Here is a 55,310-nt window from a genome sequence, read left to right on the forward strand (position 1 = left end):
GTCTCCCTGCACGAGGCTGACTGACCCCCTGGCCAGAAGTGGCGCGTGCGCGCCGGGCGGCGCTGCGACGGGCAGACAGAGGCTGATTCCGGACAGAAGCCGCTCAGTGCGGCAAACACCCCTCGCCCGCGATGATCGCGGTTTTCCTCGAGGTCTTCCTCCAGCAGGCCCACGCCCCGCTCGTGCCGATCGCGCGGGCATTCGCCCGCGAGGACCGTTACCCGCGCCTGGCCGAGATCACGGTCCCCACCGTCGTCATGGTCGGCTCGGCCGATCGCAGCACACCGCCCAGCCACGCCCGGCGCCTGACCGCCGGCATACCGGGCGCACGACTGATCACCGTGCCGGACGCAGGACACATGCTGAACTGGGAGAACCCCGACGCCTTGGTGCAGGCCATCGTCTCCCTGCACGAGGCTGACTGACCCCCTGGCCAGAAGTGGCGCGTGCGCGCCGGGCGGCGCTGCGACGGGCAGACAGAGGCTGATTCCGGACAGAATGTGAACCGGCCCGGCAATGGCTGACAGCACGGTGCGATCCGCCCTCCGATGCGGCTTGGGTAAAGAGGTCGAGCAGCCGTGTCGGGCGGAGGGCCAGGTCAACACGCCCATGGGACGGGATGCCTCGGCCGGGCGGGCGTCCCGGACCGCCTCGTTCGCGCGTATCCCGCTGGACCGCCAGAGCAGCGCCTGGGACGTGGCGAAGGCCGTCACGTTTCTGCTCTCCGACCGCGCCTCCTACATCACGGGCCAGAGCCTGGTCGTGGACGGCGGACTCAGCGCCGTATGACGCGCGGCGTCCCGATCCGCGGCCGGCCGCCGCCCTCGGCCGCGGGCGACCGGATGCTCAGTCGGCGCCACGCCTCGAGGCGAGCCCGAGCACCAGCGTCTGGCGGGCGGCCCGTGCGATGGTGGCCAGACGGGTTCGGGCGGAGTCCAGTTGGTACTGCAGCAGCACGCCACGAGCGATGCTCTCCACCAGGAACGCCTGCGCGACCACGTCGACGTCCGGGCGGATGCTCCCGTCCGCGATCCCCCGCCGGATGTCCTCCTCCACGCCGGTCCGCACCAAAGCCGCCCGACCACGGCCCGTTGCAGCCGTACGGGGACCGCGCCCCTCGCGGCGTCCGACGTCTTTGGGGCGGCGTACGTCGTTTCCGCTCGCTTCTGGATAGCCCGCAGGGCCGCACCGCTTCGTTGACGCCTACGTGATTCCACGACCCCGGACACGACCTGGTCGTCCCGTCCACGCCGGAGTCGTCGCTGCTGGAACGGGCTTCCGGTCGTCGGTCCCGGGGTCGTTTGGTCCCGGCCGAGGCGGGGATGGTCCGAGCAGCGACTTCGCCGACCCGGCCGTCGTGTCGCCCCCCTGCGGACCCGTGACCACGCGCAGGGCTCCCCGGACCCGGCGAAGGACATGACGGCGTCGCCGTCAGCGGCTCTGTCGGCGCATCTCGCGGGGGCTCGCCCCGAAACGCCGGCGGAACGCGGTGCTCAGGGAGCTGGCGGAGGTGAAGCCGGAGGCGTAGGCCACGTCCGTGATCGTCATATGTTCGCAGTCCGCGCACCGGAGGTATTCGCGGACCAGGCGCAGCCGCTCCTCGCGGATCAGGTCGCGCGGGGTGGTGCCGACGCGCTGGAGGGCGAGTTGGATCTGGCGCAGGGACCAGCCCAGGGCGCGGGCGATGGAGCTACCCGTGAGGTCGGGATCGGCGGCGTGATCGCGTGCATAGCGGTGGACCATCGCCTCGACCTCGGCCAGATGACCCGGCACGTCCGGGTGGTCGTCACCGGCGACGAGCATGCACAGCAGCTCGACGATCCGGTCGCACACGGCGTTGAACTGGGTGGCCGTGAGGGTGTCGCGCTGGTCGTGGACGTCGAGCAGCATGCCGTGCACCACGCGGCCCAGTCCCCTGGTCAGGTCGAGTCCGGCGGCCAGGGGCGTTTTGCGGCCCAGCGGGCTGTCGATCTCGTGGGCCGGAATGGAGAGGATGAAGCCGCGCAGGGAAGCGTCGTGGAGCAGTTGGAAGGGGGCGCCCAGGGTCATCAGGCTTCCGGCGCCCGGGGCCAGCCGTGCCTCCTGGTCGTCCTGACGCAACAGGAGTTCCCCGGACAGCGGGAGTATGAAGCGGTAGTCGTGGTCGGGATGCTGGCGCACCTGACCGGGTGTGCGGAGGTACTCGAGGGTGTCGGACTCCCAGGCGACGAGGTGTTGCTGCGCTGACGGACGGTCGTGCCGCGGAAGGCGTCGGGGCGTGCATAGTGGTAGTCCATGTGGGCCTGGTAGGACCCGATGTGCGCGCTCCAGAACTCCGCTCGCTCGTGGGGTTCGACCTCACCCGTCGAGTGGGACTCCACGCTGTACGCCCCCGCGGGCGAAGCCCCCGCCGCCACCACGTACCCCCTGCGTCTTCGTTCGCCCCTGCTGTCAAATTGTCAACTATGTGCCGTTACTGATGATCTTCACGTGGTGTCGCGCTGGTGCTGGCCATCGCCGCAGCTCAGGCGCGCGGTCGTCGGCGACATCACGCGGCGAAATTCAGTAGCGGCAGTTGGTCGGGACGGAGAGTAGTGCAGGCAAGCGATTACCGTGACCAGCCCGCGGTGCTTCGGCATATGCGGTGGCGGTCGGGTCATGCACAAGGTGTGCGAGGCGCTTGGTGCGCCTGGTGGCAAGTTCCTTGCGTGCGGGCACAACTACGGGGTCCGGGGTACGGCTCCCGTCGGCCACCCGCCGGTCGACAGAAGCACCGGCAGGGCGCGGTGCCCGTTGGAAATGAAGGAGTCCACGGGCACCAACTCCTCCGAGGGAACGGCCAGTCGGAGGCCTGGGAAGCGGTCGAAGAGGGCCGGGAGCGCGACGCGGGCCTCCAGACGGCCGAGCGGGGCGCCCAGACAGAAGTGCACGCCGTGGCCGAACGCCAGGTGCTCCTTGTCGGCACGCGTGACGTCGAAGACCGACGCGTCCGCGCCGTACCGCTCGGGACTGCGCCCGGCCGCCGCGTAAGCGGCCAGGATCGCCTCGCCCTTGCGGATCACCAATCCGTCGGCGGCGCCGAACTCGGCCAGCGGGAGGTCGTCCACGGCGTACCGCAGCGGCAGGCTGGCTACGGGCGCGTCCACGCGCAGCGACTCCTCGACCACGTCGTCCCAGGAAGCCTCGCCCGCGCGGACGTAGGCGAGCTCCGCAGCGTGGGTGAGCAGGGCGTGGATCGCGTTGTCGAGCAGGTTGACCGTGGTTTCGTGGCCGGCGCTGACCATGAGAAGCAGGGTGTCGAGCAACTCCTGCTGGCTCAGCCGGGTGTCGCTCTCACCGTCGTGTGCCGCGATGAGCGCGGTAGTCAGGTCGTCGCCGGGTGACTCCCGCTTGACGGCGACGAGTTCGCCGAGCACGGCGTAGAACCGGGCGTAGATGTCGGTGACTTCTGCCGGGGCGGCGGAGGTGTGGAAGATGCCGTCCACGACGGCCCGCAGCTCCGGGTGCTGCTCCTCGGGCAGGCCCAGCAGTTCGCTGATCACCCGGATGGGCAGCGGGTAGCAGAACTCCTCGCGCAGATCGACCACTTGGCCGCTCGCCCCGGCCTCTGCGACCCGGTCGAGCAGTGCGCGGGTGATGTCCTCGATGCGGGGTCGGAGCGCGGCGGTACGGCGGGCGGTGAACGCCTTGGCGACCAGGGCGCGCAGCCGCCTGTGGTCGGCGCCGTACGCGGTGAACATGTTCTGCACCGCGACCCAGGTGAACAGGGGCCACTCCGGAGGGATTTCCCCGTTGATCCACTTGGGCCAGTGCCGGCGCGGGTCCTTCGACACCCGTGGATCGGTGAGCAGCTCCTTCAACAGCATGTGACTGCTCACCGCCCATGCCTCCACCCCACCGGGCAGTTCGACGCGGGTCACCGGTCCCCGCTCCCGTATCCGCGCGGCCTCTCCGTGGATGTCGCTTCCCGTCGCATCGATGACCACGGGGCGCTGGTCCTGGTCCGTCCCTGCGGGGTGCTGGTCTTCCATCAAGGCCTCCCTCGACTTGAACACCGATACGAGGAGTAAAGCTACTTGAGCGTAATGTGCCGGAGCGAGAAGCGCCGGAGGCACTGCGCATGACGACAACTTCCTTGCGCAGAGCGGCAAGTCGGCAAGCCCGAGCGGCTCGTTGGTCACGGCATCAGAGGCAATACCGGAGTGAGCCATGACAGTGAGTAACGCCGCTCAGTGGGTGCCGTACCAGACGCTGGAGGTCCGCGCCGTGCCCGCCGGGCAATGGTGGGACGCGTGCGGGTGCCGATCCGAACGGGATCCGACCTGCTCCGACTCCTCGGGGACAAGACAGGCGCCGTGATCGAGGACGGCTACCGCGGCAGCCTCTACGCTGCTGCGCCCGAAGTCCGCCGATCACTGCCGGCTGCCGCAGATCCATGTGCTCGGGCCGGGCTGGTACGTCGCGGTTCCACCCGTGCATCGCACATCCGGTCCCGGGCTGTCCTGGCGGGTGCCGCTCGCACCCGAGTGGCAGTGGACGGATCCGGACCGGCTGTACGACGCGCTCCGTGCCGCGGCGGCCGCTGCCGTCGGGCCGCCCCCGCCGGCCGGGGTCTGCTGCCGCTGCGAACGCGTCACTGAAGTGCCGGTCCTGGTCAGCGTCGTGGCACACCGCGCCTCGACGGGCCGGGCGGTGTACGCCTGCCCCGACTGCGTCGTCCACTGCCCGCCCGGCCCCGGCAGCCAGGAGTGGCACGCGACCACCCCCTGAGCCCGGCCCCCGGCCGCCCGTTACCCTGAGCCCGGCCGGGGCGGGCACCAGCGGTTGCCTTCGACGTCGGTGACCTCGAAGTGCCGTGCGAGCGCGTGCTCCACTCGCTCGTGCACGGCCATTGGCCTCCCCGGCCTGCAAGTGATCGAATTGGTCAGCTTGCGAGCCGAGCAGAGCTTGTCAGGAGGACCGTTGAATCACGATGAACGGGCAGGCCGGCCCGGAAGCCATGGCGAGCACCAGATCCAGCATGAGTTGGGCACGACCGGTCGCGCCGAACGTTTCTACGACGATCAGGTACTGGACCGGCTCAATCCACGGATGAAGGAGTTCCTGGCCCGCCAGGAGATGTTCTTCCTCGCTACGGCGGACAGTCGCGGCGAGTGCGACAGCACCTTCCGGGCCGGCCCACCCGGTTTTCTCCGGGTACTGGATGATGCGACCGTGGCGTACCCGGAGTACCGCGGGAATGGCGTCATGGCCTCCCTTGGGAACATCCGGGAGAACCCGCACGTCGGCATCCTGATGATCGACTTCTCCCAGGATCGTATTGGCCTGCATGTCAACGGCCGGGCACAGTTGGTCGCCGATGAAACGATGCGCCGGAGACATCCGGATCTGCCCGTCGATCCAGTGCCCGGCCGCCGTCCGCAGATATGGGTGGAGGTGCAGGTCCAGGAGGCGTACATCCACTGCTCGAAGCACATTCCGAGACTGGTCAGGGCACCACTGCGGCACTACACCAACGGCGGGGCCGGTGTGGCCACCGGCGAGCAGGCGTGGGGCACTGACGACGTCAAGCGCAAGGGTGGCGACTACTTCGGAGCCGCTGCCCGGCCCCGGACGAGCTGACTTCTCGCTGGGACCAGCCGACGGACGCGCCCCGGGCAGCTGACGAGGATCGAGGGAGAATCACCTGTTCAAGTAGGACCAGTCACCGGTGCGGGCATACCCTGGACGTCTGCCCGCCGGCCCGGCCGACCTGGTACGGCGACCGGATGCAGGCCGCGGCGGATCGTGTCGACGCCGTGTACGGCGTGGACCTCGCCGCGCTGTGGCCGCGGCTGTGGCCGATCCTCGCCGAACCGGCCCAACGGCAGATCCAGTGGCCCCGCGACTCCTTCAGCGCCGCCGCGCGCCTCGCCGCCTGGGCCGTCGGTTATGCCGGCTCGCCGGGTGGTGGCCGGCCGCGCTGATCGCCGTCGGCTGCGGGCCGGTGGCGCGTTCCCGGGCGAGGGGTGCGGTGGCCGCGCTCGCCGGTCTCATCGAGACGGCCGTGGACGCACACGGTCGCGAACTGGCGGCCCACATCGGTCTGATCACGACGGACTCGACGGAGCGGCTCGGGTATGAGACCGGGGACCCGATGTCTGAGCTGTTCAGGAAGATCGACTGAGGTCGGCCCCGGCAGGCGGCTCGCCGGACGCCCGCCGAGCCGGCTGCCCGGCCGGATGGCCCGCCATGTGAGGGCCCGTAACCTGCGTGCATGTCCGGGCTGCAAGACCGGCAAGGCGCCTCGACTCGCCGCACCGGAGATGGCACCGTACATGCGCATGAAGCTGGGTGAAACCGGGCAAACGGTAAGTTCGGTGCGCTGGAGGCTCGTGCTGGCCAGCACCACCATGCTCTTCGTCGAGCTGGCGCTGATCAGATGGGCGGGCGCCAACGTCGTCCACCTCAGCTACTTCTCGAACTTCATCCTGCTGGGGTCGTTCCTCGGCATCGGCATCGGGTTCCTGATTCCGGCCGCGCGCGGACAATGGCTCAAACGCTGGACACCGATCCCACTCGCGCTTCTCGTCATCCTGGTACGCGAGTATCCGGTGCAGGTGCGTCAGAGCAGCGACCAGGTCATCTACTTCACGGCCGTGAAGACCACCGGGCTGCCCGAGTGGGTGACGCTGCCGGCCATCTTCCTGCTGACCGCGGTCATCATGGCTGGGATCGGCAAGATCACCGCCGATCTCTTCCGCCTGCTTCCCTCACTCGATGCCTATCGCTACGACCTGCTCGGCAGCATCACCGGCTCGGTGTCCTTCGCCGCGCTGTCCTGGATCCGCGCCCCGTCGGTCGTGTGGGGCGTACTCGCCGCCGCGGCCCTGCTGGTCCTCGGCGGACGCCGCAACACGCTGTTGTACGGCATCCCCCTCACGGCGATGGTCGCCGCGCTGTTCCTGGAGACGACAACGAACGGCATCTCCTGGTCGCCCTACTACAAGATCGAGCTCAAGGCCTCGACGTCCGCAAACCGCACCTACCGCATCTCCGCCAACGGCGTCCCCCACCAGAGCACCGCGCCGCTCCCGGCACTGATGCGGGAGAACTCGCCCTACCGGCAGGCGTACGACCAGACACCCCACAACCCCCACAAGCGTGTGCTGGTCATCGGGGCCGGAAACGGCAATGACGTCTCCGTCGCGCTGGCGCACGGAGCGCAGCGCGTGGACGCGGTCGAGATCGATCCCCGGCTGCAGCAGATCGGAGCACAGCTGCACCCCGCGAGGCCGTACGACGACCCCCGGGTGCACGTCCACATCGACGACGGACGGGCCTTTCTGGAGCGGACGAACACCAAGTACGACCTCATCGTCCTGGCGCTGCCGGACTCGCTGACGCTGGTGGCCGGCGCGAGCAACCTGCGCCTGGAGAGCTACCTGTTCACGCGAGAGGCATTCGAGGCCGCGCGCGATCACCTGGCGCCGAACGGCGCGTTCGCCATGTACAACTACTACCGGAAGAGTTGGCTGGTCGACCGCTTCGCCGGCACCCTCGACGACATCTACGGCCACGCGCCCTGCATGACGACGTTCAACAAGAACGCGGCCGTACTGGTGGCCGGGATGACGACCGCAGACCAGTCCTGCAAGCAGACCTGGCAGCCCAGCGGGGCGGTCCCGGCGGCCGCGAGCGACGACCACCCCTTCCCGTATCTGCTCCACCGGAACATTCCCACGCTCTACCTGGGCGCGCTGGGCACCATCCTGCTGGTGACGCTCCTGTCGGTGCGCCTGGCCGGGGTTCGTATCCGCAGCACCTTCCGCTACACCGACATGTTCCTGCTGGGTGCGGCCTTCATGTTGCTCGAAACGAAGAACGTGATCGGCTTCGCGCTCTACTTCGGTACGACGTGGCTGGTCAACGCCCTCGTCTTCATCGGCGTCCTGCTCTCCGTCCTCGCGGCGGTCGAGCTACGGCGCAGGCTGCGACGGGTCAACCAGGTCCTGCTGCAGCTGCTGCTCTTCGGCTCCCTCGCGGTTGCCTGGCTCGTCCCGGCGCAGGCGGTGCTTTCGCTGCCCTTCGCCGGGCGGCTCGCCGCCGCCATCGCCCTGGCCTTCGCCCCCATCTTCTGCGCCAACCTCATTTTCTCGGACCGCCTAGCGCTCGCTCCCGACCCGACATCAGCGTTCGGCGCGAACTTGCTGGGCGCGATGACGGGGGGTGCGCTGGAGTACCTCGCCCTGGTGACGGGGTATCAGGCGCTGCTGCTCGTCGTCGCCGCGCTCTATCTGGGGGCATGCGTCGCCATGCGATTCGCCGGGCGCGGGCCGGGCGCACAGGCGACGCAGGTGCCGGACGAGCAGGCAGCTCTCAACACCTGACATGGGATGGGGGTGCGTCAAGGGGGCGTGCGGGATCCTGCCCGTTCACGAGCGCGCCGGGCCTGGGCAGCGGTGTGAAGCCGGCAGGAGACAGCGTTGGAGGCGTGTCTGCGCGACGCGCGGTCAGCCTGATATCCGCGGGTTGGCTACCGCATGCCCGGTTGTGCGTCGGGAGTATGGACGTCCGTCTGCCATCCGTACGCCACTTCACCGCTACTTTGCCCGACCCCGGCTGACCGGGCTGCGGCAGTGCTTCGATGACAGCGCGGGAGTGGATCTTTAGCGCCGTCAGCGGAGTCCGCTGCCCGCAGGAAGTGTTGGTGCGCTGCGTGCTCGGCTTGGATCAATCGACGCCCTGCCGTCGTTTCCGTTGTCAGCCTTGCCCGCGCGGTACGAGGCGCAAGTGAGCCGCTGGGCAGAGCGTCGCAGGCCAGGCCGGTCGTTCGTCGTCTCTGCCGGTGCCCCAGAGGTGTTTAGCGTCGTCCGTTCAGGCGCCCGCCGCTGCCGACTGCGGAGACAGCGCCGTGTCCGGCTGGGCGGCCGTGTAGCGGCTGGCGGCTTGCATGCTGAGGCATGCGGTGAAGCCCGGCCACGAGACGGTCGTCGATGCGGTAGCGCCGGGCTCGCTCGTCCCGCTGCAGGAGAGGGCCGGCGCCGTCCGGACCGACGCGGCCCTGCACCGCCTTGATGCACTACCGCCACCGGACTCGCCGCCCCCTTGCATCACATACGCGACCGCTACTGAAGCATCCCCTTGACCACGTCACCCTCCACGACCGTGGCCCCGGAGGTCGTCACCCCCGACGACGAACCCCGCAGCACCACCGAGCCGTAACTACCCTCGACGTGCAGGTCCGCCTTGCCGTCCCGGTTGGTGTCGCGCAGCCGCACCGTGCTGCCGAAGAAGTCGTCCATCTTCAAGTCGCCCGGAACGCCGGCGGTGTTGCGGGCGAACCACTGTGAACCCGTGACCGAGAGGCCGGAGGCCCGCCCGTACAGGATGTGGACCCCGCCCGCGTACTCCTGGCCGCCGAGGGCCTCCCCGTAGACGCCGATCGCCAGATCCCGGTAGCCGTCGCCGTTGATGTCGCCGGACGAGATCGAGTCGCCGAGGGAGTCGTACGTCTCCGGGGTGCCCTCGATGCCAGAGGTGGCCTGGGTGAAGCGGGCGTTCCTGTCCGGGCCGGAGGACGTGCCGTACCAGACCGTGACGCGGCCCTTCCATTTGTCGTGCAGCGGTGTGCCGATGGCGATGTCGCCGTAGCCATCCTTGTTGAAGTCGTTGATGACGCCGTCGCCGCCCCGGTCGGACTCGCCGCCGTTGCCGTCCTGGCGCTCCAGGCGGAGCGTCTTGCCGGGGTAGAGCTTGGCCTGGCCGCCCGAGATGAACCAGGCGTCCGAGGCGATGTACGTGTCGGTGACGACGTCGCCGATGATGACGAGGTCGGTCTTGCCGTCGCCGTTCACCTTGCCCGCGATCACGGCCGTCGAGTAGAAGCTGAACGATTCCTTGTCCAGGGCCGAGACCGAGCCGTACACGCCCGACTTGCTGATCGCGCCGCGGTAGACGTACGTCTTGTGCGCGTTGACGAGGGCCAGGTCCGTCTTGCCGTCGCCGTTGAAGTCGCCGGTGGCGAGGTCGGAGCCCATGCGGGCGTACGACTCCCTGGGGCCCTTGTTCGGGATCGTGAGGCCGCCGGAGAGGCCGCTCGCGCCGCCCCAGAGGACGGTGACGGCGCCCTGGTCCTCGCGGCCGTCGACGTTCTCGCCGGTGGCGGCCACCGCGAGGTCGCCGTAGCCGTCCCTGTTGAAGTCGGCGGCGGTGCGGACCTCGCCGAAGAAGTCGTCCGTCTCGTCGTCGCCGGGGACGCCGGGGCTCGCCTGGTCGATGAACTGGGTCCTCGTGCCGGGGCCGTTGGCCGTGCCGAAGGTGACCAGGACGCCGCCGCCCTTGCTGGTGTAGTCCGGGCCGTACGAGAAGACGGCGTAGTCGCGGTAGCCGTCGCCGTTGAAGTCGTCGGCGTACTTGGCCGCGGCGGCGGAGGCCGGGGTGGTGAGGGTCAGTGGTGTGACCGTCGCCGCCAGGAGGGCGGCGAGGGCCGTTACCGTGCGCTTGCGCATGAAGATGTCCTGTGTCGGAGATGCGGACAGGTGAGAGAGGAAAGAGGGCTCAGCTGCCCAGGGTCGTGCCGAAAGCCGAAGCGCCCGAGGTGGAGACGCCGGTGGCGGACGGGCCGAACACCGAACCCTTCGTCAGGCCCTTGAAGAACCAGACCGCGCCGTCGCCCCCGTCCTCGCCCGGGCCCGCGACCGTGAGGTCCGCCTTGCCGTCCTTGACCGTGTCGGCGAGCAGGACGCGGCCGCCGAAGCGATCGTTGTCCTCCGAGGTGCCGGGGACGCCTGACGTGGACTGGGAGAGGGTGAGCGCGCCGGTCGCCGAGAATCCGGTCCTGCTGCCGTAGAGGATCGTCACCGTGCCGGTGTCCTCCGAGGTGCCGAAGGACTCGTACGTCGCCCCGACCGCGAGGTCCGCGTGTCCGTCGCCGTTGATGTCGCCGAGCGAGACACCTCCGCCGAAGCCGTCGCCGGACTCCGAGGTGCCGGGGACGCCCGTCGTGGCCTGGGTGTACGAGGCGGTCCTGCGGGTCTCGGTGAACTGGGCCTCCGGAGCGCCGTACACGAGGCTGACCTTGCCGCCGAGTGCGCCCGAGGGATCGGCCGCGCTCTCCCGGTGGTTGCCGGCCACGATGTCGGCGTAACCGTCCTTGTTGACGTCGGCGACCGAGGAGAGGTAGCCGCCCGGGAGGTACTCCAGCCAGTCGGTGAAGTTGGTGATCCGGCCGTCGGCCCAGGCCGTGATCGCGTCGTCGGTGCCCTTGGCACGGCCGTGGACGATGAGACTGTCGAAGCCGGCGCCCAGCACGTCGCCCGAGGACAGGTACTCGACGCCGTACGTGTCGTCGAACGGCCGCGACCCGTGGCCCATGCCCGCGGACGTGGAACCGCTCATATGCTCGCCGGACCGGGTGAACGGGCCCTTCATGATCTGGATGTTGGAGTTCCCTGTGGCGCCCACCGCGACGTCGTCGTCCCCGTCGCCGTCGAAGTCCCCGGCGGTCAGGGCCTGTCCGTAGTGGTCGCGGTCGTTGGAGATGATGTTCTCGACGGTCGAGGCGCCGGACAGCCCCGCCGAGCCGCCCCAGACGATCACGACCGTGCCGTCGTCGGGGTCGGGATTGACCTCGTAGCCGATGTCCTCGCCCGGGGCGCCGACGACCAAGTCCGCGTAGCCGTCGCGGTCCAGGTCCGCCGACGTGACCGCCTTGCCGAAGGCGTCCGAGGTCTCCGCGCTGCCGGGGACACCGGTCGAGTTCTGGGTGATGGTCTGGTACTTCGTCGTCCTCAGGCCGGTGGACGAGCCGTAGACGACGGACACCGCCCCCGCCTTCGTCTTGCCGCCGACCGTGGCACCCGGCGCGCCGACCGCGAGGTCGCGGTACCCGTCGCCGTTGAAGTCGTACGGAGCCGCTGGGGTCGCCGCGTGGGCGGCGGGCACCGCCAGGGCGAGCGAAGTCAGGCCGGAGGCAAGGAGGCAAGCGGCCATCAGGAGCGGGCGTGTGCGCAAGGCGTCTCCAGGAGGGAGGAGGGCCCGCGCCGAGTGGGGCGGCGGGCCCAACTGCCGTAAGGGTGTGCGAGCAGGAGACCACTGGAGGGGCAGGAGGGTTGTACGGGAGTTCGGTGAACTTTTGGGGTGTGGGGCTGGTGTGTCGTTACCCCGGCCTGCCCCGGCCCGCGTGACCGGATCGGCCGCTACTGACCCATCCCCTCGATGGTCGCCCCGTCCACAGTCGTGATGCCTGCCGTCGTGATGCCCGCATCGGAGCCCAGCAGCCGCAGGTTGCCGCCCATGTGGCCCACCACGTACAGGTCGGCGTAGCCGTCCCGGTTGCCGTCGCGCAGGCGCACCGTCGTACCGAAGTAGTCGAACCCCGAGATGTCGCTTGGTCGGTGTCGTTCGGCTGCTGCCCCTGGGTGGCTGGGGTGCTGCTCTGGCTGCTGGAGAGCAGACCAGTCCCGGGTCGGAGCCTTCCTTTTCACATGGGCGGGTCAGGGCGGGGCACTCGTGGATCCGTCCACTAGCGAAAGGAGCCGATCATGGTAGTAGCCGCCGTTGTCGCCGTGTGTGTGGTCCTGGCCGTCCTGGCCTTCCTCGTCCCCCGTCTCTCACGCCATCCCGAACGCGGCACGCAACGTACGCTCGGTGCCGGGGCGCGGGCCGGTGGCAAGGCGCCCGGCATTCTGGGCCGGCTCTTCAGCAAGCCCTTCCACACCAGTTCGCGCGCGGTGACGCGCAGCGGTTCGGCAGGCCGCCGCTCCCGCGGCCGCATGCCCTTCTGACCGACGGGCGGGCCGAACGGGAACCTGGTGATGAACGGCGAAGACGCGGACAAGCTGCTGGACGGGCTGACTGTGGATACCAGTCGGCGAGAGCAGCCGATCGTGCTGGACGGAGACGGGCGTCCCATCCGGACCTGGCGGGAGAACCATCCGTACGACCGTAAGGTGGGCCGCAAGGAGTACGAGCGGACCAAGCGCATCCTGCAGATCGAGCTGCTCAAGCTCCAGCGGTGGGTCAAGGACACCGGCGCACGCGTGGTCGTCGTGTGCGAGGGGCGTGACGCGGCGGGCAAGGGTGGCACGATCCAGCGGCTCACCGAGCGGCTCAACCCTCGCGGCGCACGCGTGGTCGCCCTGGACAAGCCCACCGACCGCGAGGCGAACCAGTGGTACTTCCAGCGGTACATCGCGCATCTGCCGACGGCCGGGGAGATCGTCTTCTTCGACCGCTCCTGGTACAACCGAGCCGGCGTGGAGCGCGTGATGGGATACTGCTCCAAGGACGAGTACGAGCTGTTCCTCGACCAGTGCCCGGCCTTCGAGCGGATGCTGGTCGACGACGGCATCCTGCTGGTGAAGTTCTGGTTCTCCGTATCCCGCTCCGAGCAGCGCACGCGCTTCGCGATCCGGCAGGTCGACCCGGTGCGCCAGTGGAAGCTCTCCCCCACGGACGTGGCCTCGCTGGACCTCTGGGACGACTACACCGAGGCGAAGGTCGACATGTTCCGCGCCACGGACACCGCACACGCCCCCTGGACCGTCGTCAAGAGCAATGACAAGCGGCGCGCCCGGCTGGAGACCATGCGCAGTCTGCTGTCGCGCATCGACTACGCCAGAAAGGACCGCGAGGCGGTCGGCACACCCGACCCGCTCATCGTCGGCGCGGCCGACACGCTTCTGGAGCCCGGTGAGGAGGACACCACACTGTCACCCACTCCGCTGTCTTCCGACGCCGACGGTCCCGGCAAGCACCCCGGGACTGACTGACACTCACGAGACCCCTCCCGCCCGTCCGATGGGGCCAGGGCCTGCGTCATCGCTGCGCGGAGGCGCGCCTTTTTGTGCGATGGTCGTAGTACGCCCACATGGTCACCGCCACCATGGCAGTGAGCCCGACCGCCAGGACCCGCGCGGCGCCACTGGTCGCGAAGGCGACCAGCCCGGTGAGCCCCGCTCCGCACAGCATGATCACACGGCTGATGAAGCGGTACTCGGGCGGCTGGGGATCCTCCCGGTCCTTGAGGTCGTGCAGGGCGTCACGAGCCGGATGTGCACAACCGCGCCGGGCGCGGGCGCGGTATGTCAGTCCGTAGCTGATCAGCGCGTACAGCGCGAGAGCGCCCAGCCCCCAGAGCCAGATGTAAGGATCATCACTCGATCCTCGTGCCAGACACACGACACTTCTCCTTCAGAGGCGGGCTTCACCGGTGAGCAGAACTCAACTGCTGCTGCCGCCATACCGGTCGGTACCGGCATCGGTATCGGCGGGACAGAAGCATGCCGTCACCGTCTTGCCGTGCCGCTGGCACCTCATCCCCCACGCATCGGCGAGCTTCCGCACAATTGCTACTCCGCGGCCGGAGACCTCCCCCGGCTGTGGTTCGCGCTGGCGCGGCAGCGTCGGGTCCTCGTCGTGGACGCTCACATGAAGGCAGTCGCCGTCCCACGTGAGGACCAGCTGCGCGTCGCTGTGCGCGTGGATATGCGCATTGGTGATCAGCTCGGACACAGCCAGCACGATGGCGTCCACCGTGTTCGGCTCGGCAGCGGCCCAGGGCAGGGACTCGAGACGCCTGCGTGTCCACTCCCGTCCGGCACGCACTCCCCCGGACATGGGAAACGAGTGCGCCCATCCCATCGCCTTCACCGCCACTGCCCCGACATCCTCTCCTTCGTCCCCACACAAGTTTGTGATGAACCGTCTACCCGGCATCCGCCTTGACAGCCATAAGGACGCCCCTCCATGACCGCAATCGCCACCTCGGAATGCCCATCGCGGCTTGGACACGTTGCTGCGCTTGCTGGCGTTCCCGTCTGGAGTGCGCTAGGTCGGCGGCGGCCTGGCGGAGGAGCCGGAGCTGGGTGTGGGCGGCGATGACGATTCACGTCCAGCGGTCTCCGGCCTCGGGGGTGCGGATCTTCGGACGGGTCCAGCCCAGGGTCTGCTTCATCAGCCGGAACGTGTGCTCCAGGTCGAACCTCCTCGGCGCGGGGACGGCGGTGTCAGGTGGATGTTGGTGTCCAGGGTGAGGGCCTGGTGGGCCCAGTGGTCGGCGTCGCGTAGTTCGCCGCGGCGCAGGTGGAACAGGTGCAGGCAGTAGGCGGCGGTGGCGTTTCCTGCGCCGGCGGCGAGCAAGTTATGGCCGCCCTGAAGCAGTGGCGCCTGCTGCGGAAGCTCCGCTGCAGCACGACCCGCATCACCGACATCGTGAAGGCCGTCCTATTCCGCCACCTCGCCACTTTGGGCTGGGTTCAGCCGGCAGCATTCACCAGGTCCGTTAGTTCGGCCTCGGTAGTCCCGGCCCGCAGACGAACGTCGAAGGTGTAACTCTCATCGCAGAACACCAGGTCAAGCCGCGGTCGTGGAAGTCGCGTTGGACCTGCTCGTCCCAGCCCCAGATGGCCGTGATGTAGGCACCATGGCGGCTTTGTGCAGCAGGAAGCAGTACTCGCTGTCCGCGGATGTGGCCGGCCGCAGGCCGATGGCCGTCCCTGGCGTACGCAGAGCCCGCTGGGCTACGTCACCCTGTGCCCGCCGTGCTCAGGGGACACCTTCCAGTGGTACACCGGCCACCTGCGCGGCGTGCTCTACGACTTGCCCGCGTGCGTACCACCCGCGCCGACGACTACCTGTGCCGCCTGTGACTGCCATGACCATGGCTTTGTACGCGGCCCGCTGTGCGGCAGCTGCGACACCTTCGAGGGCAAGAGCTCCCCACGCAACGGCCTGGAGCAGCAGGAGGGGGCCGTGCTGCACCTGCTGGAGTGCCGTGGCTGCCTGGAGCGGCGGTCCCTGCCCGGCCGGTACCACGTCGGTATCGCCCAGAAGCATCTGGAGGCGACCGAGCGCCACAGGCGCCAACCGTTGGCCCGGCACCGCTCACGGCGCGCACCGCTTTCAGCTGGAATGTTGGTGGCACAGCGAGACGTGGATCAAGGACATTACGGTGCCCGATACCTCGGCGCTCTTACGGGACTTCGTCGACCAAGCGCTGGCCGCCGCACAGCCAGACACCGCGGTGCCGGCCGCGCGTCAGGCGTCGGACACGACGTCGCCTGCATGACGCGCAAGTCCTCAGACACTGGCGTGGCGTGCCAATTGGCCCGCCAGGGCCCGGCGGATACGTGAGCGAGCCCCGGAGCGGTGGTCTGGGGCTCGCGGCTGTTCGGGGAGGTCTACAGGTCGAACTCGATGTGCTCGATGTCGGTGAAGCGCACCTCCTCCAGCATGCCCGCGCGGCGGCCGCTGTCCTGGAAGTACACCTCCTTGAGCCCTTCGGCCGCGATCTCCCGCAGATGCTGCTCGGCGGCGCCCTGTTCCTGGGCCTCGAAGAGACGGGCGGCGTACTGCGGCGGGAGCGCGACGGTCAGGTGCCGGAGGCGGGCGTCGTCGGTAGTGCCGATCGGCGCGGTGTAGCCGATGCGGGCCCTGGTGTCGATGACGATGCCGCCGGTGGTCGCCGCCCGCTCCTTGGCCCGGGCGCGGATCTGTGGCTGCCACCGCTTCTTCACCTCGCGCTCCAGGCGCGCGGCGAGGTCCGGGCGGGGCTTTTTGATCTGGTCCTTCACGTACCGTTCGACGGTGCGCTGGGAGATGCGCAGCATCTGGGCGACCGGCCTGGTGCCCTTGAGCTGCTTGACGAGGTACCGCATCTGCGCGGGCGCGCTCTTGGGCGCCGGGCGGGTGAACGCCTTTTGCACCGCGGCGTCCAGGCCGTCCCCGAACAGGCTCATCGCCCTCTCCTACTCTCCGTTGTCGATGTCGGTGACGGTGCCGTCCTTGATGTAGCGGGCGAGGTTGAGCTCCGGGGCGTTGAACCGCTCGCGGACCTCTTCGCCCCACAGGACGGTCTGGGTGCCCTCGTGCTTGACCAGGCCGGGGTTGATGCCGAGCTTGAAGCCGCCGGGCAGCGGCTTGCCGTCCCGGTACGGCAGGAAGTCCAGTGGCGATTCACCGTTGGCCGCGTAGACGACGCAGTCGGACAGGATCGCGACGGGGTACTGCCCGGTGAACGCGGCGTGCTTGACGATCTTGCGGTGCAGATTGATCCGGGTGCGGGAGATGACCGCCGCGCGGATGTCCGGCCGCCACGTCGGCCGGGACAGCGCCCGCCACGGCTCGCCCGGCCGCCAGCCCTCACCGCGCGGGCGCTCGCGCAGCTTGCCCAGGCCGCCCTTGACGGTCGCCTTGACCGCCGAGACGACGAGCGCCAGCTGCGGGTCGCGCTCCTTGTAGCCGTCCATCGCCGCGAGGAAGTCGGCCGGCGCCATGTCCGCGTGCACGCCGAGGTCGCCCATCGTGGCGAGGTAGGCGTCGCGCAACCGGTTGTACCAGCCGTCCAGGTAACGGCCGTTCTCGTACCGGACGTATGCCTCGATCGGCGCGACGTCGTAGCCGAGCTCCACTGCGTAGGCGACGGTGGGCGTGGCGTACCAGGCCGGGCCCTCGGGGCGCTCGCCGTTCGGCGTGAACGGGCTGGGCAGCAGACTCGCGTCCAGTTCCACCCACTCCTTGCCGACCTTCACCCTCGACAGGTCGACGTGGGACAGGTCCACCAGCCACGAGCCGGGCAGCTTCGCATCGAACACCGGCGCCTTCACGTGCGTCGGCGCACCGAGGCCGACGACCAGGCCGTTGGCGCCGGCGGCGAAGGCCATGTTCACGTCGATGCCGACCAGGTACCGCAGGGTGCACTCGGCGTCCGTCATCGGCCGCGCCCAGTCGTACGCCTCCTCGAACAGCTTCTCGCCGGGGCCGCGGACGTGGAAGCGCGGCAGGTCCGCAAGGAGCGGGTGCCCGTCCGGGGCCTCGCACGGCGCCGGGTCCACCGGGTCCTTGCCCAGCGAGCCGGGGTTGTGCTCTGAATGCCGCTTGCCGTTCTCGTCCGGCGCGGTGGCGCGGGTCGGCGGGTGCAGCGCGGTCATCAGCTCCAGGCCGGTGACGGCGGTGGAGCCGCGCGGCGTCATCACCCGGGACGCGTAGACACCCAGCACGCGGGCGAGCTCCGCCGGCGGCAGCTGAGCGGCGTTGCCCCAGTGACGGGAGTCGAGCGCGTGCCAGGACGGGATGCACAGCTGCACGCAGTTGCGCTCGGAGCCCTGCGCCGGGCGGTAGATCCGCGCCCAGGGCCCGAACCCGCGCTTCGTCAGCTTCCAGTCGGCGCGCGCCAGCTGCTTGACGACCTTGTGGCTCTCTGGGATCCGCCCGGCGAGCCGCTCTTCGTCTGTGAGGGCGACGGGCAGGCCGTAGCGCTGCAGCGCGGCCTCGGTGAGCACGAGCAGCGGGTCGGCGTCCTTGCCCGGGCCGGACAGCTTCGGCTGCCCGAGCTTCGCCTCCTTCAATGTCCACTCCACCAGGGACGGGAGGGACTTGGCGGGCACGTCCAGGACCAGGCCGCCGGTGCAGTACGCGAGGACCTGCCCGTCGGCGTCGACGTCGACGACCGCCAGCGGGCCGTTCTCGAAGCGCGGGTCGGTACCGCCCGCCGGAGTGTTGGCCGGGGCCGCCTTCCGCGTGGCCGGGCGGCGCGACGTCGACGTGCTCCTGGCGGTGCGCGCCGGACGCGGCACGGCCTGCGCAGCAGGAGCGGAGGGAGCGGCCGCCGTCTGGGTGCTCTCGTGTTCAGTCGTGTCCGCAGCCTCAGAGGCCGGTCCTGTGGACAGAGTCCGCGCTTGCGTCAGGTCAGGCTGGGTGGTGAACGTGGCCGGCACCGGGTCCGGAACGGCGGCGGGCGCAGGGTAGAGCTCCGCGAGCTTGTTCAGCAGCCGCGCGTACGCCTCACGCTCCGGGCCGCGCGGCTCGACCGGCTTCTTGACCGACTCCCAGCCGGACACAGTCGCCCGGCGCACCTTCAGCGCGGCGGCCACCTCGTCCAGCGTCAGCCCGTGGGCCTGGCGCAGCCGCTTGCGCTCCTGCGCCGGCGGCAGCGGAGCGCGGGACGCGACCAGCGCGTCGACCGCGTCGAACAACTCGGACATGAAACACCTCCTGACCGACACGCTATCCCATGAACCGTATGGATCGCGTAAGCTTGACGTACGGATCGCGTACGACACAACGGGCGCGACTCCCGGGGTACTTCTCCCGAGCCGAGGAACATGCTGTCGCCGGTAAACGTGCAACCTCCCAGGCTCAGCGCGCCTTCGCCCTTGCCTTCACCCACCGCGACCAGGCCGCTGACGAAATCGACCTCGGCCACCAGCTCCTGACCGGCCTCGTCCTGCGGGTCACCACCGCAACCGCCCAGATCGCCGAACTCATCCGCGACGCCGGCACCACCTCAGACATCGAGGACCGCGCCGAGCGGCTGCGCACCGCCTCGAACTCGCCCTGACCTTCCACCACCCCGTCCGGGGCGCCGACGAGCAGGTAACCGGCTGCATCGCACACCCACGGGAGCTCACCCGCAGCGGCGGCTACGCCTGCTACACCGACATCGCCCCCCCCATGGTCGACCTGCCCCTCGAGGAGTCGTCGGGCGCGCAGTGGGTCGACGGCGACCTGCCGACCCGGCAGCGACGGCGCGACCTGGTCATCACGCGTCGCGTGCATCTGGCTTCCCAGCAGTAGTCAGGGGTGGGTTGGCCGGGAACGGGCCGCCCGCCGCATCTCCCACGCCCGGCCGTCAAAATCACCCACTCATTCACGGAGGTTGCGATGAAGTGCTTCTGGCTGTCCGCGCTGTGCGTGATCGCGTCGTCATGGCCGTGCTCACGCCGTACGTCTTCCGCCACCAAAACGTGGCAGGCCGTCGGCTGGTCCGTCATGCTCCTGAGCACCGTCGGCCTGATCGGCATCCTGGTCCGGATCGAAGGCCAGACGCGAGCTATAGGCCGACGCGCCCGTGACTGATCTGGCAGGAGTGCCAGGTTCAGCCGATTACGGACCGGGCAAAGGCGACGGTGCCGGCGAAGGCGCCCCCCGCGGCCAGTACCGCGACAGCCCATGCGTTCCCTGCCAGCACGGTCAGTACCCCGGCGGCCATGGCGATCTGCAAGCCCATCAGCCAGGATCTGGACATGCCCCTCTCGGGCGACGACGGGCTGAAGGAGATCGAGGACGCAGCCGATGACCATGCGGACGAGATCTCCTGCTTCGGCAGCCCGCGCATCATCCTTCGCAAAGGCACGGCGTCGGCGTCGGCACCCGACTTCACCGCCCGGACGACCCTGTACAGCTTCTGGGCGAACTACGGCGCGGTCGGCGTGCTCGACTTCTTCCCCCCGCAGGGGCAGCACGTGCCGATGGAGTGGCCGCCCTGACGAAGAACTTCGTCGCTGGGCACTCAAGGCCACCAGCGGCACCTGACATCCGCCGCCCGTGCGTCCCGGGGCGGACATGGGCGGGCCAGGCGTCGCGGAAACCGTTTCGGCCAGTTCCTCACCCTGAACCGCATCATCAACGGTAAGGACGCCTTCTACGTCACCATCAGCTGACCGCCGGCGGCCGGGACGAAGGGCCGCTCGATCAGCCGCTGGGCCGGCGCCTGGTGGCGAGGGTCGGATCAAAGGCGTCCAACAGGGCCACTGACCGCAGGACGCGGCGTTCGTCGGGGGTGAGATCGGACAGGGCCGAAGTCGTGGTCGAAGTCGGCCGGGATCGGTCCGCGGCCGCAGCGGATCTCCAGGAACCGCAGCACCGTTGACCCCCATGGGGTGGGTGGCGCCGTTGCGGCCCGCGCTGCGGGCCTGCGACGGACGTCCCGGAATCGGCTGCCGCAGGCCCCATGGTGACGTAATGTGTGCTCCTGGTTAGGAGTCATTACCTGGCCGCTGGTACGGACATACTTTCGGGAGGGCTGATGGTTGCGGACTTAGTTGTGACCTGGGTGGCGGGCTGGGCCGTGTCCCGGCGTACACCCCGGCCGGCCGAGAAACCCTGGGGGTTTTACATCGAGGTGGCCGACAACCCTGACGAAGTGGGACGCCACGTCCTGCCAGAGACTGAAGAGCTGTTGGTCCGCAGCGCCGCTGCCTCGGTGTCCGTGCCGCGAACCTGGATGAGGATGCCGGCGAAGCCGGAGGAGGTCGAGCCCCGGTTGACCCCGGGGTGGGTGGTGGCCTGGGAGGAGACCGGGCACCTGATGGCCATTGACCTGATGGCCACGAACCCGGTCGTGCCCGAGGGGTACACGGCGACTACGGAGACCGCCGGAGCGGTGACCTGTGTCCGAGTCCTGGATGCGGCAGGCGAGCAGGCGGCCACGGGACAGATGGCGGCCCTCGGCGAAGCCGTGGGCATCGACCGAGTGCTGACCGATGAGGCCCATCGGCGGCGTGGGCTGGGCAGCGTCGTGATGCGCATGCTTGCCGACCGTGCCCTGGCGGAGGGCGCGGCCCTCGGCGTTCTCGGCGCGACCGACGCCGGGCGCGCGCTGTACGAGTCGCTGGGCTGGAAGAAACACGCCACGCTGGCGGAGTGCGTCTACCGACCCTGATGTTCCCCGTGACGGCTCCGACGTCCTTACCGGGCATGCCGACGCGAGCACCAGGCCGGTGGCGGTAGTGACCGCACGGGGTGCGAGATTGGCGATGATGGTCTTGGCGCGAACCTGCCACTGCGCTCCGAGCCGCCGCCCCCCTGTCCGCCCCGGAGCGCGGCGCCATCACCGTCTCCTCCGCCTGCGCCCTGGCCCCTTCCTTGGCAGGAGCCCTCGCCGTGGCCCGTCGCGTACATCTGACATCGCCGCGAAAGCTCTGCTGCTAGACGCCGTTCTTTCTTGGCGAGGGCTCCGCGTGCCCGGGTGCGGGGAATCCGCAGGGAGCCGCCGCCATGCTCCACGATTCGGCACCCGGCTAACGCCAGGGGAGCCCGGGCCGAGACCGGCGGCGGCGCCGGACAGAAGGAATGCAACCCGAGCGCCGGCCGTCCTGATCGAGCGACGCTGAGCGGCACTGCTCCCGGACGACGTTGGCGTGTGCCCAGGGTGGGCGGCTTGGGCGCTCCGTGAGGGATCATGCAGTCATGACGCGTCCGTCGCCTCCCCCGTCCAGCCACGGGCCAGCCGTCCTGGATGGATTCGAAACTGTCGGCGGTGATCCAGCGGATTGACCGGATTCTTCACCGAGTACTACACGCCCGAGGTGTACTCCAAGGCCGGTATGGCCTGGATCCACGACAACAGCATGATCATGGTGCTGCTGCGCCACCCCCCGGAGCTGCGCACGGCTCTCGCGGGGCTGACGAACGCCTTCGTGCCGTGGCACACCGCCAGAGGACGGTGACGTGACATCTGGTCATCGCCTCCTGCCGGTGCGCTCCCGGCGGGCCAGCAAGCGCTGCGCCCGGGCCCGGGCGGTGCCGGCACGGCACCCGGCACCCGCGTTCTGCCCCCTTATGGCACAACAATCATGCGAGCAGTGCGTGGCGCCATGTCCCCTGACGCCACACAGGTGAGCATGTTCGGGCCCAGCTCTCTTCCCGTACAGAGGTGATGCGATGCCCGACCGCGCCGACCATGTCAGTCCTGAGAACGTCGCGCCGAGGTGGAGCCTGCGGCACCGGCCGGCGGAGCAGTCGCTGTTCAGCGGCGTCTACGGACTGGTGCTGGCCAGCGCCTTGGTGGCGGCCCTTGACGCGGCGGGCGAGAAGGCCGATCCCGGATCGGACGCGCTGTGGGTACTGCTCACCGCGCTGGCGTCGGGCGCCGCCCATGGCTACGCGCACGTCATCGCCCAGCGTGCGTCCGTCGACAGATCAGCCACCACGAGCAGACTGCGGTTGGTGCTCGCCGAGTGGCCCCTGGTCGCCGCCGTGCTGCCCACCGTGGGGATTCTGCTTGCCGCGGTAGCCGGGTGGTGGGCAGAGGCCACGGCTGTGGACGCGGCCCTGCTGTTCAACACCGTCGCCTTGTTCGGCTGGGGCGCCTGGGCCGCCCGCACCGCCGGGCACGGATGGCTGTCCTCGTGCCGGGCAGGGGGCTTGGACATGCTGATCGGCCTGGTGATCATTGTCGCGAACGCCGTGATCAAGTAGGCAGGCGGCGGCGTGCCGCGCCGGGGCGAAAGGCCGCGAGTCCTTCATCCACGGGCAACTCATTCCACTGCTGTCAGCGTCGGCAACCCGCGTCGCTTCGTCTTTGCCCGGATCGCAGTACCAAGTGGGGCCACGCAAGGCGCGGCGTGCCGTCGTCGCCCAGCCCTCGGCGCCCACCTCGTAACCGGTCGGTACGGTGCGCTTGCCTTCGTAGATGGGCGTGACCTTGTAGAGGATCGCGTAGGTGGTCCACGGCCCGTCCTCGCTGCCACGGCCGGGCGGTCGTGGTGGGATCGTGACCGCCCGGCGTCACCTACGGCTTCAGCGGTAACGGATGACGTGCAGCCGGTGAACGCCTGTCGGGGTCAAACAACACCGTTGCGTCGGACGAGCCGTCGACCACCGCCGCGCCGCCCTCCATGGGGCGACTGAGTCAGCGCGTGTTCGGCCGGTCCCGCTCCGGCTCCATGGCCGAGTCCGGCCCCGGGTCAGGCTGGAGTACTTGACTGGCCGGTGCCGCGGGCGCGTAGTTCCTCGTTGATGCGCTGGGCTTCTTCGAGCTGCTCTTCGAGGATGACGATGCGGCAGGCGGCTTCGACGGGGGTGCCGGCGTCGACGAGTTCACGGGCGCGAGCGGCGATGCGCAGCTGGTAGCGGGAGTAGCGGCGGTGGCCGCCTTCGGAGCGCAGGGGGGTGATCAGGCGGTGCTCACCGAGGGCGCGGAGGAAGGCGGGAGTGGTGCGGAGCATTTCGGCGGCCCGGCCGATGGTGTAGGCGGGGTAATCCTCATCGTCGAGCGGGTTGACGGAGCGGGGACTGGCAGCGGGCATAGACCTCTTCTTTCGAAGGACGCGTCGGGGGGCCCGGGCGCTACTGCGCGCCCGGGCCCCGAGGTTTCAACACCATCTTCCGGCTGACTTCAAGCCGGCTTCCTTGTTCCGCTGGCCCGCCCGGGAGGGCGGAGCTGCGGGGATCGCGGATGCGTGACCGTGGACCACCTTCCGTTCTGGGGCCTGCGGTACCCGAGCGGTCTCTTCGTCCTCGCCCGGGCGATCCTGATGGCGTCTGCTCCTCCCTCATTCGGTTGCGGTTGTACTGCCGGATATCGCGGGTACTGCTTGCGGCCCCGGCATTGTGGCGGCAGACACCGGGTCCCACGCTGGTCGTGTGTCGTTCACGAGGCTGGAGCGAGACTGAGATCACGCCTGGGCGAGGTGGATGCGTCAGCTGTTGACCGTTCCACCATTACGCGGAAGCAGGACCGTTCAGTCAGTCCGAGTCCTGCTCGTCCGTCGCCGAGGCACTGGCCCCTTCCTCGGAGGCCCGCTCCGCCCATTCTGTCCCCTCGTCGCCGGACTCGGTCCCGTCCGGTGACCGCTTCTGCTGCTCCTCCTCAAAGTGCTTGCGCACCTCTTCCGGCTTGTCTCCGACCTGTTCCATGGCGTTTACCTCCAGCGCCGCAGGCTCTGCCGGGCACACCGCGGGCCCTCACTGCCAGGTTCACACGGAACAGCCCCTGTGGCGCATCGAAGGAGGTTCGGGTGCTCCGCTCTGCCGGGACGATCTGCTCGCTGCGCGCATAGGGATCGGCGGTCAGGGGTGCCACAACAACGGTTCGATCACCGTCCTGAGATCATCATCTGTCTCCCACGGCTTCGGCCGAGCCTCCCAGCCCTCCCTCACAGCCTGCTCAACATGGCGCCGCCCCAGACCAACCACGTCGGTGGATCATTCTGTTCGGAGTTCTGGGCGGGCGGCACCCTCAGCGGCCTCCCCGGGAGCAGTTTGCGTGGCTGTCCACGTGCGGGCTGTGGGGGGCCAAGCACAGGAAGAGGGGGCGTTTTGCCCGCTCTTCCTCGCTGAGCGGCAGGGTGAACGCGCGGTCGGGCGCGATGCCGTCCTGGACGGTGACGTGGTTGCGCAGGGCCTGCAGGACGTTCGACGGCGAGGCGGAGCCGCCGGATTGTGCGGATGCCTGTTCAATGGCGGCGGCTGCCGCCCGGAAGGAGTCCCCTCCGGTGGAGTAGTCACTCCCACCCTCGGGTTTGTGCAGCACGGGCCGGTCGGAGAAGGAGATGTAGTAAAGGTCCACCGCGGTGTATTTGTGCAGCCGCGCCCACTCGGGTACGTCCTGGTACTCGATCAGTGTGTTGACGTCGGAGGCGATGACCGGGATGGGGGAGGACTTCGTTTTGCCGCCCCCTCCGCAGGTGTCCTGCACGCGCGCGAGCACCTTCGGAAGTTGGGTGCCCCGGGCGGCGTAGAAGGTCGTGCCTTGGTCTGCGGGCAGTGCGCAGATCCTTTTGGCGAGGTCCGGCAGTCCCAGGGCGGTGGCGTTGCGGTTCCCGGGCCTGGGTGCTGGAACCTGCGCGAACCACGGGTCTTCAACGGCGATGCCGTGGGCCTTGAGCCGTCTGGCGAGGCTGTCCCGCAGTTCGTGGCTGTAGCGGTCCTTGCTGTCATAGACGATCAGCGCCTTCTGGCTGTCCAGGTCTACCGCGCGCCTCACCATGGCCTCGGCCATTCGCTCGTTGGTCGGCTGGGTGTGGAAGAAGTTGCGTGCCTCCTGGGCCATGAAGTCGCCGGTGACGGAGGCTCCGATCACGGGCATGCTGTCGCCCAGGCGGTTGATGGCATTGACCGATTCCTGACGGCTCTGGGTGATGCCGATCACCGCGGACACACTGCTGTCCTTCGCCGCCAGCTTCCTGACCCGGTCCGCGACCGTCTCCCCTGCGCCGAAGGCGAAGCCGGTGTTCGCCACCAGGATCTTGAGCATGGGCGTGTTGTGGTCCACCATGGCCCGCTCGTTCCACATCTTCTGTGCCGCGGCGGCGCCCTGGAGCTGTAGCACGCCTGCCGGGACGATCTGCTCGCTGCGCGCATAGGGATCGGCGGTCAGGGGTGCCAGAAAGACCACCGTACGGTGGGTTCCCTTCACCGCGGCGTTCTGGCGACGAATCTGGTCCTGCAGGTCACGCAGCAGGGATTGCGACTTGACGCCGGTGAAATAGCAGCCCTTTGCCTCGGTGTCGACGCCCACGATTTCCTTTCCCTCCCGCCAGGTGCCGCCACAACGGCCGGGGGTGGGCTGCGTGATACGACTCCCGTCCGAGTCGTCCCAGAGGAAGTCGATCACCGGCACATGGTCACGGAACGCGAATCCTGCGGAGCACAGGATCACCAGTAGCAGGGCCGGCAGGGCCCACCCTGCGTGTGCACGGACGGCGCCCACCTCGGGGGGTGTCGCTTTGGCGTTGAGCGCCAGCCACCTGGCAACATCCGGCTGCTCGGGCCCGTCCTGTATCAGCACGACGATCCGGCGGGGCCCCGGCGTGTTCGCCGGTCGGCTTCCGGGGTGCCTCAGCACAGTGGCAGCCTGTTCGAGGCAGACCGATGGACTGGCGCCGGTGTCGGTGCCCTCCGGCTCGTCCCGTTGCCCCACGACAATCACCAGCGGGGGACGCGCACCCTGCCCCACGAGGTCGCGGTGTGCCTGGAGGAACTGCCCTACCACAGCGGCCCGGGGACCGCCGAGATCGGGTACCAGCAGCACGAAAGGCCAGAGCCTGCGGCGCCGCCGGGGCCGGAACCGGCTGGGCTCGACGGCCCGGGAGAGATCCGTGAAGAGTGCTTCCAGCAGCAGGTTCAACCTCAGAAGCCTCTGCTGTTCCGCGCCTGCGGTGCGCAGCCGTGTCGCGGCCTGGATGAAGTCCCGGGCGGCCAGTCCGGCGTTGGTCAGTCGGCGGGCGTACCACCGCATGGTGCGATTGAGCCTCCACCGGTGCCACACCTGCAGCGGCCAGGACAGCACCACGGTCCAGATCCCTGCCAACCATCGGGGGATCGCGGCGTTGTCGAGCGACTGTCGCACGGCGTTGAGACCAGGGGTGCGCTGCTCCCAGCGGGTCCACAGTCCCCGCTCCATGGCGCGGTGCGGATCCCGGGGGACATCCGCCTCTTCCTCCGGGGGCTCGTCGCCGGGCATCCGTACGTCGAGGACGTCCCGGCAGACCTGGAACTGCGGCAAACGCAGCGTCCCCGCGTGCCGCGGCATGGTGTTCTTCCACTCCGTGACGAGGAGGTCGAGCAGTTCGACGTCCGGCCTGGCATCTCCGTCCCCCGAGGCCGACGGCGGGGACCCAACGACAGCACGCGGGACGAGGGAGGTTCCGTCGTCATCGCCGCTCCCGACGAGCCGGTCGCCGTAACCGGACACGAAGGCTTCGGCATACCGCGGTCCGGCCCCGTTGTCGCAGACGACGAGCACTGGCAGCTGTCGGCCGCCGCTCGGCTGCGTCACCAACTCGTCGAGGGCTTTCACGAAGTCGACCACATGTTCAAGAGCCGGTATGGACACAGCCGTTTCCCTCCCCCACAGGACACTTCTCGTGGGGATGATCCCGCCGTGGAAGCCAGGACACGCCGCGTCGCCGGAGTTGGCTGAACTTGCCCGAAAACGTCTCTGGGCAACCCGATCCGGATCGCTCCGGAAAGCGCTGGGTTGCGCGCTCTCCCCGAGCCCTCGTCCGAACTCCCGCGTGCTGCGGCTGGGGCGGTAGCCCGGACATCCGTGACGGCCATCAGCCCTGGCCTCCCGATGCGCGCCGGGGCTGCTGCAGGCCGATCGCTTCGGCGACGTCCTCGGACAGGCTCTCGTACGGACGACCGGCCTGGCGCTACCTGCCGCACGACTTCCCGCCGTGGGCCACGGTCTACGGCTCCTTCACCCAAGCGGGCGCCCCGCGCGGTGCCCGGGCATGACAAGCTGTGCTTCCACTGCCCGAACCCAGGAGGTCACCATGACTGCAGAGTCTCCATCGCAAGAAGGTTCGGAGCCGGTTGACGCCGAGAGCCGTGCCCTGGCGCCTGACGATGACGGCCAGTACGACCTGAAGGGCAAGTTCCGGGAGGCCCTTGCGCGCAAGCGAGGCAAGCAGGCGGAGGCCGCGGCCCTCGCTGCGAACACCGACGCGTCGAAGGTCCGCAGCGCGCACGGCCCGGCTGCGAGCCAGCGGTCGTTCCGACGAAAGAGCGGCGGCTGAGTTCGAACCGCCGCCGGATGGGACTCGGCGAGACACCGCCCGGCCTCCTTGCCGGTGATGCTGCGCGGGGTCCTGCCGGGTGACGGAGGCGACCATCTCCTTCGGTCTCACCCGTGAGGCCCAGCTCGAAGTGGCCCAGAGCGTCGGTCACGCAGGCCAGAAGGCCCGACGGTCGAGAGCATTCCGCCCCGCTGGATGTCGTCCAGCGGGGCGGAGTGCTGCGAAGGGCGAGATGGCAGGCGCAAGAACTGCTGGCAGCTGGCCGAACAGGCCGGTCACCGCCGATCCGGGCCCATGCAGCGCCTGCAACGCTCCGCCCGTTGGGACGCCGACGCCGTCCGCGCCTACGCCGTCGACCGGCTCGGCACTGACGGTGGTGTCCTGATCGTGGACGAAACCGGCTTTGTGAAGAAGGGCCGGGCCTCGGCGGGCGTACGGCGGCAGTACACCGGCATCGCGGGCCGCATCGAGAACTCCCCGGTCGGCGTTTTCCTCGCGTACGCCACCAGCCGGGGACGGACACTGATCGACCGCCGGCTCTACCTGCCCGCGCACTCCTGGTGCGCGGACGTCGAGCGCATCCGCGCGGCCAGGGTCGACGCCGCCATGCGCGAACTGATCGGGAGCGGGGGTGGCTGACGGTCCGCTTCCCGGCCTACAACCCCGACTTAAACCAGGCCGAGGGTAGTGTGGGCACAGCTGAAGAGAAGCCTGGGCAGCCTCGCCCCGTGCGGTAACGATGACCTTGCCGGGCTGGTCCGCACCCGCCTCAAACGAATACAGACGGCACCAGTTTCCCCACGCCCTCACTTGGCCTCCATGTCGGCCTCGCCCGACACCAAGGGTGACATAGAGGCACCCGCCAGGTGTTCCCGCAGGCGCGCACTCGCGTTCCCCACTTCCGAGGGCGTCGTGCGGTACGTGCCCTCGGCCGGGCACGACTTCTTCGACCTTCTGCCCCTGGACGGCCTGCCACGGAACCGGTGACGGCTTACTGGTGTGCCAAGACCCTGAGCGGGACGCGGACAAGGACTTCCTTCACGCCGGTGCCGACTCCGGAAACGATCGTGCTGCCCACCCAAGCGGCCGTAGGGGCCAGGAAGACGGCCCCGATCGCCAGGACGGCCAAGGCTGTCGCCACGCTCGCAGCGTAGTCCTCCGCATGGGTCGTGATCCTCAGCTGCACCTGGAGATCACCGGCCACCTGGGCCTCGCCCTGCGTGACCGGGTGCGTCTTGAAGACGTGCACGCTCCCGGTGTAGATCACCGTACGTTCCACCGGTTCGAACTCGACGCGCAGGAAGGCGGTCTCGTCGCCGATGGTGCCTCCGATCCGGGGTGTCCCGTCGAGGCCCGTGCTGACGCTGACGGCCGTGAACAGTGAGCCGATCGCGCCCCTGGACTCCGAGCGCAACCGGGAGCAGAGCTGGTCCAGGGCGACTCCCCCGATGGCCCGGGCACTGCCGGAGGCCACAGCTGTGTCCAAAGCCTTGAAGTCGGGGGACACCTCACAGCCCAGGTTGTACGCGTCCTGGCTCCAGGCAACCTTCAACGGCCCGTTCACCCAGAGTTCCATGTGGATGCCGGGGCCGTCCCATTCCGCGACCTGCCCCCGGAGGGTGTAGCTCAGGGACGGCCAGGGGGCGGCGTTCTCCGGCAGCTCGAAAACCTCGTAGTTCGAGACGGCGAGCAGCAGCGGGGTGCCGGCCTCAGCGGGGGCGCTGCCCGGATCGACCAGTTGCATCAGGCGGGTCCAGGTGCCCGCGCCCACATCCACCCGGGCGTCGGCGATGAGGCCGTCCTGGACCGTCTGGAAGCTCCGGATGGCCTCGCAGAGTTCGTACGAGGCGTGGCCGTCCCCGATCGGCGGCAGTGTGTCCAGTGACGTCCCGCCGGCCGGCAGTCCGACCGCGTCGAGGAGTTCGGCGACCTGCTGCTGATCGGAGGCGTGGTTGGGGCACTGGGTGCCCTCGTTCGTCAGACCGACCGCTTCGCGTAGTCCCCAAGACATGGCGTTTCCTTCCCGGCTTCTCACCTCGTACGGCCGGCTCCGCCGAAGACGGCCGGTGTCAGGCGTCCTCGAAGAGCAGGTCCTCGGGGGGATGCGTCATCCTCACGGTCTGGCCGTTCGTGGCCTCCACGACATGGTGCAGGCCCAGGCACCGCTCGCCCGTGGACAGGATGGAGAAGCGGTCCCCGACGCCGGCCAGAAAGGCCGGGAAACACGCCAGCGGCATCGTGCCGAGTCGGATGTAGTCCACCAGCCGGCGGAACAGCTTGGGGAGAAGCACGACATCGTCCGTCAACGAGGCCAGTCCGGTGATCTTTGCCCCGGTCGTGGTGACATCGCTCGGCCACAGGCCCCGTCCCGCATCTCGGGCCTCCTTGGCCGCGGTGGCCATCTCCACCCGCAGGCTGGTGAACAGGCTGCGGTAGAACGTCGGGTACGCCAAGCCCGCCGTGAGCAGATGGTGGTTGACCGTCGTCCTCAGCACAGTGGCGTCGACGTCGATCTCCAGGCCACTGGTCCCCGGAGGTATTCCGCGCCCCGCCAGAGCGATGCAGCGGCCGTGGACATCCGCACTGCGGGTGAGTATGAACCCGGGGACCGTGTCCGGGGTCGTGGCGGTCACCGTCTCGTCCGGGCGGCGCTGGACATCGGTGAAGCCCAGCCAGCTCAACAGCTCGTCGCGTGCGGCGTGAGCGAACTGCAGCGGCTGGTGGACTCGGTTCGCGCCGTAGTGCGTCTCGAGTGCATCGACCGCGTCCAGCCGCAGTTTGGCGCGGCCCACCGCGCTGTGCTCGACGGCGCGGCCCAGCCCGCCGCCGACCAGGCTCCACTGCGAGGGGTCGTCGGCCGTGAAATGGACCGTGTCCCCGTCCGGCTGCGAGCCCTTGACGTCGTAGAAGCCCGTGATGAGCAGCATGGGCATGGCGACTCCTCCGCGGATTCAATGGCGATTGTCTGCAGACTGCTGTGGCCGTAGCCCCACCCGTAACGGCTCGTCGGCCCCTACTTGAAATGGTGCGCTTCAATGCGTGGTTTCGCACCTTGAAGAGGGTTTTGCCTCGATGTCTCATCCCGGATTCAAGGTTTGGTCCCGCGGTGTCAGATCGCGTCAGGAAATGGTCACTTCATCGGTGAGGCGGCGGGTCATGAGGTCGGTTATGGCCAGGTGGATCAAAGCTTCGAAGCGCTCCGGGGCGACGCCGAGGGTGGAGGCGTGTTGGACGAGGTGCCGGTAAATCCCGTCTGCTCCCACGTGGCGACCGCAACGGCCAAGCCCACGTCCTGGACGGCCTGGTTGTCGTCATGGCCACGGTTCCGTGGGTCGCACCGTGTCGAAGGCGAGCCCGCTGGAACTCTCCCCCGTGCCGGGGGCTTTCTCCCTGCGCACCCAGGTGTGCCAGGAGCCGTCGAACCAGCGGGCCAGCACCGGGCGGCGGGTCACATGGACGCCGTCTCGCGGCACTTCTTCCTCATGCAGCCACAATCCGGGGGTGATCAGGCGGCCCTCGGCGCGCGAGTCGAGGCCGGGACCGGTGAGTGTGACCAGCCGGAAGCGGATCTGGTCGGCTCGCACCGGTTCGGGGACCAGGGGGAACCAGTAGTCCGGCACGACGGTCTGCACGGTGTACGCGGGCAGCTCCCCGACCGTGTCCGGAACGAGCGGTGCGCTGCGCGCCCAACGGTCCCGGCGGTCGACCAGCTCGCCCCGGCCGTCGGTGTAGTGGTGCTGAACGGCCCACGCCCCGTTCGCCAGTTCGTCGCGGGCCAGGACCACGTGTTCGAGGGACTGCCCCATCTGGCCGCGTTCGGTGGGCAGGATCAACAGCCCGGAGGCCGCCGGGTGGTCCGGGTCGGGGCTGTGCACGGTGAACATCGACCAGGACGGGTCGTCGCGGCCGGCGCGCCGGACCAGGTGGTGGCGGCCGAACACATCGCGCACCAGCAGCTGGTCCAGGACGGTCAGTGAAGCGGTCGGCACTTCCAGCGGCACCAGGAACCAGTCATTGCCGTAGACCGTGGCGAACGAGATGAGGAGCAGGCGGCCGGTGTCCAGGGTGGACACCTCCGCCGCCCCGAGATCGACCCAGGCGTCCTCCATCTCCCAGAACCGGTCGGCCGGCAGCCCGCCGTAGCGCACGGTCGAGGGCAGGCCTTCTTCGGTGAACGCGTGGCGCGGCCCCTGCGGCGCGGCCTCGATGTCGGGGTCGGAATGCACGTCCAGGCTGTACCAGTCCAGCCCGTCTCCCTGGTACTCCTCGGCACGCAGCACCGTACCGCCGGTGGACAGCTCGACGGCGTACTCGAGTCGATGCGGGTCGAAGCAGTCCGGGCCGCGCTCCGCCAGTTGTGTGGCCCACCAGCGCCGCCAGCCGGCGGCGACCTCGCCGAGTCGCGCGTCCGGTCCGCTGTCGAAGGTGCCCGCGTCCAGCGCTGCCGCCACCGACACCGCGTCCGGCAGCCGATCGTCCAGCAGACCGACCAGGCTAGCTTCCGGCGCGCCAGCGCGGAGCCGATGGGGGGCCAGCGCCGTGATGGCGGCGGTGAGCACTCCGGCGTCGTCGCACATGCGCAGCAGCGCGGCACCGCCTTCGGCACGCAGCCGCTCGTCGACCTGTATGGGCTCGTCCTCGATCTGGCCGTCCAGCGGGCCGAGGCGCGGGTCATAGGGCACCCAGTCGGCGGCTCCGGCCGGCCTCCATGCGTCGATGGGCGCGCTGCTGCCGCTCATCCGGACCACCGCCGGGGAACCGGCGTCCTGGGCGGTGAACTCCCCGAACTGCCACTGGCGGGTGAGCAACCACAGCGGGTCGTGCACCCGGGCGGCCAGTCCGGCTTCGACGTCTTGGGCGCGGTGCCCGGGCTCCAGCCGGAAGGGACCGTCCGGGTCGGTGTTCGGCCGGCGGGTCTCGATCCTGGTCAGGGCCTGGCCGGTCGCTCCGTGCGGGGAGATCCGGACGCCGGGGAGGAGGTCGTCCAGCTGTGGCAGGTCGGAGAGGTCGACGGCGCGCAGCTTGGCCAGTTCGAGTGTCTCGCGCAGCACCTGCACGAGGCCGTCGGAGGTCCAGCCGCGGCTGAGGTCCGGGGGCACCGCGATGAGCACGCTGTGCGGGGCCTTGGCGTCGGGGCGATCGTAGTGGAGGGCGACGCCGGTCAGTTCGGTCTGCGGGGCGGAGCCGGGGTCCGGGCCCGGCTGGTCCGAGCCGGGCAGCAGCTCGATCCATTCGTCGAGCACGAGGCCGGTGAAGGCCGCGCCCGGCGCCGTGTCGGACGGTGCGTGCCAGACGAGGTGGGTGGTGGCCGCCGGGCGTCTCCCGGCCGGGAAGGTGCCGCCGATCCATGCGTCGGCCTCGCCGCTCGGGTGCTGTGCCGCACGCAGTCGTTCGACCCGCTCGGCCCGGGTTCCGGCCAGCATCAGTGTCTCGTGCAGGGCGCGGACCATCGGTCGTACGGCCGCGTTGCGCCGCAACCAGTCCTCGATGTCGGCGCCCGGCAGGTCGCTCCGGCCGGCCGGTGACGGTGTCGGCGCGACGAGCGCGGGCAGCAGTGGGATGTCCGCGCCGAGCACCTCGGTCAGCGCCGTCCGTACCCGGGAGAGCCAGGCGTCGGCCGAGTCCGGCGCGACCGGCTCGGTGGCCAGGTCGCGAAGTGTGGCCTCGGCGGGGTGTCCGGTGACCAGCGGGGTCTGCGCGAAGTCCGCGAGGCGTGTCCGGAGTTCTGTCGTGTCGGCCGAGTGGTCGTCCGGGCTTTCGGGAAGGTGCCTCGGCAGCAGCGGCTGGGCGGTGGACAGCAGCGACCGGATCCGGACCGCCCTGCCGTGCAGAGCGCTCCAGCCGGGTCCGGCGAAGGTGACCGGTGTGTCCGGCGCGACGGCCATGGCGTTCTGAACGGCTCGGCGTAGGCTGGCCGGTTCGGCGGCGGCCGCGTCCAGTACGGTGCGCAGCGCCCCCAGCCCCAGGCGGTCGGCGCCGAGCGCGAACGACCGGACGTCGTCCTCGCCTTCCCGGGCCTGGCGTCCATCCTCTTGCCCGCCCAGCCGGCCACCGAGTGTCCAGCCCGCCGCCGGGCCGAGCAGGTGGGCGACCCAGGCCTCCAGCGCGGGTTGCAGCGCGGCGACGGGATCGGCGGGCCAGCCTGTCGTCCCGGCTGGTTCCGCCGGCAGCAGTGCGGCCACCCGATGGGTCAGTGCGCGGGCCCGGTGCGGTGTGCGCAGCACCCGGCAGGTGTCCGGAACGTCCTCGCCGCGGCCGAGGGTGTCGGCGGTCAGACCCGCGCGGATGGGGTTGCCTCCCACCAACTGGTGGACGCTCTCGGCCAGCACCAGGTCGCCCACCGCGTCCAGCGCGTCGGCGAGGTCGTCCAGCAGCGGTGCCACCGCCTCCCGGTCGCCCGGCGGCACCACCGGGGCACCGTCGATGACACTGGGCAGATCGGGCACACCGGCCCCGGCCCGTACGAGGGCCATCCCGTCGACGACGTTGCGCGCGGAGATCGCCTCGGCGCTCCGCGCCCACAGGTCGGCGTCGGGCTCCTGCCCTTCCGTTTCGGGTACGACGGGGAGGGGGAACTGGCGGCGGAACCGTTCGACGAGGTGGTCCAGTTCGGCGTCGTGCAGAGCCCTTTCGAACCGGTAGCCCAGCAAGGACCCCAGGTTCTGGCCCTGGCGTACGCCGCCGAGCAGCCAGCGGGCGATGCGGGCGCGGCGGGAGGTGAGGCCGACCGCGTAGGTCTGCTCGCCGGGGTGGCCGAGGAAGCCCGAGCGCAGGACGGCGGCCGTTGCCGCGTGCTGCAGTGACGGCGCGTGGATGTAGCCGTCCTGCTCGGACACCTCGACGGTGGTGTCCACCTCGTCCAGCTCGATGTCGAGCTGTTCCCTCGGCACCGGTGGGCGCAGGTTCTCCACCCAGCCGTAGCAGCCGAAGTGGACGCCCTCGGCGCCGGATGCCCGCAGCTCGGCCAGGCGCCGCGACGCCAGTGACGTGATCCAGGCGTCCAGCCGGTGCGAGTGGACGTCGATGACCTCCAGCAGCAACTCGGGCAGTCGGGTCACCGGTACGGCGGCCAGGGTCCGCAACGCCTGTTCCAGTCGGGGCAACGCGCCCGCAGCGCGGGTGGCGGCCGCGACGCGTTCCGCACGCTCGCGCTCGCCCAGGCCCTCGAGCACGTCGGCCACCAGTTGGTCCACGTCGCTGATGACGGCCAGTGCCCGGCGCAGTGGGTCGTCCGTGCCCTCGTCGCTCTCGTCGCCGTGGAAGGATGCCCAGTTGGGCAGGAACAGCAGCGCGTCGAGGACTCCGCTCGCGTCCGGTGGGGGCTCGGGCGGGAACTCCGGTGGCGCTTCTTCGTCCTCCGGCGGGACCCCGCCCTCCTCCTCGCCCGGCTGTTCCACCTCGCCCGGCGTCTCGCCTCCTGTGGCCGGAAGGTCGAAGAACGTGCTGCGCCGGGGTGGGGTCTCCCGGCCCGAGGACAGTTCCACGGGCCATGCCCGGTCATAGCTCTCGGCGTCCAACTCGCCCGCCAGGAAGGCCCGTACCGCGCCCAGATAGTCCGCGGTGGCCGACGCCCGGGACGGGAAGGCGTCCGGGTCCGGGGTGAGCCGGCTGACGAACCCCGGGATGCCGGTCGCTTCGTCCAGGCCCCAGCCGAGATCCGTCCAACCGTCGCCGCTCGTGGTCCAGCGCAGCACCCCGTCGGGCGCCAGCCCGGGCAGGCCCAGCTGCGCAGGGGGCTCATCACGCGACGTCTTCGGGACGGCGAAGCCCGGGCCGTCCAGTCGGCGCATGCTCAGGCCGGTCGCCACGGGCAGCCGCTGCAACGCGTCCACCGCGACCTGGTCGATCGGCTCGCCCGGCTGGGCCCTGGGGATAGGGTCGATGGCCTCCTCATCGTTCAGCACCGCGCGCCAGCGTTCCCGCAGCCGCAGCAGCCAGGGCGCGAGCAAGGCGTCCACATCGCCGTTGCGTTCGGCGCGCCAGTCGTCCAGCGCGGTGACGGGCAGCACTCCGTACGGCTGGCGGCCGACCCGCAGCATCGGCAGCGGCCCGCGGCCTCGGACATGCTCGGCGAGGTGGTCCCGGACCGCACGCCACGGCCGGCCGGGTGCCACGCCGCGGTCCTGCCGGGTGCCCAGGTCGAGGGTCGTCAGCGCGGCCTCGGCGAAGCCCTTGCCCAGCGTGGGCCAGGTGAGCAGGGTCAACGCGGCAACGGCCGACGGTTCCAGATCGGCCGCGCCGGGGCAGCCGCGCAGGAACCCGGCGTCCGGCAGGCCGAGTGCGTCGGCCAGCGCGTCGGCGACCGGCCGCTCCCCCGCCTGCGGGTCGGGTTCGGGCCCCGGATAGGCGGGGGCCGAGGACCAGCCCGAGCGGGTGCGTGGGGTGTTGTTGGTGGGGGTCCCGGAGGGCAGCAGGCCGAGCCCGCCGCCGAACCGGTGGCCGTGCAGCAGGTCGCGCAGCCGGGCCGCGCCGTCCACCGCCGAGTCGTCGCGTACCCCGACGACCAGCAGCTCGTCCAGGTGCTGGGTGCCGTCGGGCGGGAAGATCAGTTCCAGGCCCATGCCGGCCTTGACGGCTTCGAACCAGTCGGTCTCCCAGCCTTCCTCCTCGGCGCGCAGGAGGCCGATGGGCAGAGGGTCGGGCACCGGACGGCCGAGCTTGTCCACCACCACCTGGCCGTCGAGCAGGCCGAGGAAACGCCAGCGTCTCGGCATCGTCACCACTCGCGGCCGGTGTTCCTGCGGGTCGTCGGGGCGTACCGCGGGCGGCGGGGAGCCGGGGCGGCAGGCGCGGACCGCCCAGGACGCTCGGGCCGGGCGCAGCTTGGTGAGCACCTGCTGCCAGGCCTCCGGGCCCGGGTTCTGCCAGTACTCGGTACCGGCGGCCGCCTCGGCGGGGGTGAGCTCTGTCTCGAAACCGGAGAGCAGGATGTCGTCCGGGTAGATCCGCACGCGCAGCGTGCTCGGCTCCCACCAGATGGTCTCCACCCGCACCGGCAGGAGGGCGATCGGGGCGATGTTGTCGTCGGGGAACAGCGCCGTGCCCTCTCCCAGGGCGCGGGTCAGTTCCTCTTGGGCGTCGGCGACGAAGCCGTTCAACTCGTCGGCTGTGCGCTGCAGCTCCGCGTGTGCCGCCTCGGCGGCGCTGAGCAGTTCCGGGGTGGCGCGCTCGTCGCCGGCCCGGATGGCGTCCTGCAGGCGCCGCACCACGGCCTGCTGCTCGTCAGCGCGGGCCTGCGCGGTGTCCGCCTCGGTGCGTGCCCGGTCGAGCTGTGCGCGGGCAGTGTACGCGTCGGTCATGTTCCCGGTGCTCCTGTCCTCGGCACGGTGCTCAGCCGCCCAGCAACGTGGCGGCCTTGAAGGCCAGTTGGAACGGCTGTTGGAAGGCGATGCGGGCCATGTCGGCCGCGTCCCGGCCCCACACCGCCGGATCGGGCTGCCCCAGCCCCGTCGGCGTGCCGGGTGCCGGGCCGACACGGACGCATCTGGCGGCGTCCACGCTGACGCCGTTCCAGGTGAGGTCCGCCCAGGTCTTCATCTCGGCGGGCTGCGGGCCCGAGTCGAACCCGAACTGGGTGCCGCGCATCGGTTCGCGGAACACGAAGAACCAGTCCTCGGCGCGGGCCCGCTCCTCGTCGAGGCCGGCGAACAGGTAGAGCACGGTGGACTCGTCCAACGCCAGCGGGGTGGCCGGCACTCCGTCGAACGCGGGAGGCAGCTTGCCCGCCACGCCGCGTGCCGCGAGCAGGGCGGTGCCGGGGAACCGGCGCAGCAGGTCGCCCCGCACGAGCAGTGCCAGGTTGCCCTCGCCTCCGGTGCGCAGCCGGCTGCCCAGCGGGGTGTCCGGCGGCCACAGCGCGATCTCTTCGACGTCGGCGTCGTCGCTGGGCCAGAACCGGGCGAAGGGGGTACCGCGCTGGTCCGTGGGGAACTCCCGCCACAGCAGCTCCCGGTTGAACTCCTGGTTGAGCCCGACGAGCAGGGCGGCGACGAACTCCGGGTTGGTCTCCAGCAGGGTCACCGAGTCGGGCGCCAGCGTGCTGATGCCTGGCAGCGCCCACTCCGGCCAGCGGGCCAGCAATTCTTCGGCGATCGGCACGGTGAACTTCGGGTGGGCCATGATCGGCCGCAGCGGGCGGGTGTCGTCGTCCGTGCGCTCCGCCCAGAAGCCGGCGGGGATGCGGTCGGCCATCCGCCGCATCTGCAGCCGCGTGGGGCTGACCCCGGCGCGCAGCTCGCCCGGCAGGCCTGCCTCGGGCGCGTCGTCACGGATCATGCCCATCTGTCTCAGGCCCTGTACGAGGACCGGTTCGGGCGTCCCGTCGTCGGGGACGTCCCCGGTCGCGCCGCGGTGGGCACGGCGGGCCAGCGCGCCGTTGCGGCGGGTCAGCCGGAGGAACGAGGTGCTGGCCACTCCTGTCGGCACCTCCTTGGCCGAGGCCAGCGTGGTGGCCAGGGTGGTCGCGGCCGCGTCCGGTTCGGTGGCGGACAGGAGCATGCGCCCGCTCACCGGCGCCATGACGGTGACCAGGTCGGCCACCTCCAGCGGGTCGAGGTGCTTGTGCTGGGCCCGCTCGGCAGCGGCGGCGGCCAGCTCGCCGGCCGCAAGCAGCCGGTTCGCCTGCCGGATCTCGCCGACCTGCTCCCAGGCCCGGGCCATCAGGAACTCCTGCTCGAGCTGCACGTAACGGGCGCCGAGTGCGGCGGCCACCCGGCGGCGGACCTCCAGGTTGAGCGTGCTCAGCCAGCTGTCCGGATGGGTGGGCACGGTCTGCTCGCCGGTGTGGTGGCTGCCGTAGAGCGGCGGAGCGACGGCGACGGTGTCCCGGTCCTCGACCGGCTCCCCCTCCCCGTCGTCGCCCGCTTCCCCGGTCTCGGCCCGGCGCCGGGCCGGAGCGTCCAGACGTTCGCGGATCAGGGCACGGAACCGGTCCTGCGCGGCGGGGTCGGACCACGTCTCGGGTACCGCGGTTCCCGGTGCCCGCAGTGCGCCGTCCAGTGCCACCGTGGCCGACTCGACGGGTTCTTCGGCAGGCCAGGGGCGGCTGACGATGGTCCGGGTGCCGAGCCCGGCCTCGGCGGCCGGCCGGAAGCGCAGTCGGCGGGCCAGTTCCTCGAAGGTGCCCGCTTTCCCGGTGCGGAAGGTCCACCAGTGGTAGACGGGCAGGTCGACGGTGTTCCTGCCGGCGATCGGCCAGGCGTCCTGCGTGTCCGCTCCGACCGCTGCCGCGTTGAGGCCCACGTCCCGCCCGGCGGCGGTGGCGGGCACCACGGCGGCGATCCATCCCCGGTCCGGGGCCAGTCGGCGCGGGCACAACAGCCGCCCGACGACATCGGCCGAGTGGATGCGCACCCCTTGCTCGACAAGCTTCCGCGCGCTGCCGCTGTCGGTGACGCTGTCGGGCAGGCGTGCCTCCACGTGCGTCCAGGCCCACCGCTCGGCCAGTGGGGGCAGCGCGGCGACCGGGGCGGTGAGCACCGGCAGCGGGCGTGCGTCGCGCGGCGGGGCCGCTTCGTCCTCGGCCAGCACGATCAGCACGATCCACGGCTGGGGGGACGGTCCGGACGGTGTGGGTGCCTCTCCCGGGGACAGCAGCCAGGGCAGGTCGGCGTGGGCCAGCTCGACACTGGCCAATACGTTCTCCGCGGCGTCGGGCGTGCCGGGCGGTGGCTCCTCTCGCAGCACCATGCTGCGGTCGAAGCCGAGCACGTCCCCCGGTCCGACCAGCGACAGCGTCGGTCCCGTCACCGCCGGCTCCTCGCGGCGGCCGTCGATGTCACGTGTGAAGCGCACCGACGTCGGCAGTGTCTGGCCCGTGGCCGAGGCGGCGGCGCCGACCCGCGCCGAAGAGAAGAACCATCGCGTGCTCATGCGTCGCTCCCGCCGGGATCGAGGGACCGTGGCGTACATCGCCCACCCGGCGCGCTCATGGGCGTGGCTCCCAACTCTCGACGAGTTGCACCGCGGCCTGTGGGTCGGGGAGTTGTCCGCGCACCGACTCCCAGGCATCGGTGGTGGCGTCGACCAGGGTGACGTCGTCGAGCAGCGGTTGCAGGGTGTCGGCGGCGACCACGCTCATCGTGGACGGGCGCACCGTGACGGCCGCTTCGGCTGTACGCCACCGTTCCAGCCGCTCGGCGGCGCTGACCGCGTAGACCGCCTCGCGGCGGAACACACCTGCCCAGGTGGAGAACTCCCGTGTGGGCAGAGGTGGTTCGTAGCCGGTCTCGTAGCCGTCGTCGACCCGATGCCCGGCGCCGAGCCGGATGCCGTCGGTGCCCGCCCGCAGCCCGCCGGCGCGGCTGACGAAGGCGGGCGCGGTGAGTTGTTCGTCCTCGGTGAGATCGAAGAACTCACCCGGCACGAACCGCTCGGGAATCGAGGGAAGACCGGCAGCGGGCCGTGGAGTGCCGAGGGTGACCTCTTTGACCGTCCAGGTCTGCACCGGTACCGGCCGGCGCTCGAACCGGGAGATCGGCACACCCAGCGGGACCACTCGCTGGGTGACGCGCAGGGTGGCGTCGGGGTGTACGAGAGCTCCCTTGGCCAGCTTCTCGGTCGCCGCGGGGGTGAACACCAGCGCGGTGCGTTCGACAGCCGGCCGCTCCACCGTCCAGGCCTTCGGCTGGGCGAGGGCGGGGCCCAGCGCTTTGAGCGGATCGCGCCCGGCCTTCGTCTGGACGGCCGGCGGCGAGCCCCAGCGTATGTCGAAGTCCAGCTCGACGTCCCAGAACAGCACCGAGATGCTGCCGGTGCCGAACGCGTGCCAGGGGGCCGGGCCCTCCAGGGTGAAGTCCAGGCCGATGCCGGCCAGTCGGCGGCCGAACGCGCGCACCGCCACCCCGGCCCGTACACGCACCGCGAACGCGAACACCGGGTCGAAGACGAACAGCGCGTCCAGTCCGAGCCAGCCCTGTACGCCGCAGCCGGCGATCGTCGCGTCCATCTGGACCTGGCCGCCGAACATCACCGCGTTGGAGGTGACGGCGAAGTAGGCCTCCATGCGCAGTCCGAAGCCGTTGCCCGGGGCCAGGTCGACCTGCAGCCGACGCAGCGCGGGCACCCGGGCGGGGCGGGTGTAACGGGGGTGGAAGCCGCCGGCCGACAGAACGAACTCCGGCTGCGCACCGCCCCGTACCAGCAGGTACATCTCGCCGCGCACGGCCAGTCCCACGATCCACGAGCCGGACAGCGACACCAGCAGTTCCACCAGGGGGACGGCCGGCTCGATCCGGCCGAGCACACTGGCCTGCAGTCGGACGAGCGGCAGGACCGGATCGGGCAGCCCGACCACCAGCCGACCCGCCAGGACCGCGCGCGCCGGGGCGGGCAGTTCCAGGATCAGGGCGCCGGACAGCGACACCCTCCCTGCGCCCCAGGTGATGCGGACCATCGGCCCGACCAGGATCCGCCCGCGGGCCACCGGAAACGCCGAGCCCAGGGAGCCGATGATCTCCTGGGCGCGCTCCACCGCGCGGTCCGGGAACAGAACCCGGTCGGCGTTGCCGTCACAGACCAGCTGTTGCAGCGCGGTGATGTCCGCGCGCCGGTTGACGCCGACCAGCCCGCCGACCGCGTCCAGCGCGAATCCCAGGCCCAGTTGGATGCCGGGGTCCGGGAAACGGGCGGCGAGCAGCACCAGGAAGCTGGTGGGGGTGTTGCCGTCCGGCGGCCGGAACATGGCCATGGCCTGCAGTCGCAGCACGCCCAGGTCGATCGAGATCAGCCCCCCGTAGCTCTGGTCGGGGGTGCGTCGGACCACGCCGCCGCCGGACACGGGCGGCAGAGTGAGCTCGGTGCCGATGCCGTCCGGGAACAGTTCGCGCGGGCGGGGCCGGCCGTTGCCGGGGATGGTCGCCGGGAACACGGCCAGGTCGATTCCGGCCCGGTCCAGGGAGACGCGCAGAGGCAGCCCCGGCAGCCCGGCGGTGGCCGACATGGACAGGGCCAGCCGGGGCTCGCCCGCGTCGAAGGTCAGTTCCAGTGCGGCGCCCCGGGTGCGTACGCCCGGCGCGTTCAGCCGCAGCGGGAGGGGCACGTGCGGAGCGCCGGTGCCGGTGAAGCGCAGGCCGTCGGTCCGGTCCGCCCGGACGGTGACGTCGATGGGCTTGGACCCGCCGGCCATCGGGCTCGCCCCACCGACGCCGACGAGCTCGGCCAGCGCGGCCGGCAGGATGGCGGCGGTGAGCCCCAGCAGTTCGACGTCGACGGCCGCCGGCGTGGCGGGGGCCGCGGTCACGGTGACCGTGATTCCGTTGACGCTGATTCCGGGCCCGTCGTTCATTCCGGCGGTCAGCGGGCCGGTGCGCCGGAGTCTGACCGTCGCGGTGCCGCCGGGCGGCGCGGGCGGCATGCCGGGGCCGAAGGCGGCGTCCCAGCTGTCCGGCGCGGCGATGGCCGCCTCCGCGCTCCACGGCGCCGGGGCCGTCTGTGGCAGGGTCAGGGTCGCTCCCGGGGTGACCACCACGTCGAACACCGGCCCGTCCGAGGTCACCCCGAGTACGGCGCGCCCGGCTCCGGACGGGTCGGTCAGCACCAGCGCCACACCCAGGGGCGAGCCGGGGGCCCGCCGCCAGCCGTGCAGCCGCACCGGCGAGTCGGCGTCCAGGTCGCCGAGCATCTCCCGTACGAGCTCCACCAACGAGTTCCCCGCGGGCAGCCGGTCGTGCACGGCGAGCAGCCGTCCGGCCAGTACGGTGCCGGCGGCCGACGGGTCCTCGCCGAGCTCGGGCAGGCCGCTTACCAGGCCGTCCACCGCGTCCCGGGTCAGCGCGCGCAGCTGGCCGGCGACCTGGTGCAGGAGTTCGTGTCGGTCCATGGCGCTCACCCCTGGGCGGGTCCGCCGTTGTCGATCACCAGTGCGCGGTCGAAGGTGCCCACGCCCAGCCAGCGGCCGTCCGGGCTGAACCGCATCGTCAGGACCTCGTCGGTGGTCACCGCGTAGAGCTCCTTGCCGTCGAGGTTGAACAGGCGCACGACGTTGTCGATGGAGGCGCTGGCCGCCACCTTGCCGTTCGGGCTGAACGCCACGTGCGTGACGGCGCCGAATTCCGGGCCCGGGGCGTCAGCCAGTTTCGGCGCCCGGCACTTCTCCACTCCGGAGTCCGCCTCCAGTACCCGGGCGAACCCGTCGGAGCCACCGACCACGGTCCACCGGCCCTTCGGATCGAACGCCAGACAGTTGGGGGCGGTGACCTGGTCGTCGACCTCGTCCTCGGCCGGCCACACCTGCTCTCCGCCCTGCGCCTCGAACATCCGGGTGGTGTCGTCCGCGGCGCAGCACAGCACCCGGGACGCGTCCGGGCTGAACGCGACCGCGAGCACGGCGTTGTCCGGCGTCAGCCGCCCGAGTTCGACGCCGGTGGCCAGCTCCAGCACCCGAGCTGATCCGGCGAGATGGTGGTCACCGCCGTGGCGTTCGTCGACGGCCAGTGCCACCCGGGTGCCGTCCCGGCTGACATCGACATCGGCGATCAACGGCCGCTCGACGGTGATCCTCCGGGTGACCACACCGCTCGCCGCGTCGAGTACGGCGACCAGCGTGTCGGTGCTCGCGACCAGCTGCCCGTCCGCGCCGAACCGCACGGTGTTCACCGAGTTGCCCGGGTCCAGCGGTCCTTGCCAGATGACCGAGCCGGTCGAACCGTCTCGCAGGAGGACCTGTTCGAAGTCGGCGACGGCGAGCTTGGTGCCGTCCGGGCTGAAGGCGATGGCGGACACGGACCCTTCGGCGGGCACATCCAGCGGGGCACCGGTGCCGACCGTGCGCACCCGCAGCACGGAGTCGCTGCCGCCGCCGGCGAAGCGGGTACTGTCCGGGCTGAAGGCGATCGCCTGAACCGAACCGCCGTGTTCGACGGTGAGCGCCACCGTACCGGGCTCACTCATGGCCAGTTCCTCCTCGGGCCGAGGCGTGGCGGAGGGGTACACACCACATCACCGGTGAGTCACGGAGCTTCCTCGCGCATGGAACTCATCACAGCACCCTGCAGTTCACGGCCCCCGGGCCCGGCCTACAGCGCATCAGGCGTGGCGTCGGCGCCGCGTTCCCCTGGGTGATGAAGCCGGAATGGATCGATTCGCATGGTGAACACCGCGGATATACGCGTACTGCGTGTCGCATTCAGTCGTATTCACCGTCACAGCGCACGTCCGGCCGTGTGCGCTTGCTGCAATTCACCAGCCTAGCCGAAATGTCGACACGTGCCACATCTACCCGGTGCATCCGGTGATTACATGCTGCGACTTTTACATCACGACACAGCCATGGGCGTTGGCTGTCGCATAGCGCGGCCCACCGAGTGGTGCAAGCATGGATGTAGTGCTAGGCGCCACTCCACGCTCTCGCGAGGAGAGATCGTCATGGCCAAGCGTCTGGTCGTCTGCTGCGACGGCACGCGGAACTTCGCCCACCAATCGAGCAAGACCAACGTCGCCCAAGTCGCCCTGTCCATACCCCCGGGGTGCACTGCCGGGAAGGAGCAGCGCGTCTGCTATCACCGCGGCGTGGGCACCCACCGGCGGGAGCGCCTGCACGGTGGCGCCTTCGGCGTGGGCCTGTCCCAGCACGTCTCAACGCCTATCGCTTCCTCGTCGAGACGCACGAGCCCGACGACGAACTGTTCCTCTTCGGCTTCAGCCGGGGCGCGTTCACCGCCCGCAGCCTGGTGGGCCTGCCGCGCAACTGCGGCATCCTGCGCCGGGACCACACCGACCGGATCCCGGAGGCCTGGGCTCTGGTACCGCGACCGGATCGAGCAACCGAACGGCGCGGCCGCCACGTTGTTCCGCCGCGGGTACGCGCGCGAGACGGAAATCCGCTTCACCGGGGTGTGGGACACGGTCGGCGCCCTGGGCACCCCGGTTCCCAGCACCGCATTGCTGCGGCCGACCGCGAACCGGCCCAACCGACGCGCGGCGTTCCACAACACCGAGCTGAGCAGTTGGGTCAGGGCGGCCTTCGACGCGCTGGCCATCGACGAACAGCGCTCGGCATTCCGGCCGACACTGTGGCACCAGCAGGTCGGCGCCGCCGAGCGGGGCCAGGAGCTGAAGCGGGCGTGGTTCGCCGGGGTGCACTGCGATGTCGGCGGCGGCTGGAAGGAGACAGCACTGTTCGACGTCACCCTGCTGTGGATGGTCGACCAAGCCCGCAGATACGGGCTGGAGTTCGACGCCGATGTGCTCAGTGCGGCCGGGCCCAGGGTGATGAAGCCGGAGGAGAGCATCGACTTCCGTGTACGGCCGGACGGTTCGGGCGATCTGCACGCCTCACGGACAGGCATGTACGACTGGCAGACATGTACCGACTGGCCAAGCCGCTGCACCGGCCGTTCGGAAGAGCGGTGAACGACAACGGCGAGCCCGACGGCAACGAGTTCCCGGCGGTGCCCGCCAAGGAGCGCCACGACCGCAGCACGGGCTACCGGCCGCCGGAGCTGGAGCGGTATCTGGGCGGTCAGGAGCATGTCCGGCTCGAGCCCGTCCTGCTGCCGGGCCTCGCTGCGGGCCTGGCGCCCATGCCCCCCGCGGCATCCGGCGCGGGGGCGACGGCCGACGCGCCGAGCGGAGGCGACCGCGCCACGTGACACCGCGGCCTCGGCCGGTCCAGCTACAGCCGCCGGATCCCGGAACGCGAGAAGGCGGCCCCCTCGACCTCGATGAAGGAGACCGGGATGCTCACCTCCGCACTTTTCGCCGGAGATCCGCTGCTGGAGGCGATCGCGCAGGACCAGGACCGTATCTCGCGGACCAGGCACCGCACCGATCCGGCCGTGCAGAAGGTGCAGATCGCACTGCTCGGCTGGGACCCGGACTGCCTGCCCCAGTTCGGGGCCGACGGTGACTACGGCGGCGAGACCGCCGCCGCAGTGGCCCGGTTCAAGGTCGAGGTGCTCGGGGTTCCTCCGGCCGAGGTCATCGACGACGTCGGCCCCTTGACGGTCCTCAAGCTGGACGAGATGCGCGCGGCGGCCGAACGTCCGCCCGCCGAGAGCGTCGCGCCCGAGGACTGGCTGCTGACCGCCGCCGAACTCGGGCCCTTCCGCTCCCCCGCCTTCACCCTGGACAACCTGATCGTCTTCTTCGTCGACGGTGAGGGGTACTACGACACACTGGCCGCACGCCTGGACGGTCTGGCCGCCGGGGACCGGGTGCTGTTCGCCGGCTGGCGGTTCTCCCCCGAGCAGCGGCTGCGCCCGGCAGTCGCGGGCTCACCGGGTATCCTCGACCGGCTCCAGAAGCTCCGGGCCGACGGCATCGGCGTGCGCGCGCTCGTCTACGGCTCGGTGATCTCCACGCTTCCCGTGCGCAGGCCCGCGGTCCCGGCCTTCCCGTCCAAGGACAACTTCGACTTCCGTACCGGGCTGGCGAACGCCGGGGGGGAGGCGGTGCTCGACGCCCGGGTGGGAAGGTTCGGCTCGCACCACCAGAAGTGCGCGGTGCTGCAGAGCGCCGCCGAGGGACCCTGCGCGTTCGTCGGCGGGATCGACGTGTGCCTCGACCGCTGGGACAACGCCGCCCACGCCGATCTGCCCATACGGCAACGGGAGCCGGACTTCCTGGGCAAGAAGATCTCCCTGCCCGGCTGGCACGACATACAGTGCGCGGTGTTCGGGCCCGCCGTCGGCCAGATCTGGCAGTCCCTGGCCCAACGCTGGAACGACCCCACACCGCCGAGCCCCATCGATCCCGTGCCCGTACCGATCCCCCCGTCGGAGGCACCCGGACCACCGGTGACCTCGGGCACGCACGCCGTGCAGGTGCTGCGCACCCTCACCTGCAACGGTGTCTATTCCTTCCTGCCGGGCGGCGAGTTCACCGTCGCGGCCGCCTACCGCAAGGCGATTCGCCGGGCCCGGCACTACATCTACATCGAGGACCAGTACCTGTGGCCCTCGAACGTCGTCGACGACCTGCGGGACGCCGCCGCGCGGGGCGTCCAGCTCATCCTGGTCACCGCTCGTGACTTCGACCTGCCGGGGCTGGGCGCAGTCCACAAGGCGATGCGGGCCGAGATCCTGCAGCGGATCGCCTCGGGCGGTCCCGCGAACGTGCACTGCTTCCATCTGGAGCAGGCGGGGTCGTCACTGCAGATCTACGTCCACGCGAAGCTGATGATCGTCGATGACCAGTACGTCGCCGCGGGCAGCGCCAACCTCAACTTCCGGTCGCACACCACGGATTCCGAACTGCATCTCGGCATCTTCGACACGGATCTGGCCGAGGGCACCGTCGGGGGCGCGCCGCACCGGGTCGGCGTGTCCGTCCGTGAGCTGCGCGCGCAGATCTGGGGAGAACACCTCAACGAGGACCCGTCGCTGCACGAGGACCCGCTGGTGGGTCTCGCGCGCATGCCGACGGCAGGCGGCAAGACCGGCCATCTGGTCAACTTCCCCGTCCCCGCGCAGGTTCCCGGCGTGGACTGGCGCGAGGTGCTGCGGGAACTGCTGCGCACGATCCAGCACATGGAGAACTGGCAGATCCTGGCGCCGGTGGTCCTCGGCCCCCTCTCCCTCCCCGTCGCGCTGGTGCCGGGCCTGGACCTCGGCACCCTCGCGGACGTCATCCCCAACCCCGAGGCCGTCGTACGCGACCTCCTCAACCCCCACACCGTGTGCTGAGCCGCGCCATGGCTCTCTGCCGCATCGCTGGCTCTCTGCTCTGGAAGGTCCGGAGGCCCCGCAGAGTTCGTACGAGGCGTGGCCCCCCTCGGCGGTTGTGTGTCCAGTGATGTCCCGCTGGCCGGCGGTCCGACCGCTTCGAGGAGTTCGGCGACCTGCGGAGTTCCGGGGTCGGTCGGCGTTCCTGGGTCGGTGTATTTCCTGCGGCAGCCCCCGGGGAATCGTCCGCGATGGTTTCCCAGCGGACCGCCGGCTGGGACAAGATCCGGCACCGTGCAACTCGATCGCACCTCGACTGCGGATCGAGCCCTTTCCAATCTCAGGCCCCTGCGATGTGAAGCGCGAGGACGGCCTGCACGAGGCCAGTGATGCCGGTGGTGCTGCACCGCGGTTTACGCAGGAGACGCCGGCTCTTCAGGGTGGCCATGGCCTGTTCGCCGACGGCGCGTATGCGCGCGTGGGTGACATTGGCGGCCTGCTGGCCGATGGAGAGGTTGCGGTGTTTGCCGCGGAAGGGCACCCGTAGGGTGCCGCCAGCGCCCTGGTAGCCCTTGTCGCCGTAGCAAACCATGCCGACCTCGGCCAAGGCATCGATGATGCCGTGGGCGCGGGCCGCCTTGATGTCGTGCACGGCGCCGGGCAGCGCGGCGGAGGCCCACAGCAGGCGGCCGAACGGGTCGGCGAGGACTTGGACATTCATGCCGTGCTTGCGGTGCTTGCCCGAGTAGAAGGGCCGGCCGGCGGCGATCCGGTCAATGGACAACAGGGTGCCGTCCAGGATCACGACGCCTTGGCTGCCGCGCGTTTGAGGGCCTGTTGAAGCGTGGGAACCAGCGCGGCCAGGAGGTCCACGGCCTCGCGGATGTAGCGGTAGACCGTGGCCACACCTGTGCCGAAGGAGGCCACGAGCCGGGTGTAGGTGTCACCGCAGCGCAGGTGGGCCAGGACGAGCAGGGCCTGCCGATTCGGGGGGCAAGCGCCGCCAGCGGGCGCCGACCTGTCGGCGGCGTTCGGCGAGCTGCCTGGTCAGGAAGCGCAACGTGAGCTGGACAGGTCGATCGCGGACGGGTAGGCAAGCACGACGACGCTCCTGTCAAGCGAGTGATCTTGGTCGTGAACTCGCCTACCAGGAGCTTCACGCCTTTATGCGACCAGGGTGCAGCCCACCTCACCGCAGCCGGCGCCAGGTTGGATGAGCAGGTATCGATCAATCCTCGTTGGGCCGCCATAGCCAACGCAGAGCGTCCGGCAGCAGGACGCCGCCGTGGTTGGGGCTGTGTCCGCCGTCTCCCAGGACAAGGCGGAAGTCGTAGCCCGCTTCAGCGAGAGCGGCTGCCACGCGCAGGTTTTCGGCGAGCCAGTTCCACTGTGGCTGATTCCAGTGCAGGTCGCGGTGGCCGCCTTGCATGAAGATGCGCAGCGGCTTGCGGGGGACGCGGGAGATGAGGTCTGGGTAGGGGTTGCCGTCCGGCATCTGCGCGAAGCTGGACAGGTATCCGATGACGCGGCGGAACTTGTCCGGTCGCAGCCACGCGGCGGTAAAGGCGCAGTTGCCGCCGCTGCTCCCGCCGCAGATGCCCCACCTTTCGGGTGACTGGGCGATGGTATAGCGCTCCGCAACCTGCGGAATGATCTCGGTGAGGAGGAAGGTGACGTACCGGTCGTCGAAGGCGTCGTACTCGTTGTTGCGGTTCTTCGGGTTCTCCGCATCGGGGAAGACGCCAGGATCGACGAACACGCCGATGGTGACGGGGATGTCGCCGCGGTGAATGAGGTTGTCCAGGACGATCGCGCCGCGTACCTCCCCTGCGGGGTCCAGGTACCACCATCCGTCCTGGAACACCATCAGGGATGCCGGTTCCGCTGGGTCGTACTGTGCAGGCACGTGTACCCAGAACTTCCGGGAGGTTCCCGGGTAGACCTCGCTGTCCCTCCAGTCGAACGCGACCGTCTCGCCAGCGGGCACGCCCGGCTGTGGAGCGGAATCGGGTCCGTGGACGTAGCGCACGTCCGACTGGTCGATCGGAAGTGGCTGGTAGGGCATCTCGATGGTCACGGGGAGCAACCGTAGGGCGATCACCACCCTTGACTGCAAGGGCTTTTCGTCCAGAGGCTCCGCAACGCAGCTTCAGTGCGAGGTTGGAAATGGCTCATCGTCTCTTCAATAGATGAATAGTTGCAACCGGTCCGGAGACATACGGTTGATGCGTGAATAGCTGAAGCTATACATGCGTCTGCGTTTACGTACTGCGCACACCTGACTAGAGCAAAAGGGTGTCTCACGTGGCAAGTTTCGCGAGCTTCTTGTAGCAGGCCAGGACGGCGGCCAGGCCGAGGAAGGCGAGGAAGTGCGAGCCCTTTCGTTCGTATCGGACGGTGAGGCGGCAGTAGCCGAAGAGCCAAGCGATCGACCGTTCGATCTTCCAGCGGTGCCGACCGAGGCGTTCGCCGGACTCGATGCCGGGCCGCGCGATGGGCGCGACGGGCCCCGCTCGCGCAGCCAGGCCAGGTGTTCGGCGGAGAAGTACGCCTGTCCGCGCGGAGTTTGACGGGTCGGCGCCGCCGTGGTCCCCGGCGGGACCGGACGGCGGGCATGCCGCGGATGAGCGGTTTGAGGGCGAGGCTGTCGTGCTTGTTCGCGCCGGACACGGCGACGGCGAGCGGGATGCCCTGGGCATCGGACAGCACGTGCAGCTTGCTGCCCTTCTTGCCGCGATCGACCGGGTTCGGCCCGGTCAGCGATCCCCTCTTTTGGCGCGAACGGAGGCCGCGTCGACGATCGCCGAGGTCCAGTCCACCTCGCCCCGGGCCCCGAGTTCGTCCAGCACCGCCCGGTGCAGCCGACGCCACAGGCCGACCTCGGTCCATACCGTGAAGCGGCGATGCGCGGTGGCGGGCGACGTGCCGAACGTCGGCGGCAGATGCCGCCAGGCACAGCCGCTGGTCAGCGCGTACACCACTGCCGTGAACACGGCCCGCTCGTCACACGGAGCGGTCCCACCACCTTGCGGATGAGCAGCGAACGACGGCAGCAACGGGGCGGCCAGCTCCCAGAGTTCATCAGGAACCAGACGCTTCGATAGATCAGCACCCACGACCGGCATCATGCCGCACGAACATCAAGCCACGTGAGACAACCTCTAAGCCTTGATCGGTGCGGCCGACCTGGCGGCCTGCTCGATCTTCGCGCAGTGGGCTGCACGGGCTTCCTCGTCGATCTGCTTCTCGTGTTCGGCGCGCAACCCGGTCCGGCCGTCGAGGCCCTCACGCAGGATATCGGCGTGCCCGGCATGCCGGATGGACTCGCCGAGGACATGGACCATGATGGCGAACAGGTTCGTGCCGGCATAAGGCTCCGGCCACCACGGCACGTGGCCGGGGGCGTCGAGGGAAAGCTCGTTGATCGTCGCGTCCGAGTGTTCCCACGTGCGCCGGTAGAACCCGATGATCTGATCGCGGGTCTCATCCTCGGTCGCCCACAGATCGCTGCCGTTGGAGTCCTGCCACCGGGGCAGCGGTTCCGGGGAAGGGCGGTCGAAGACCTCGCCGAAGTACCTGGCCTCGACGGTGGCCACGTGTTTGACCAGGCCGAGGAGGTTGGTCCCGGTCGCTGTCAAAGGTCGGCGGGCGTCGTATTCGGACAAGCCGTCGAGTTTCCAGAGCAGCGCCTTGCGGTCCCGCCGCAGTCTCCCGTGCAGGTTGTCTTTCGCGGATTCATCGATCATGCGGCATGAGCCTGTCATGGACTGCTTGTGGTCTCAAGATCCCGTACGTGGTCCGCAACGACTGGCAGAGCCGAGGCCTGGACATGGCCGCCGCCCTGACCTGCTACAAAAAGCTCGCAAAGCTTGCCACTTGAGACAACCTCTAAGCCATATGGGTGAGGGAAGAACGAAGTTCTACGTAGTGAAGAAGGGCGACGATCTCACCAAGATTGCCCGGGATTCCACTCCAGAATTTGGCCAGCGTCAGGCCGTGCATGGCGAGATCACCAATCCGAACGTGATTCAAATAGGGCATCGAGTCCGCGTCTCCGCACCGGAGTCGTTCGGCGAGTACCAGCCCTTCCCGGGTGCCGACTTCTTCCAGCCGACCACGACCAGCCCGATCATCGAGGCCATGGACTACCGCCTCATCGAAGAGGGTTGCTCGGCATACGCTAACGGGCCCGACTGCCAGTGGAGCGACGCCGACCGGGCGTCCTACTCCAAGTGGCAGCGCAAGCTGGGGTTCAGCGGCGGAGGATGCGGACCGTATTCCGGGCAAGAAGTCCTGGGACAGGCTCCACGTACCCGCGGTTCTGACCGGTGATCAGCCCTCGGCTTTTTCGTCAGCGCAATGGGCCCTTGCCGGTCCAGCGGCGGACGGAGGCCGCGGCGGGGACGAGGATGCGGCCGGCGTAAGCCGAGAAATCCAAGACCCGCATACCGACTCCAGGACCCTTTGGCCCTGCCGGTCGACCCGCTAGGTGAAGCACTCCACGGCGTGCGCCCGATCCACGGCCGCGAGGACGATGAGCCGGAGATGGTGATGCGGAAATCGGCCCCGCCCGCGAGGACGTAGCCTACGCCTCGCTGCTCGAGCAGGGCGGCCTCCGCGAGCGCCCAACAGTTGCCCGGGCCTGGGGTAAGCAGGAATAAGGGTTGTCGGGACCTGCGCCACTCCCTGACCGGCGGGCCTGAACTGCGAACACGCCGGAGCCCTGGGGCCGGGGCGCGGAGGGGGTCTTCCGGGGGGCGGGGGTCTGTTGAGGCTCGTCGGCGGTGCTCGCCACGGGGCGCTCCAGGGGGTTGGGCGGGCCTGTCCCGCCGTTCACCTTGTACAGGTGTCGATCCGGTGCGGCGGTGTGACGCCGGGTCTTCGGGTATTGCCGAGCCGTGATCCCTTCGTGAGGGCGCTGATCCCTCGCAGCGAAGGTTGAGCGTTGTCAGCGAAGGTTGGTGACCGCCGGGCTTTCTCAGCGAAAGTTGAGTGCCCCGTATTGTGGCTTCGTATGACGGATTTTGAGATCGAGATCACGGCAGACCTGATCCACGACCTGCTGCAGGAGCAGCATCCGGACCTTGCCGGGCTGGCCATCCGTGAAGTGGCGGGCGGTTGGGACAACCAGCAGTGGCGTCTCGGGGACGAATTGGTCGTGCGCATGCCGCGTACAGAGCGTGCCCCTGACCTCCAGCGCAAGGAGTGCCGTTGGCTGCCCGTCCTGGCCCCGCGCCTGCCGCTCCCGGTCCCGAACCCTGTACGGATCGGTGATCCGTCCGCACGTTTCCCGAAGCCCTGGACCATCATGTCGTGGGTCCCCGGCGAGCCACTGGACTACACCTCCATCAGCCGCGGCGACCACGCGGCGGACACTCTGGCGAACTTCCTCAGGGCGCTCCATGTGGAGGCGCCCGCTGAGGCGCCGACCAGTTCGGACCGCGGTGCTCACCCCAAGAAGTGCACGGACGGCTTCGACCACTTCTTTCAAGCCGTTGTCCCCGGCGACGTTGCCGACGAGGTCCGGGCCGTCTGGGACGATGCCGTTGCGGCCCCCGAGTGGGAGGGCCCGCCGGTATGGGTGCACGGTGACCTGCATCCCGCGAATGTCGTCGTCTCGGACGGCACGCTGACAGGCGTGATCGACTTCGGTGACATGTTCGCCGGCGACCCGGCGTGGGACCTCGCGGCCGCATGGGTGATCCTTCCCGCGGGCGCCGCCTCACGGTTCTTCGACGTGTACGCGCGTGCGGACCAGGCGATGATCCGGCGCGCCCGCGGACTGGCCGCTCTGAAAAGCCTGTTCCTCATGCTCATGGGCCAGAACGGAGACCGGGGCCTCTCTGGAGGCAAGCCGACATGGGGACCCGCAGGCCGGGAAGCGCTCGATCGTGTTCTGAGAGCTGGTGTGATGTAGACGTGCAGCGACGAACCTCAGAGACCCCACACCTTCGCTGAGACAGGTCAGGCGCAGGTGTGACGCTGCGCGCTTGTTGGTGAGCGGCTGAGCTCGAGGCACAGGTAGCGGGCTCGCGTGGATTTGTGGTCGGCGGTTTCGTTGACCGGTGCTTGGCGAGTGGGGATGCGGCACTCCCCGCGTGCGTCGTCGGCCGGTTCGTCTCTTCGGCGGCTATCCGCTTCCACGGTTCGAGAACGGGGAAGACCGGGAGCGTACGAGGTGGGAGAGGCGACGCTGCGGGCGTCTCGCCACGTGAAGGGTGGTCCCCATGAATCCCTGGGCTCGTCGTGCCGTGTACGCCGTGGCGCTGCTGGTGGCCGTGGCCGTCGTGTTGACAGCCGCCGCCTGGCTCGTCACCCAGTTGTGAGGCCGGAGGCCCCTCCGGCGTCCTGCTCCTGGCCACGGCGCCGACAGCTGGCGCGCGGTCGGGGCAGCAGGGCAGGGCTGGTCGTCACGCTGGTGGAACAGGAGCTGGTGGTGGAAGTCGGCGTCGACGTCACCCAGGACCCTTCCGGCCAGTGGCAGCACCCCGCGCGCCGGCACCGCCCCGCCGACGCCGGGCGACGTCATCGGCGTGGCAGCTCCCGCACACGGACAGGTCGCCGGCTTTTCAGGCGCCGCCCCGCGCCGTGGTCTCCTCCCACCGTTCGCCGGTGAACTTCGCCCCGCGCCGCCTGCACACCGGACGCTGCGCCTCCCGTTCCGCGGCCCGGCGCCGTTCGTCCTCCGCGTCGGCCTGCGCGGCCCGGCGGTGGCAGAGGGCGTCGCCGTCGGGATTGTCGAGCGCGGCAGCCGGCGTCTGCTCGCCCTCGCCTCCCAGGCGTCGCCATCACGGTCCACCGCCTCGCGCCAGCCCTCCCCGCCAGGCCGAACGTCACTGGCCGCCGGAGCTGCCCGGTGATGTCATGGGTAGGGGGAACTGCGTGGACGAGTCGGCAGGCTCCGCGGAGGCCGGCGGCCCGCGCGTTGTCCGCCCGGGCGGTCCAACCGCTCCCGCCCCGTCGCACAGCGGAGGAGGCCGATGCCATGCTGCGCCGCCGTACGGTCGGTGATGTGATGACCGAGGAGGTCATCACCCTCCGCCCCGACACGCCGCTCCAGGAGGTCGCCGTCCTGCTGGACGCGAACGACATCGTCGCGGCCCCCGTCGTCGACGACGACGGCGTCCCCGTCGGCGTCGTGTCCGCATCCGACGTGCTGCGGCACGAGACCGGCATGCCCGATCCGCAGGGGCAGGACGGGGACGACGAGCACGCCTGGGGCAAGGCCCGGGCCCGGACCGCGGGCGCGCTCATGAGCAGCCCCGTCTTCACCGCCCGCGCCGACTGGACAATCCCCCGGGCCGCTCGGGAACTCCGCCGGCGACATGTCAAGCAGCTGCCGGTGGTCGACGACAACGGGCTCCTCACCGGCATCGTCACCCGCAGCGACCTGCTCGACGCCTTCATCCGCTCCGACGACGAGATCCGCGACGAGGTCGAGCAGGACGTCCTGGGGCGCATCCTCGGCCTGGACAAGAACACCGTCGCCGTCGAGGTCCGGGACGGGGTCGTCACCCTGCGGGGTCACGTTCCGGAACCGCGTCTGGTCCCGGTGGTCGTGGGCCTGTGCCAGGGCGTCGACGGTGTCGTCGCCGTGAACGCTCACCTCGCCGCCGCCCGGGCGGGCTAGTGAGCCGGTCTTGATGTCTCGCTTCGCCACGTGAGCTGTGTTCTGTTTCAGATCATGGCTGTGCTGGTGACAGCGCTGCTGTTCTTCGGTGTG

Annotated in this window: 45 protein-coding genes and 5 pseudogenes; 26 read left to right on the forward strand and 24 right to left on the reverse strand. The window is 70.1% G+C overall.

Going from position 1 to position 55,310, the window contains the following annotated elements:
• The first annotated feature begins 131 nt into the window (after nucleotides 1–131).
• Together ACYVMZ_RS34985 and ACYVMZ_RS34990 are read left to right on the forward strand one after the other, a co-directional pair.
• Complete coding sequence (locus ACYVMZ_RS34985) at nucleotides 132–425, forward strand: alpha/beta fold hydrolase (protein ID WP_461086904.1); 294 nt, start codon at nucleotides 132–134, stop codon at nucleotides 423–425.
• 91 nt (nucleotides 426–516) lie between these two features.
• Nucleotides 517–789 carry an SDR family oxidoreductase gene (locus tag ACYVMZ_RS34990; RefSeq protein ID WP_461086905.1) on the forward strand — a complete coding sequence of 91 codons (273 nt, stop codon included), beginning with the start codon at nucleotides 517–519 and terminating at the stop codon, nucleotides 787–789.
• A gap of 57 nt (nucleotides 790–846) precedes the next feature.
• Here the strand turns inward: ACYVMZ_RS34990 and ACYVMZ_RS34995 are convergent, their stop codons facing one another.
• The 3 genes from ACYVMZ_RS34995 to ACYVMZ_RS35005 form a co-directional block, all read right to left on the reverse strand.
• Nucleotides 847–1,056 (reverse strand): hypothetical protein, encoded by a 210-nt coding sequence (locus ACYVMZ_RS34995; protein ID WP_461086906.1) that lies wholly within the window; start codon nucleotides 1,054–1,056, stop codon nucleotides 847–849.
• Nucleotides 1,057–1,431: 375 nt separating this feature from the next.
• Entirely contained in the window at nucleotides 1,432–2,310 is an 879-nt protein-coding gene (locus ACYVMZ_RS35000) for a helix-turn-helix domain-containing protein (RefSeq protein ID WP_461086946.1), read from the reverse strand.
• 389 nt (nucleotides 2,311–2,699) lie between these two features.
• Nucleotides 2,700–4,010: a cytochrome P450 family protein gene (locus ACYVMZ_RS35005; RefSeq protein ID WP_461086907.1), complete on the reverse strand. Its 1,311-nt coding sequence runs from the start codon at nucleotides 4,008–4,010 to the stop codon at nucleotides 2,700–2,702.
• A 442-nt stretch (nucleotides 4,011–4,452) separates the two neighbouring features.
• Here ACYVMZ_RS35005 and ACYVMZ_RS35010 point away from each other — a divergent pair, with 442 nt between their 5' ends.
• From ACYVMZ_RS35010 to ACYVMZ_RS35030, 5 genes are all read left to right on the forward strand, one after another.
• Nucleotides 4,453–4,749: a hypothetical protein gene (locus ACYVMZ_RS35010; protein WP_461086908.1), complete on the forward strand. Its 297-nt coding sequence runs from the start codon at nucleotides 4,453–4,455 to the stop codon at nucleotides 4,747–4,749.
• 192 nt (nucleotides 4,750–4,941) lie between these two features.
• Complete coding sequence (locus ACYVMZ_RS35015) at nucleotides 4,942–5,601, forward strand: pyridoxamine 5'-phosphate oxidase family protein (protein WP_461086909.1); 660 nt, start codon at nucleotides 4,942–4,944, stop codon at nucleotides 5,599–5,601.
• A 146-nt stretch (nucleotides 5,602–5,747) separates the two neighbouring features.
• Complete coding sequence (locus tag ACYVMZ_RS35020) at nucleotides 5,748–5,945, forward strand: hypothetical protein (protein ID WP_461086910.1); 198 nt, start codon at nucleotides 5,748–5,750, stop codon at nucleotides 5,943–5,945.
• A 47-nt stretch (nucleotides 5,946–5,992) separates the two neighbouring features.
• Nucleotides 5,993–6,145, forward strand: coding sequence for a hypothetical protein (locus ACYVMZ_RS35025; RefSeq protein WP_461086911.1), 153 nt, complete (start codon nucleotides 5,993–5,995; stop codon nucleotides 6,143–6,145).
• 193 nt (nucleotides 6,146–6,338) lie between these two features.
• On the forward strand, nucleotides 6,339–8,348 hold the full coding sequence (locus ACYVMZ_RS35030; RefSeq protein ID WP_461086912.1) for a spermidine synthase: 2,010 nt from the start codon (nucleotides 6,339–6,341) through the stop codon (nucleotides 8,346–8,348).
• 738 nt (nucleotides 8,349–9,086) lie between these two features.
• On the opposite strand, the gene ACYVMZ_RS35035 is transcribed toward ACYVMZ_RS35030, so the two are convergent.
• From ACYVMZ_RS35035 to ACYVMZ_RS35045, 3 genes are all read right to left on the reverse strand, one after another.
• Nucleotides 9,087–10,469 (reverse strand): FG-GAP-like repeat-containing protein, encoded by a 1,383-nt coding sequence (locus ACYVMZ_RS35035; RefSeq protein ID WP_461086913.1) that lies wholly within the window; start codon nucleotides 10,467–10,469, stop codon nucleotides 9,087–9,089.
• A 49-nt stretch (nucleotides 10,470–10,518) separates the two neighbouring features.
• Complete coding sequence (locus ACYVMZ_RS35040; protein ID WP_461086914.1) at nucleotides 10,519–11,973, reverse strand: hypothetical protein; 1,455 nt, start codon at nucleotides 11,971–11,973, stop codon at nucleotides 10,519–10,521.
• 185 nt (nucleotides 11,974–12,158) lie between these two features.
• Entirely contained in the window at nucleotides 12,159–12,314 is a 156-nt protein-coding gene (locus tag ACYVMZ_RS35045; RefSeq protein WP_461086915.1) for a hypothetical protein, read from the reverse strand.
• Nucleotides 12,315–12,503: 189 nt separating this feature from the next.
• Between ACYVMZ_RS35045 and ACYVMZ_RS35050 the strand changes: the two genes are divergently transcribed.
• Nucleotides 12,504–12,746, forward strand: a complete 243-nt coding sequence (locus ACYVMZ_RS35050; RefSeq protein ID WP_461086916.1) for a DUF6411 family protein — start codon at nucleotides 12,504–12,506, stop codon at nucleotides 12,744–12,746.
• 30 nt (nucleotides 12,747–12,776) lie between these two features.
• A complete protein-coding gene (gene ppk2 / locus ACYVMZ_RS35055; protein ID WP_461086917.1) occupies nucleotides 12,777–13,733 on the forward strand; it encodes a polyphosphate kinase 2 in 957 nt (318 codons plus the stop codon).
• Between the two features lie 46 nt (nucleotides 13,734–13,779).
• On the opposite strand, the gene ACYVMZ_RS35060 is transcribed toward ppk2, so the two are convergent.
• The 3 genes from ACYVMZ_RS35060 to ACYVMZ_RS35070 form a co-directional block, all read right to left on the reverse strand.
• Nucleotides 13,780–14,142 carry a hypothetical protein gene (locus tag ACYVMZ_RS35060; protein WP_461086918.1) on the reverse strand — a complete coding sequence of 121 codons (363 nt, stop codon included), beginning with the start codon at nucleotides 14,140–14,142 and terminating at the stop codon, nucleotides 13,780–13,782.
• Between the two features lie 42 nt (nucleotides 14,143–14,184).
• On the reverse strand, nucleotides 14,185–14,619 hold the full coding sequence (locus ACYVMZ_RS35065; RefSeq protein ID WP_461086919.1) for an ATP-binding protein: 435 nt from the start codon (nucleotides 14,617–14,619) through the stop codon (nucleotides 14,185–14,187).
• Between the two features lie 297 nt (nucleotides 14,620–14,916).
• Nucleotides 14,917–15,102, reverse strand: coding sequence for a hypothetical protein (locus ACYVMZ_RS35070; protein WP_461086949.1), 186 nt, complete (start codon nucleotides 15,100–15,102; stop codon nucleotides 14,917–14,919).
• Between ACYVMZ_RS35070 and ACYVMZ_RS35075 the strand changes: the two are divergent.
• Nucleotides 15,097–15,207 (forward strand): annotated as a pseudogene (locus ACYVMZ_RS35075) (IS5/IS1182 family transposase); the annotation flags it as partial. The gene ACYVMZ_RS35070 and the pseudogene ACYVMZ_RS35075 sit on opposite strands and share 6 nt — an antisense overlap.
• Nucleotides 15,208–16,142: 935 nt before the next feature.
• Here the strand turns inward: ACYVMZ_RS35075 and tpg are convergent.
• The gene (tpg, locus tag ACYVMZ_RS35080; RefSeq protein ID WP_461086920.1) at nucleotides 16,143–16,700 is read right to left on the reverse strand and encodes a telomere-protecting terminal protein Tpg; all 558 of its coding nucleotides are present in this window, start codon (nucleotides 16,698–16,700) and stop codon (nucleotides 16,143–16,145) included.
• Between the two features lie 9 nt (nucleotides 16,701–16,709).
• A complete protein-coding gene (tap, locus tag ACYVMZ_RS35085; RefSeq protein ID WP_461086921.1) occupies nucleotides 16,710–18,944 on the reverse strand; it encodes a telomere-associated protein Tap in 2,235 nt (744 codons plus the stop codon).
• A 38-nt stretch (nucleotides 18,945–18,982) separates the two neighbouring features.
• Between tap and ACYVMZ_RS35090 the strand changes: the two genes are divergently transcribed.
• The 7 genes from ACYVMZ_RS35090 (at nucleotide 18,983) to ACYVMZ_RS35120 (ending at nucleotide 22,941) form a co-directional block, all read left to right on the forward strand.
• Nucleotides 18,983–19,300: a hypothetical protein gene (locus tag ACYVMZ_RS35090; RefSeq protein ID WP_461086922.1), complete on the forward strand. Its 318-nt coding sequence runs from the start codon at nucleotides 18,983–18,985 to the stop codon at nucleotides 19,298–19,300.
• 113 nt (nucleotides 19,301–19,413) lie between these two features.
• Entirely contained in the window at nucleotides 19,414–19,536 is a 123-nt protein-coding gene (locus ACYVMZ_RS35095; protein ID WP_461086923.1) for a hypothetical protein, read from the forward strand.
• An 87-nt stretch (nucleotides 19,537–19,623) separates the two neighbouring features.
• Nucleotides 19,624–19,818 carry a hypothetical protein gene (locus tag ACYVMZ_RS35100; protein ID WP_461086924.1) on the forward strand — a complete coding sequence of 65 codons (195 nt, stop codon included), beginning with the start codon at nucleotides 19,624–19,626 and terminating at the stop codon, nucleotides 19,816–19,818.
• A gap of 131 nt (nucleotides 19,819–19,949) precedes the next feature.
• Complete coding sequence (locus ACYVMZ_RS35105; RefSeq protein WP_461086925.1) at nucleotides 19,950–20,228, forward strand: hypothetical protein; 279 nt, start codon at nucleotides 19,950–19,952, stop codon at nucleotides 20,226–20,228.
• 557 nt (nucleotides 20,229–20,785) lie between these two features.
• The gene (locus ACYVMZ_RS35110; protein WP_461086926.1) at nucleotides 20,786–21,403 is read left to right on the forward strand and encodes a GNAT family N-acetyltransferase; all 618 of its coding nucleotides are present in this window, start codon (nucleotides 20,786–20,788) and stop codon (nucleotides 21,401–21,403) included.
• 610 nt (nucleotides 21,404–22,013) lie between these two features.
• Nucleotides 22,014–22,190, forward strand: a complete 177-nt coding sequence (locus ACYVMZ_RS35115) for a hypothetical protein (RefSeq protein WP_461086927.1) — start codon at nucleotides 22,014–22,016, stop codon at nucleotides 22,188–22,190.
• A 214-nt stretch (nucleotides 22,191–22,404) separates the two neighbouring features.
• Entirely contained in the window at nucleotides 22,405–22,941 is a 537-nt protein-coding gene (locus ACYVMZ_RS35120; RefSeq protein WP_461086928.1) for a hypothetical protein, read from the forward strand.
• 488 nt (nucleotides 22,942–23,429) lie between these two features.
• Here the strand turns inward: ACYVMZ_RS35120 and ACYVMZ_RS35125 are convergent, their stop codons facing one another.
• The 3 genes from ACYVMZ_RS35125 to ACYVMZ_RS35135 all read right to left on the reverse strand — a co-directional run bounded on the left by ACYVMZ_RS35125 (nucleotide 23,430) and on the right by ACYVMZ_RS35135 (nucleotide 26,998).
• A complete protein-coding gene (locus ACYVMZ_RS35125; RefSeq protein ID WP_461086929.1) occupies nucleotides 23,430–23,771 on the reverse strand; it encodes a MerR family transcriptional regulator in 342 nt (113 codons plus the stop codon).
• A 439-nt stretch (nucleotides 23,772–24,210) separates the two neighbouring features.
• Nucleotides 24,211–24,381: a hypothetical protein gene (locus tag ACYVMZ_RS35130; RefSeq protein ID WP_461086930.1), complete on the reverse strand. Its 171-nt coding sequence runs from the start codon at nucleotides 24,379–24,381 to the stop codon at nucleotides 24,211–24,213.
• Nucleotides 24,382–24,703: 322 nt separating this feature from the next.
• Nucleotides 24,704–26,998, reverse strand: a complete 2,295-nt coding sequence (locus ACYVMZ_RS35135; RefSeq protein WP_461086931.1) for an ABC transporter substrate-binding protein — start codon at nucleotides 26,996–26,998, stop codon at nucleotides 24,704–24,706.
• 745 nt (nucleotides 26,999–27,743) lie between these two features.
• Here ACYVMZ_RS35135 and ACYVMZ_RS35140 point away from each other — a divergent pair.
• Both ACYVMZ_RS35140 and ACYVMZ_RS35145 read left to right on the forward strand, forming a co-directional pair.
• Nucleotides 27,744–27,986: a DUF5302 domain-containing protein gene (locus tag ACYVMZ_RS35140; protein WP_461086932.1), complete on the forward strand. Its 243-nt coding sequence runs from the start codon at nucleotides 27,744–27,746 to the stop codon at nucleotides 27,984–27,986.
• 240 nt (nucleotides 27,987–28,226) lie between these two features.
• Nucleotides 28,227–28,583, forward strand: a pseudogene (locus ACYVMZ_RS35145) (transposase); the annotation flags it as partial.
• 394 nt (nucleotides 28,584–28,977) lie between these two features.
• Here the strand turns inward: ACYVMZ_RS35145 and ACYVMZ_RS35150 are convergent.
• The 6 genes from ACYVMZ_RS35150 to ACYVMZ_RS35175 form a co-directional block, all read right to left on the reverse strand.
• Nucleotides 28,978–29,997, reverse strand: a complete 1,020-nt coding sequence (locus ACYVMZ_RS35150; protein ID WP_461086933.1) for a hypothetical protein — start codon at nucleotides 29,995–29,997, stop codon at nucleotides 28,978–28,980.
• Nucleotides 29,998–30,055: 58 nt separating this feature from the next.
• The gene (locus ACYVMZ_RS35155) at nucleotides 30,056–30,919 is read right to left on the reverse strand and encodes a thermonuclease family protein (protein ID WP_461086934.1); all 864 of its coding nucleotides are present in this window, start codon (nucleotides 30,917–30,919) and stop codon (nucleotides 30,056–30,058) included.
• Nucleotides 30,920–31,297: 378 nt separating this feature from the next.
• The gene (locus ACYVMZ_RS35160; protein ID WP_461086935.1) at nucleotides 31,298–37,285 is read right to left on the reverse strand and encodes a hypothetical protein; all 5,988 of its coding nucleotides are present in this window, start codon (nucleotides 37,283–37,285) and stop codon (nucleotides 31,298–31,300) included.
• A gap of 31 nt (nucleotides 37,286–37,316) precedes the next feature.
• Nucleotides 37,317–39,857, reverse strand: coding sequence for a hypothetical protein (locus ACYVMZ_RS35165; RefSeq protein ID WP_461086936.1), 2,541 nt, complete (start codon nucleotides 39,855–39,857; stop codon nucleotides 37,317–37,319).
• Nucleotides 39,858–39,912: 55 nt separating this feature from the next.
• The gene (locus ACYVMZ_RS35170; RefSeq protein WP_461086937.1) at nucleotides 39,913–42,804 is read right to left on the reverse strand and encodes a DUF6603 domain-containing protein; all 2,892 of its coding nucleotides are present in this window, start codon (nucleotides 42,802–42,804) and stop codon (nucleotides 39,913–39,915) included.
• Nucleotides 42,805–42,809: 5 nt separating this feature from the next.
• Entirely contained in the window at nucleotides 42,810–43,874 is a 1,065-nt protein-coding gene (locus tag ACYVMZ_RS35175; protein WP_461086938.1) for a WD40 repeat domain-containing protein, read from the reverse strand.
• 474 nt (nucleotides 43,875–44,348) lie between these two features.
• Here ACYVMZ_RS35175 and ACYVMZ_RS35180 point away from each other — a divergent pair.
• The 4 genes and pseudogenes from ACYVMZ_RS35180 to ACYVMZ_RS35195 form a co-directional block, all read left to right on the forward strand.
• Nucleotides 44,349–44,683: pseudogene (locus tag ACYVMZ_RS35180) on the forward strand (phospholipase effector Tle1 domain-containing protein); the annotation flags it as partial.
• A gap of 133 nt (nucleotides 44,684–44,816) precedes the next feature.
• On the forward strand, nucleotides 44,817–45,335 hold the full coding sequence (locus tag ACYVMZ_RS35185) for a phospholipase effector Tle1 domain-containing protein (RefSeq protein WP_461086947.1): 519 nt from the start codon (nucleotides 44,817–44,819) through the stop codon (nucleotides 45,333–45,335).
• Entirely contained in the window at nucleotides 45,332–45,574 is a 243-nt protein-coding gene (locus tag ACYVMZ_RS35190; RefSeq protein WP_461086950.1) for a hypothetical protein, read from the forward strand. Before ACYVMZ_RS35185 ends, ACYVMZ_RS35190 begins: the two co-directional genes overlap by 4 nt.
• 87 nt (nucleotides 45,575–45,661) lie before the next feature.
• Complete coding sequence (locus ACYVMZ_RS35195) at nucleotides 45,662–47,608, forward strand: phospholipase D-like domain-containing protein (RefSeq protein WP_461086939.1); 1,947 nt, start codon at nucleotides 45,662–45,664, stop codon at nucleotides 47,606–47,608.
• Nucleotides 47,609–47,927: 319 nt separating this feature from the next.
• Here the strand turns inward: ACYVMZ_RS35195 and ACYVMZ_RS35200 are convergent.
• The 4 genes and pseudogenes from ACYVMZ_RS35200 to ACYVMZ_RS35215 all read right to left on the reverse strand — a co-directional run bounded on the left by ACYVMZ_RS35200 (nucleotide 47,928) and on the right by ACYVMZ_RS35215 (nucleotide 51,333).
• Nucleotides 47,928–48,688 (reverse strand): annotated as a pseudogene (locus ACYVMZ_RS35200) (transposase family protein).
• A gap of 127 nt (nucleotides 48,689–48,815) precedes the next feature.
• The gene (locus ACYVMZ_RS35205; RefSeq protein ID WP_461086940.1) at nucleotides 48,816–49,664 is read right to left on the reverse strand and encodes an alpha/beta hydrolase; all 849 of its coding nucleotides are present in this window, start codon (nucleotides 49,662–49,664) and stop codon (nucleotides 48,816–48,818) included.
• Nucleotides 49,665–49,887: 223 nt separating this feature from the next.
• Nucleotides 49,888–50,703 (reverse strand): annotated as a pseudogene (locus tag ACYVMZ_RS35210) (IS5 family transposase).
• 45 nt (nucleotides 50,704–50,748) lie between these two features.
• On the reverse strand, nucleotides 50,749–51,333 hold the full coding sequence (locus ACYVMZ_RS35215) for a DinB family protein (protein ID WP_461086941.1): 585 nt from the start codon (nucleotides 51,331–51,333) through the stop codon (nucleotides 50,749–50,751).
• Nucleotides 51,334–51,514: 181 nt separating this feature from the next.
• Here ACYVMZ_RS35215 and ACYVMZ_RS35220 point away from each other — a divergent pair, with 181 nt between their 5' ends.
• The 3 genes from ACYVMZ_RS35220 to ACYVMZ_RS35230 all read left to right on the forward strand — a co-directional run bounded on the left by ACYVMZ_RS35220 (nucleotide 51,515) and on the right by ACYVMZ_RS35230 (nucleotide 55,217).
• Entirely contained in the window at nucleotides 51,515–51,919 is a 405-nt protein-coding gene (locus ACYVMZ_RS35220) for a peptidoglycan-binding protein (protein WP_461086942.1), read from the forward strand.
• Between the two features lie 682 nt (nucleotides 51,920–52,601).
• Nucleotides 52,602–53,504 carry an aminoglycoside phosphotransferase family protein gene (locus tag ACYVMZ_RS35225; protein WP_461086948.1) on the forward strand — a complete coding sequence of 301 codons (903 nt, stop codon included), beginning with the start codon at nucleotides 52,602–52,604 and terminating at the stop codon, nucleotides 53,502–53,504.
• A 1,068-nt stretch (nucleotides 53,505–54,572) separates the two neighbouring features.
• Nucleotides 54,573–55,217, forward strand: a complete 645-nt coding sequence (locus ACYVMZ_RS35230) for a CBS domain-containing protein (protein ID WP_461086943.1) — start codon at nucleotides 54,573–54,575, stop codon at nucleotides 55,215–55,217.
• Nucleotides 55,218–55,310: the final 93 nt, after the last annotated feature.

Source organism: Streptomyces deserti, from assembly GCF_054782695.1.

Bases quoted from the DNA above. Each gene is read 5' to 3' on its own strand.
- ACYVMZ_RS34985 (WP_461086904.1), top strand. From the start codon at position 132: ATGATCGCGGTTTTCCTCGAGGTCTTCCTCCAGCAGGCCCACGCCCCG.
- ACYVMZ_RS34990 (WP_461086905.1), top strand. From the start codon at position 517: ATGGCTGACAGCACGGTGCGATCCGCCCTCCGATGCGGCTTGGGTAAA.
- ACYVMZ_RS35005 (WP_461086907.1), bottom strand. From the start codon at position 4,010: ATGGAAGACCAGCACCCCGCAGGGACGGACCAGGACCAGCGCCCCGTG.
- ACYVMZ_RS35020 (WP_461086910.1), top strand. From the start codon at position 5,748: ATGCAGGCCGCGGCGGATCGTGTCGACGCCGTGTACGGCGTGGACCTC.
- ACYVMZ_RS35035 (WP_461086913.1), bottom strand. From the start codon at position 10,469: ATGCGCAAGCGCACGGTAACGGCCCTCGCCGCCCTCCTGGCGGCGACG.
- ACYVMZ_RS35050 (WP_461086916.1), top strand. From the start codon at position 12,504: ATGGTAGTAGCCGCCGTTGTCGCCGTGTGTGTGGTCCTGGCCGTCCTG.
- ppk2 (WP_461086917.1), top strand. From the start codon at position 12,777: ATGAACGGCGAAGACGCGGACAAGCTGCTGGACGGGCTGACTGTGGAT.
- tpg (WP_461086920.1), bottom strand. From the start codon at position 16,700: ATGAGCCTGTTCGGGGACGGCCTGGACGCCGCGGTGCAAAAGGCGTTC.
- tap (WP_461086921.1), bottom strand. From the start codon at position 18,944: ATGTCCGAGTTGTTCGACGCGGTCGACGCGCTGGTCGCGTCCCGCGCT.
- ACYVMZ_RS35090 (WP_461086922.1), top strand. From the start codon at position 18,983: ATGGATCGCGTAAGCTTGACGTACGGATCGCGTACGACACAACGGGCG.
- ACYVMZ_RS35095 (WP_461086923.1), top strand. From the start codon at position 19,414: ATGGTCGACCTGCCCCTCGAGGAGTCGTCGGGCGCGCAGTGGGTCGAC.
- ACYVMZ_RS35100 (WP_461086924.1), top strand. From the start codon at position 19,624: ATGAAGTGCTTCTGGCTGTCCGCGCTGTGCGTGATCGCGTCGTCATGG.
- ACYVMZ_RS35105 (WP_461086925.1), top strand. From the start codon at position 19,950: ATGGCGATCTGCAAGCCCATCAGCCAGGATCTGGACATGCCCCTCTCG.
- ACYVMZ_RS35120 (WP_461086928.1), top strand. From the start codon at position 22,405: ATGCCCGACCGCGCCGACCATGTCAGTCCTGAGAACGTCGCGCCGAGG.
- ACYVMZ_RS35125 (WP_461086929.1), bottom strand. From the start codon at position 23,771: ATGCCCGCTGCCAGTCCCCGCTCCGTCAACCCGCTCGACGATGAGGAT.
- ACYVMZ_RS35130 (WP_461086930.1), bottom strand. From the start codon at position 24,381: ATGGAACAGGTCGGAGACAAGCCGGAAGAGGTGCGCAAGCACTTTGAG.
- ACYVMZ_RS35135 (WP_461086931.1), bottom strand. From the start codon at position 26,998: ATGCCGCGGCACGCGGGGACGCTGCGTTTGCCGCAGTTCCAGGTCTGC.
- ACYVMZ_RS35140 (WP_461086932.1), top strand. From the start codon at position 27,744: ATGACTGCAGAGTCTCCATCGCAAGAAGGTTCGGAGCCGGTTGACGCC.
- ACYVMZ_RS35150 (WP_461086933.1), bottom strand. From the start codon at position 29,997: ATGTCTTGGGGACTACGCGAAGCGGTCGGTCTGACGAACGAGGGCACC.
- ACYVMZ_RS35155 (WP_461086934.1), bottom strand. From the start codon at position 30,919: ATGCCCATGCTGCTCATCACGGGCTTCTACGACGTCAAGGGCTCGCAG.
- ACYVMZ_RS35160 (WP_461086935.1), bottom strand. From the start codon at position 37,285: ATGACCGACGCGTACACTGCCCGCGCACAGCTCGACCGGGCACGCACC.
- ACYVMZ_RS35165 (WP_461086936.1), bottom strand. From the start codon at position 39,857: ATGAGCACGCGATGGTTCTTCTCTTCGGCGCGGGTCGGCGCCGCCGCC.
- ACYVMZ_RS35170 (WP_461086937.1), bottom strand. From the start codon at position 42,804: ATGGACCGACACGAACTCCTGCACCAGGTCGCCGGCCAGCTGCGCGCG.
- ACYVMZ_RS35175 (WP_461086938.1), bottom strand. From the start codon at position 43,874: ATGAGTGAGCCCGGTACGGTGGCGCTCACCGTCGAACACGGCGGTTCG.
- ACYVMZ_RS35195 (WP_461086939.1), top strand. From the start codon at position 45,662: ATGCTCACCTCCGCACTTTTCGCCGGAGATCCGCTGCTGGAGGCGATC.
- ACYVMZ_RS35215 (WP_461086941.1), bottom strand. From the start codon at position 51,333: ATGATCGATGAATCCGCGAAAGACAACCTGCACGGGAGACTGCGGCGG.
- ACYVMZ_RS35225 (WP_461086948.1), top strand. From the start codon at position 52,602: ATGACGGATTTTGAGATCGAGATCACGGCAGACCTGATCCACGACCTG.
- ACYVMZ_RS35230 (WP_461086943.1), top strand. From the start codon at position 54,573: ATGCTGCGCCGCCGTACGGTCGGTGATGTGATGACCGAGGAGGTCATC.